Below are 56580 nucleotides of genomic sequence, written 5' to 3'. Positions count from 1 at the left end.
TACAAATGTGATCGTAACTGGACCTGATAAAGAATTAGTTGGCAATGAAGCTGCAAAAATAAGAGCGATTAGACCTCCAGAACCCTACAAAGGTAAAGGAATAAAATATGAAGGAGAAAACATAATTAGAAAAGCTGGTAAGTCTGGCAAAGCTTAATCTTGCTTATTTGTTTTTTAAAATTTTTTAGCCATGTCAAAACTCTCAAGAAAACAACAGACACAAAAACGACATAAACGCTTAAGGAGAAACTTAAGCGGAACAGAATCAAGACCAAGACTTGCTGTTTTTCGTTCTAATAACCACATCTATGCTCAAATAATAGATGATGATGCTCAAAACACTATATGTGCTGCATCAACCTTGGATAAAGACTTGAAATCTTCTTTAAAAGCAAATGCTGGAAGTTGCGATGCCTCCACAGCGGTTGGAGAGCTAGTTGCAAAAAAAGCTTTATCAAAAGGCATCAAACAAGTTATCTTTGACAGAGGTGGGAACATCTACCATGGCAGGGTTAAAGCTCTAGCCGAAGCTGCCAGAGTGGCAGGCTTGAACTTTTAATTATTGCTTTAACAATGACAGACTCTAAAAACCAGTCCTCAAGTAAAAAAACATCTGGATCATCAGATTCTCCTCCTGCCGCAGATGGTAGGCAAGAAAATCGTCGAAATCGTGGTGAAAAACGTGGAGGCAGAAGAGATAGAAGAGGGCAAGAAAGAGACTCTGAATGGCAAGAACGTGTTGTTCAAATCAGAAGAGTCTCTAAAACTGTCAAAGGTGGAAAGAAAATGAGTTTTAGAGCAATAGTTGTAGTTGGTAATGAAAAAGGACAAGTTGGCGTTGGTGTTGGGAAAGCTGGAGATGTCATTGGTGCTGTTAGGAAAGGAGTCGCTGATGGAAAAAAACATCTAGTTCGTGTTCCTTTAACCCGAAATAGCTCTATTCCAACTCTCTCTAATGGCAGAGATGGTGCAGCTAGCGTGTTAATTCGTCCTGCAGCACCTGGAACAGGTGTAATTGCAGGAGGGTCAATTCGTACTGTTTTAGAGTTAGCAGGAATTAAAAATGTACTTGCTAAGAGACTAGGAAGTAAGACCCCTCTAAATAATGCTCGTGCTGCAATGGTTGCTCTAAGTGAGTTAAGAACTCATAAAGCCACAGCGAAAGAGCGTGGTATTTCTCTAGAGCAGATTTATTCTTAACAACCATGACTATGAAATTAGAATCCCTTCAATCAAATAAAGGATCTAGGCGTAAAAAAATGCGTAAAGGTCGAGGCATAGCTGCTGGTCAAGGTGCTAGTTGCGGGTTTGGAATGAGGGGACAAAAATCTCGATCAGGTAGACCTACTCGTCCAGGTTTTGAGGGTGGTCAGATGCCTTTGTATCGGAGAGTCCCAAAATTAAAGCATTTTCCAATAGTTAATCAGAAAAATTTTACTGTCCTAAATGTTTCTAATTTGAATGCATTGAAAGAAGGAACTGTTGTAAACCTTGATTCATTGGTGAAGGAGGGTATTTTGACAAAACCAAAAAATCCTCTAAAAATTCTTGGAAACGGAAAATTAGAAGTCAAATTGACTGTTCAAGCTGCTGCATTCACAACATCTGCTAAAAAGAAAATTGAAGAACTCGGTGGCAAATGCGAGGTATATAATTAATTTTTTATTCCAAAAAATTAATTTTATACATTAGTCTCTAATTAAATTATCCTTATTAAATGTTAATAAGTCGTGGTAGAAACCCAAGCGCGGGAGAAGTAATCACCCAGCTATTCAGTAATCAAGAGCTTAGGGGAAGAGTATTTACGACCCTAGGGTTATTATTGATTGTTCGATTAGGAATCTATATTCCTATGCCTGGTATAGATAGAGAAGCTTTTAAAACTTTTATTGATCAGGGGGGGCAATTGATTGGCTTCCTTGATATTTTTACAGGTGGAGGAATATCAACTTTGGGGATTTTTGCACTAGGTATTCTTCCATTTATTAATGCGTCAATAATTATCCAATTGCTTACCGCATCCTTACCTCAACTGGAAGATCTACAGAAAAATGAAGGTGAGGCAGGGAGAAGGAAGATTGCTCAAATCACTAGATATGTGGCTTTGGGATGGGGATTGGTTCAAAGTACAGTTTTTGCTTTGATTCTTAGACAGTATGCAGTCGAAGGTCTTGGCGAAACTGAATTTGTTATTCAAACATCACTGGCATTAGTAACTGGATCGATGATTGTGATGTGGCTTAGTGAGATTATTACTGAAAAAGGGATAGGCCAAGGCGCTTCTTTAGTTATTTTCTTGAATATTGTTGCGACTTTGCCTAAAGCACTTAGCTCTACTATTGAGAAAGCTCAAACCGGAGATAGAGCAGATGTTCTGGGAATAATAATTCTTTTGATCGTTTTCTTGATTACTATTGTAGGTATTATTTTTGTTCAAGAGGGTGCCAGAAGAATTCCAATAGTCAGTGCAAAAAGTCAAATGGGCGGTACAGCTCTTTTGCCAAGTAGGCAAAGTTATTTACCTCTGAAATTAAATGCTGGTGGCGTCATGCCGATAATTTTTGCATCTGCATTAATTTTCCTCCCCATAACAATCGCAAATTTTACTCAAAACCCTTTACTTATTAAGGCTGCTAGTTCGCTTAATCCAGGTTCGTCTAATCCATGGCCATATGCGATTACTTTTTTCGCGTTGATTTTAGGTTTTGCTTATTTTTATGCTTCTTTAACAATTAATCCAATAGATATTGCTTCTAATTTAAAAAAGGGTGGTGTCGCAATTCCAGGCGTGAGGCCTGGAGGTTCTACTTCTACTTACCTTTCAGGTGTTCAAAACCGCCTCACTTTGCTTGGTGGATTATTTCTTGGTTCTGTTGCTATTGTTCCTGCAGCAGTAGAAAGAGCAACTAATGTTCAGACTTTTCAAGGGCTTGGGGCGACTTCATTATTGATCTTGGTGGGAGTCGCAATTGATACATCTAAGCAAATTCAGACTTATGTCATTTCTCAAAGATATGAAGGATTAGTACGCCAATAAAATCTTTAATATGATTTTTATTTAAATGAAAAAGAAATTACTATTCCTAGGCCCACCTGGTGCGGGTAAAGGGACTCAGGCAAATCTTTTTTGCAACAAGTACGGATTAGACCATCTTTCAACGGGTGATTTGCTTAGAGATGAAGTCTCCTCTGGATCAGATTTAGGAATTAAAGCTGCTGAAGTTATGAATAAAGGAGAATTAGTAAGTGATGAATTAGTTCTTTCAATTGTTGAAGGAAGATTGATAAATATTAATGAAGGATGGTTGCTTGACGGTTTCCCTAGAAATGTCAATCAAGCTAATTCTCTCAAAAGTCTTTTGGAAAAAATTAATCAACCTTTAGAAGGAGTTGTGTTAATAAAATGTGCCGACGATTATTTAATTAAAAGGCTTTTAGAGAGAGGGAGAAAGGATGATAATGAACAAGTCATAATTAATAGACTCAAAATTTATAGAGAAAAAACTTCTCCTCTTATTAATTTGTATGCCAAGCAGGGAATTCTTGAGGAGATAGAAGGTAATGCTGACATAGATGTTGTTTTTTCATCTATCGAGAAAGCTTTAGGCGGATGATGTAGTAAAATTATGGTTTGGAAATAGGAGAGTCTCACCAAATGAAGGTTAGATCCTCAGTCAAAAAAATTAGTCCTGACGATCAGATCGTGAGGCGCAGAGGCCGGATCTATGTGATCAACAAGAAAAGGCCTCGAAATAAACAGCGTCAGGGCTGATCCCTGGCTTTCTTAAGAAGCCATGAACGATTAATTTTATTTTTCGTTTTCTTCTTACAACAAGGTCATCATTAAATTATGATGATTTTCATTGTCCTCTTCGATTTATCCCTAAGTGGCACGGATCTCAGGCATCGACATACCTCGCGAAAAGCGGGTAGAAGTTGCCCTCACTTACATCTATGGTATCGGCTTAACCAGAGCTCAGACTATCCTCGAAAAATCTGGGGTTAACCCTGATATTCGTGTAAAGGATTTAGACGACAGCGATGTACAGAAGCTTAGAGCTGTTACTGAAGAATTCACCCTTGAAGGAGATTTAAGGCGCCAAGAAGGAATGGCTCTAAAACGTCTTCAAGATATTGGATGTGTTCGAGGAAGAAGGCATAGGATGAGTCTTCCTGTCCGTGGACAACGAACCAGAACTAACGCTCGCACAAGAAGAGGAGCGAGAAAAACCGTTGCAGGAAGAAAGAAATAATTTCTTAAGACTCCTGTTACCTTCTGGTAATTTACTAAATCTTTTTTAAATCAGGCACAGCCTAATGGCTACAACCTCAAAAAAATCCGGTTCTAAGAAGTCAAAGCGCAACGTTCCTAATGGAGTTGTGCATATTCAAAGTACCTTCAATAACACCATTGTTTCAATTACTGACACCTCTGGTGAAGTAATTTCCTGGTCTTCAGCAGGAGCTAGCGGTTTTAAAGGAGCTAGAAAAGGTACTCCTTTTGCTGCTCAAACTGCGGCTGAACTTGCAGCCCGAAGGGCGGTAGAGCAAGGAATGCGTCAAATAGAAGTTCTTGTAAGAGGACCAGGTTCAGGTCGTGAAACCGCAATAAGGGCGTTGCAAGTAGCTGGTCTTGAAATTACTTTGATCAGAGATGTAACTCCTCTTCCTCATAATGGTTGTAGGAGACCTAAACGCAGACGCGTTTAAAATCTATTCACCTAAGTGAAATTTTCTTTTTTCCCCACATCGCATTAGACCGTGTTGCAATACCAGATAGACAGGATCGACCATCAAGTTGCTAATGATCGTTCCCAAACAGGCGTTTTCCTGATTGGACCTCTTGAAAGAGGTCAAGCAACAACTTTAGGCAACTCTTTACGCAGAGTTTTGATGGGTGGACTTGAAGGCAGTGCAGTTACTGCTGTCAGGATCGCAGGTGTTAACCATGAATATGCAACAATCCCTGGAGTAAGAGAGGATGTTTTAGACATCCTTCTAAACTGCAAACAAATTTCGGTTGATTGTCGTAGTCAAGAACTTGAGATAGGAAGAATTGCTGTTACTGGACCCGCTGAAGTAAAAGCAAAGGATATTCAGTTCTCTTCTCAAGTTGAGGTTGTTGATGGTGATCGCCCAATAGCAACAGTTCATGAGGGCCACAATTTAGAGTTAGAGTTGCATGTAGAAAGAGGTGTTGGATATCGACCAGTTGATAGAAGAAATGAAGAGACCAGCGCAATCGATTTACTTCAAATAGATGCGGTGTTTATGCCCATAAATAGAGTCAATTTTACCATTGATGAAACTGCAGTTGCCGAGGGTGGATCTACTAGAGAAAGATTAAAAATGGAGCTGGTTACTGATGGATCAACCTCTCCAGATGATGCATTGGCGGAAGCTGCAAATCAATTAATTGAACTTTTTCAACCTCTCGCAACCGTTTCAATGGTAGAAGAGATTCCTGAAGAGCCTGAGCCTGCAGCAGAAGCCCAAATCCCCCTTGAAGAGTTAAACTTATCGGTAAGAGCTTACAACTGCCTAAAACGTGCCCAAGTGAACTCTGTTTCAGACTTGATGGGCTTCAGTTATGAGGATTTATTGGAAATTAAGAACTTCGGTTCTAAATCTGCTGATGAAGTGATTGAAGCTCTAGAGAGAATTGGAATTTCTATTCCGCAAAGTAGAACTTCTGCATGACTTTCGGTTTTCTTACTACTACATTTCAAAGCTAATCCAATGCGTCATCAACGTCGAATTCCACAACTGAGTCGTCCTGCAGATCAAAGGAAGGCGCTTTTAAGAGGATTAACTACTCAACTAATTCGTGAAGGTAGAGTTACGACCACCAAAGCAAGAGCAAAAGCTTTGAGAGATGAGACCGAGAGAATGATAACTTTAGCTAAAGATGGCAGCCTTTCTTCAAGAAGAAGAGCTATTGGTTATGTATACGATAAGCAGTTGGTTCATGCACTTTTTGAAAAGGCTCAAGAGAGATATGGTGATCGTCAAGGAGGCTATACCCGAATAGTTAGAACTATCCCAAGGCGTGGTGATAATTCAGAGATGGCTATTGTTGAGCTTGTTTAGGATAAAATTTTTGCAAAAAATTAAATCAATATTTTTTAGTTTTAATTAAATTTGACGCATAGAATCGCACTTGTTATTCAATACGATGGATCATGCTTTAGAGGCTGGCAAAATCAAAAAGATTCAATAACTGTTCAAGGAACTTTAGAAGAAAAAATTGCAGAACTTGATCCAATTAGACCAGTTAAGGCAATAGCAGCAGGCAGAACTGACTCAGGTGTTCATGCTTCTGGACAAGTTGTTCATTTTGATTGTTCTGGCCCAATTCCTATAAATAAATGGACATCAGCACTTAATGGAAGACTTCCAGCATCAATTAAAATTATTGAAGCTGCGAGTGTTTCCAGGTATTGGCATGCTTGCTATTCAGCCAAATATCGAAGGTATAGATATACTATTTTTAATGGTTCCTATCCAAATCTTTTTCTTCAAAATATAAGTTGGCATAAATATAGAACTAAATTGGATGTCAATTTAATGAAGCATGCTCTGAATGATTTATTAGGTTTTCATGATTTTGCAGCGTTTCAAAAAGCAGGAAGTAATAGGAGTAATTCATTAACGACCGTGCAAGATGTTTCTATTTGTCGTGATGGAGACATAGTCACTGTTGAAATCCAGGCCAGTGGCTTTTTGTATGGGATGGTAAGGCTTTTGATGGGCCAATTAGTTGCTGTTGGAGAAAAACGACTTTCTCTAGAAAAATTTAGGTTTAGATGGAGAAAAGGTTTGCGCCATGAGGTGAAAGAGTCTGCGCCAGCTCATGGATTGTGTTTGATAAGAGTTGGTTACGAGGAAAACATCTTTTCACAAGAGAAAAGTTTTGATACTTTCCCTAGGTTCTCTCTACCAATATTTGAGTCCTCAAAATAGGCAAACAAAATAAAAGATTAATAATTTAAAATTGAGAATTTTTTTGAATCAGGAATTTAAATTTTATGCAAACAAAAAGGCCAGTTTTAAGCCATGAAAGTGTAGAATTGTATTTCTGAAGAATCAGTTCAATTTTTTGACTTGATAACTTCCTCAAATAGTATTATCAGTCGATAATGCTCATTCAGTGTTAAAGGTGTAAAGGAAAAATGAACAAGACATCCGTTCCATCACCGGATTCAATAGATCGCCAGTGGTTTCTGGTGGATGCAGAGAATCAAACTCTTGGTCGACTAGCGACTGAAGTTGCTAGTGTTCTAAGAGGCAAGACAAAGCCAAATTTCACGCCACACTTAGATACAGGTGATTTTGTCATTGTCGTAAATGCAGAGAAGATCAAAGTAACCGGCAAAAAATCAGATCAAAAGCTTTATCGCAGACATTCTGGACGTCCTGGTGGAATGAAAGTGGAAACTTTTAAAGCTCTTCAATCCAGAATTCCAGAGAGAATCGTTGAGAAGGCAATTAAAGGAATGCTTCCTCACACAAGGTTGGGTAGGCAATTATTTACCAAACTCAAAGTTTATAAAGGCTCTGATCATCCTCATTCGGCTCAACAACCTACAATTCTAAATCTAAATTCTGAATCTGTTAAGAAATGACTAACTCCACAAACAAAGTAGTTTACTGGGGAACTGGTAGACGTAAAACATCCGTAGCCAGAGTGAGATTAACTCCTGGGAAAGGAGAAATAATTATCAATGGTCGCCCTGGCGACCATTATTTGAATTTCAATCCTGCATACCTATCTGCAGTTAAAGCTCCTTTAAGAACTTTAGGATTGAGTGACTCATATGATGTTTTAGTTAATGTATACGGTGGAGGATTGACTGGTCAGTCCGACGCTATTAAGCAAGGAGCTGCCAGAGCTTTGTGTGAGTTATCTCTTGATAATCGCAAGCCTTTAAAAGTAGAGGGTCATCTTAGTCGGGACCCTAGAGCCAAAGAAAGGCGTAAATATGGTCTCAAAAAAGCTCGTAAAGCTCCTCAATTCTCAAAGAGGTAGTTTACTTTTTACCTCAAATTTTGCACTTTTATTATTATGCCTAAATCAGATATCCATCCAACTTGGTATCCAGAAGCAAAAGTCATTTGTAATGGAGAAGTTGTTATGACAACTGGTTCAACTCAGCCTGAAATACAGGTTGATGTTTGGAGCGGAAACCATCCTTTCTTTACAGGGACTCAGAAAATTTTAGATACAGAAGGAAGAGTAGATAGATTTATGAGGAAATATGGCATGGCCTCATCTGACTCAGGTGAACAAAAAGATAAATCTCCAAAACAAGAAAAAGAAAGTTGATAGCTGTTTTTCTAAAGAATTAGGGAATATAAAGAATGGATTCTTCAACCCTAATAAAACGATTAGAAACAGCTAAAACTAGTTTTCAAAACTTGGAGTTGCAATTAGCTGATCCAGACGTTGCATCAGACCCAAAACAATTAGAGAGAATTGCTAGGGAGAGATCACGTTTAGAGCCATTAGTTAATGATTATTTCAAACTTCAGATAATAGAAAGAGAGTATATAGAAGCTAAAGGATTAGTAAAAGAAAGTAGAGATGATAAGGAGATGGAGCTATTGGCTCGAGAAGAACTTGAAAATCTTGAAAAATCAAAAAATGAATTAATTAAAAAGTTGACTTTGGCTCTTTTGCCCAAAGATCCAAGAGATGAAAGAAGCGTGATGCTTGAAATAAGAGCTGGTGCAGGAGGAAATGAAGCTTGTTTATGGGCTGGTGATTTGGCAAGAATGTATGAAAGATATGGACAAAAACTAGGATGGAATGTCAAACCGATAAGTTCAACAGAGGCTGATATGGGTGGTTTTCGTGAAATGATCATCTCAGTAAAAGGAGATTCTGTTTATAGTCAGTTGAAATTTGAAGCAGGTGTTCATAGAGTTCAAAGAGTTCCTTCAACCGAATCTCAAGGGCGAGTTCATACCTCTACTGCAACTGTTGCTGTAATGCCAGAGGCTGATCCAGTGGAAGTAAAAATAGAATCTACTGACTTAGAAATTAGTACGGCAAGATCAGGTGGTGCTGGTGGGCAAAATGTAAATAAAGTAGAAACAGCTATTGATTTATTTCATAAACCCACAGGCATAAGAGTTTTTTGTACGCAGGAGCGTTCTCAATTACAAAATAGAGAAAGAGCAATGGAGATTTTAAGAGCTAAATTATTAGAATTAGAAATAGCAGAAGCTAATGCAAAAGAAAGATCTGCTCGATTGTCTCAAGTTGGTACAGGTGATAGAAGTGAGAAAATTCGGACATACAACTACAAAGATAATCGAACCACCGATCATCGATTAGGAATAAATTTTCCCCTCGAGCAAGTTCTAGCAGGTCAATTGGAAGATGTTATTGACGCATGTATTGCAGAAGAACAAAAAAGGCAAATGGAAGAGATGAGTAATCAATCTGAAGATTAAGCGAAGCTAGGCTACCCATCCAATTACATATTTACTCCATTCTTTATGGCGACCAGAATGAATTTGTTTTGTGGTTTCAAAACTCATGTTATTTAGAGGTTTGTAAGGTTTTGTTTTTAATGGCATCTTTGCTTCGTCTGGAGTTCTATTGCCCTTCATTACGTTGCATTGGAGACACGCAGTAATCACATTCTCCCAATTGTCGGTTCCACCTCTACTACGGGGTAAAACATGGTCAATTGAAAGTTTCTTATTTTTTTGACCACAATATTGACAACAGTTATCATCTCTTTGAAATATATTTTTTCTAGAAAGAGGTATATCACGATATGGAACTCTAATAAATTGTCTTAATCTAATTACCGTAGGGGCTTTGACATCTTGCCTAAGATTGTGTGAAGCATCTTCTTCTAGACTTTCGGCTTTGCCTTTAAGCATTAAAACAGTCGCACGACGCCATGAAGTGATGTTCAATGGCTCATAAGAAGCATTTAAAACAAGAACTTGACCCATGCAAGCAAGCTATTTAAGCGGCATGCTAGTGGTATTGGAACCTTGTTGCAGTTTCCCTTATTACATTGATTACATGTCGAGTATGTCAAAGATCAATAAAAGAGAAAGATCTTTCCCTTTTGAAGGGATAACTCAAAATGTAATGAGCCCCGATCCTCGAAGTCGTGCATGGGTAGAGATTGACTCTAAAGGTATAGAAAATAATTCAAGGGTTTTGAAAAACTTTATTGGTAAAGATTGTTTGTTAATGGCAGTAGTAAAAGCTGATGGATATGGACATGGTGCAGAGACTGTTGCAAAAGCTGCTTTAATTGGAGGTGCTGATAGTCTCGGAGTAGCAACATTAGAGGAGGGTATTCAATTAAGGAATGCTGGCTTGAGGTGTCAAATATTGATTCTTGGAAATCTAATAAATGCAGAAGAACTTTATTCTTCTTTTTGCTGGGATCTTATTCCTACGATCAGCGGCATTCGTGAGGCAATAATTTGTAATAATATAGCAGAAAATAAGAATAAAAGATTTGCTATTCATTTAAAAGTTGACACAGGTATGACTAGACTTGGCTGTGATTGCAGTCAAGTTGAAGAATTAATTACTAAGATTGATTGTTTAGAAAATATATCCTTGGAAGGTATATACAGTCATCTAGCAATTGCTGATCAAGATCTACAAAATAGTACTCAAAAAAGTTTCACTCAGATTCAGTTAAATAGATTTGAGAAGGTTTTAAAGGATTTAGGCAAAAGAAATAAGCTTTTATGCACCCACCTTGCTAATTCTGCGGGGACACTTTCAGATACTCGTCTTCATTTTGATATGGTTCGAGTTGGACTTAGCTTGTATGGTTACTTTCCCGTAAAAGATATCGAGTCTGATTTGAATCTTACTCCAGTCTTGAAAGTTAAGGCCCGAGTTACTTTGATTAGGGATGTTGAAAAAGGGATAGGAGTGGGCTATGGACATATGTTTAAAACCAAAAGGAACAGTAAACTTGCTGTAGTTGCTATTGGCTATGCAGATGGTGTAAGCCGGACACTCTCGGGGAAGATTTCAGCCTCAATAGATGGAGTGTTGGTTCCCCAAGTGGGTGCAATTGCAATGGATCAAATGGTTTTTGACATAACTGATAAACCAGATATTAAAACTGGTCAGGTTTTCACCCTTCTTGGAACTGATGGTGAGGTTTGCATATCTCCTCAAATTTGGTGCGATTTGTCAGGATCAATTCCATGGGAAGTTCTTTGCAGTTTCAGAAATAGACTTCCTAGAGTGGTCATATAAAATTTGTAGAGGATCACAATACAATTTTTTTGAGCTTTGACTTGATAATGTATTGGTAATGGAGAGGTGGCTGAGTGGTTGAAAGCGGCTCCCTGCTAAGGAGTTACAGGAGGTAACTTCTGTCGAGGGTTCGAATCCCTCCCTCTCCGTCCTTAATTTGGTTCAGCATGCTTTACAAGGACTAAAAAGCCTTTCAGTGACTAGATATAACGAAAGTGATTAATTCAGGAGTGTCCATGCTGTTGCATACAGTTCAGTTTTTTGTTGGGTGGAATAACTCTAAAATCCCATCACCTTGCGTCATGCTGCTTTTACCATAGTTCACTTGTTGTCACTCAAAATCCTTTCTCTTAGCTCTTATTAGCAGCAAAAGATCGTTATGAATTCAAAAGAAAAGAAATCTATTGCATTACTTCATTTCAACTAGCCAATTTTTTTAAAATCATTGTGATCAGGATGCTTGAATAGGCAAAATTTTGGATTTAAAGTGCAAGCGAAAACAGCTCAGGCAGAAAAGAAAGCCTTAGCAGAAAAGAAAGCTGCTGCAGAAAAGAAAGCCATAGCAGATAAGAAAGCTGCTGCAGAGAAGAAAGCTGCTGCAGATAAGAAAGCTGCTGCAGAAAAGAAAGCTCAGGCAGAAAAGAAAGCCCTAGCAGATAAGAAAGCTGCTGCAGATAAGAAGGCTGCTGCAGAGAAGAAAGCAGCTGCAGAAAAGAAAGCTGCTGCAGAGAAGAAGGCTGCTGCAGAGAAGAAAGCAGCTGCAGAAAAGAAAGCTCAGGCAGAAAAGAAAGCCCTAGCAGAGAAGAAAGCTGCTGCAGATAAGAAGGCTGCTGCAGAGAAGAAAGCAGCTGCAGATAAGAAGGCTGCTGCAGAGAAGAAGGCTGCTGCAGAGAAGAAAGCAGCTGCAGAAAAGAAAGCTGCTGCAGATAAGAAGGCTGCTGCAGATAAGAAAGCTGCTGCAGAAAAGAAAGCTCAGGCAGAGAAGAAAGCTGCTGCAGATAAGAAGGCTGCTGCAGAGAAGAAAGCAGCTGCAGAGAAGAAAGCTGCTGCAGAGAAGAAGGCTGCTGCAGAGAAGAAAGCTGCTGCAGAAAAGAAAGCTGCTGCAGAGAAGAAAGCTGCTGCAGAGAAGAAGGCTGCTGCAGAGAAGAAAGCTGCTGCAGAGAAGAAAGCTGCTGCAGAAAAGAAAGCAGCTGCAGGTAAGAAAGCTATTTCAGTAAACCAACTTGATCCTCAGAAAAAGCGTGACTCCAGGACTGAACTGTTAACAGTTTCAGTCTCTTTAGATACAGGTAAAATTGTTGGAATAGTTGCTGTAGGTATATTGGCTTCTGCTTTTCTTGTCTCTGCAATGGTATTTATTTCTGGCTAATTCAATTTTCAAAAATCTTATCCAAATTAAGTTTTTGATCATGAGTTTCTGCTATGTTTGCGTTTTTAACTTTTCCCAAAAGACATTAAATTGTGTTTAAAGATCGATTACAAGAAATTCTTGAATTCACTAAAAGTGAATCTCCTTATAACAAAGCAAATAAAGGCTGGGTTAATCAAGATATATTTTTAGAATTTGGTAAATCTTCTAGCGCCTTATCTAAACAAAAAGAGGCAGCAAAAATAACATTATTATGGCCCCCTATTCAAAGATTAATATCTAATTTCTTAATTATAGTAATTGTATCTTCACTAGTTGTTCTGACTACTATAAAGGGGGCTAAACTTAACTTTAATCTAGGATCAATTTCTGTCGCTTTCAAAGATAAACTAGTTCAAATAGATACAAAAAAATCAAATATAATCTCTGAGGACAATCAAATTATTGATATTAATTTCAATTCCAAAAGTGAAGAAGATTTTCCAACAGAAGAAATAAATATATTAACTGAAGATTTATCAGATAAAGAAGATTCATTAAAATCAGAAGATAATATGGCTAAAGATCAAATATCTGAATTTGAGGAACAGCAATTGGAAAAAATAGAAATTAAAAATGACATCTCCATTTCAATTACAAAGAAATCTAAATCTAACTTTTTTTGAGTTTATTTGAAAAAATAAGAAATAAATAAGTTTTTTATAAATTTTTTTCTCTCTTCTACCTTTTTAGTTCAATGGGATGTTTAGATGTTTTAATAAAAAATATTTTTTAGGAGTTTTTAAGGTGACAGACGCTAAGGGTAATCAACTCGCAACAATATCTGTTTATTTGAATACCCCAATAATTGCTGTTCTTTTAGGGGTGGGATTCATTGTGGGTTCTATTTTATTTGCAGGTATCTTACTAATTGCTAGATAGCTAATTTATTTAACTCACTTCCCAAAGCAGGAAGTAGAAATCTATCTTTCACTAAGTTTTCCCCAATAGTAAAAACAGCAACAAGCATAGGATTTTTATTGGGTGCTTCCCACCATGCGACATCGTGGCGAACCTCACTCATTAGACCTGCCTTGCTCCATAGTTTTGAAGCATAAGGAAGACCTTCGCCTAAAAAACCATCTACTTGATTATTTAAATCTTTCTTGCGAATAACTGGATCGAGTGATCGAAGGAAATTTTGTATAAATTTTTCACTTGCTTCTTTTGTAAGCATCTCTTTAGTCATTAATGATTCAAAAATTCTGGCACTTCCGTCTGTTGTCATACTGTTTCGATTCTCATTATTTTCTCCATAAAAGTCTTTTTCTCTTCCAAAAGGACCTTCATTCCAAGTTTTTTGACTACAGTTCCAATTTTGTATTTCAGGCCATCCAAGATCATTGAGCCAGGTGTTGATTAATTGTCTTTGGATTTTCCATCCTTGATAGTTGGATTCATTAAGAGATGGACCACTTGTTGTACCTGTTAAAAGATCTAAAATATAACTTGTGGCGTCATTATTAGAGTTTGCGATCATTTCATGTAATGCTCTTCTAAGCTCTTCTGAGTCAACAATTAAATCTTGTTGAAGCCATACCTGAGTCGCTAATGCATAAACTATCTTTACAACGCTTGCAGGATAAAAATTTCTGTTTGAATTCCACCCTGTTCCATATCCACCATATGTCGATGGACTTTGCTTGTCATAGCGGATGCATGTTAGTGCAATGTTTTCTTGAAGGTTTGGACGACCTTCTTTTTCAAATCTATCGAGGAGACCTTTCAGGCAATATGCCATCTCAGGGTCTTGTCGGTAGAACGCCATAGCGCTCGAGAAGAATTCAATATGACCTTAGAGGTTTTGCTAACTAAAGCTTCATTTGTTTTGGGAAGTTTATGGAAACTCAGAGTAAATATTGATGGATTTAAAAGTCCAAATAGTGATGAATTAGTTACTCAAGCAAGTATTGGTAGGAGTTTTCAATTAATTGATTGTGTTAAATGCAATTATAAAAATAAAGAAATTATCGATAGAGTTAAAGTTCGTCTTTTGGAAGATGACTATATTTGTTGGTTTAGATTCTCTGAATTAATTCTTCAAGCTTCAAAAATAGAATCCTGGGAATTTGAATTTTTCACTGAAGAGAAAATTATTTCTAAGATACCAAGGATTTTGTCTTGGACTAAGGCTGCGAAAAAAAATAATAATGAGTATTTGTGGGGTGGAACTATAGGTCCAAATTTTGATTGCTCTGGTTTGGTTCAATCTGCTTTTGCAAGTTCAGGTATTTGGATACCAAGAGATGCTTATCAGCAGGAAAAATTTTGTAAAAATGTAGGATTGGATATTGAAACTTTAGGTGAAAAATTAATACCTGGTGATTTGCTTTTCTTTGGATCTTCTGAAAAATGTACACATGTGGGATTACATATTGAGAATGGTTTTTATATACACAGTTCTGGGGTAAGTGATGGGCATAATGGAATAGAGATTGACGGTTTATTTAAACCGAACCTTGGAAAAATTGCTTCTTTTTATAGATCTAAATTTAGATCTGCTGGAAGAGTGATGTCTTGTTATCAGAGTGAAAACTCTAAAGAAGATTAATTCACCATTATGAGGAGTTTTGAATGAATTCTAATGTCACCTTATCAATAGTTGTTCCTATCTATAACGAAGAAGAAAGTCTTCCTTTTTTGGTTAATCAGTTATTAGAAGTTTTAGAGCCTATGGAAGAAACTTTTGAATTAGTTTTAGTAAATGATGGTTCCTCAGACGACAGCGCAGAAGTAATTAGAAAACTAAGCTTTGAGATACCAGAATTAGTTGGAGTTCTTCTACGTAAAAACTATGGACAGACTGCAGCTATGGCAGCAGGATTTGATATTTCTTCTGGTGAGATAGTCGTCACACTTGATGGTGATTTGCAAAATGACCCTAAAGATATTCCTTTATTAGTTAATAAGATTAGGGATGGATATGATCTTGTAAGTGGATGGAGATATCGAAGGCAAGATGCTGCTATAAGTAGGAAGCTTCCATCAAAAATTGCTAACCGGTTAATCGGGAAAGTTACTGGTGTTAGACTTAATGATTATGGATGTTCTTTAAAGGCTTATAGGAAAGAAGTACTGACTGATATGAGATTGTATGGAGAATTGCATAGGTTTTTGCCTGTTCTCGCAAATATTGAAGGAGCTAGGATTACGGAAGTCAAAGTAAATCATAGACCTCGTCAATATGGATCTAGTAAGTATGGAATAGATAGAACTTTTAGAGTTTTAATGGACTTGTTGACTGTTTGGTTTATGAATAGATTTTTAACTAGACCTATGTATGTTTTTGGTTTTGGTGGAATTCTTGCAATTATTGGGAGCTTCATAACAAGTTTTTACTTATTAACCATCAAACTTTTAGGAGAAGATATAGGGAATAGACCTTTACTTATTTTTGCTTTGCTTCTTGCAGTGACTGGAGTTCAACTTTTTGGGTTTGGATTGCTTGGAGAACTTCAGATCCGCACTTATCATGAAAGTCAAAATAGACCAATTTATCGCATTCGAGAGACATTTCGAGGAGGACGAGAATCTTGAGAATTTTTATCTATATCAATAGTTTTTCCTTTATAAGATGAAATGCCAGCAGCAGATGCAATAACAACGCTACTGTCAGAATCTTTTAATCCTCTTCTTAAAAATGGCAATGCTTTCTTGTTATCCCATTGACTAGCAATTTGAATGGCTAATAGTCGATCACTTGGGTTGCTAGAGATTAATTTAGTTAATTGTTTTTTTGTTTCTATTGAATTAAGTGAAGTTGGCTGTGAAAAAGGCTTCGTATTTTTGTTATTCAATGTTGTTGATTTTTGATTTTGTAAACTCTTATCGATGATCAACTCGGATGATGCTAACACCGCCTTTGAAAAGGAATCCTTTTGAGATCTGAAAAAAGCTGATGCCTTGGATTGTTTTTTTGAACTCCAAAGGATTAAAGCAATAATTAGAGCTAAACCACCTGCAAAAACTTGATTCATTATGAAGAATTTTTGAGTATTGATTCTATTTTAATAAGATAAAGGGATTAAACTTTTATGTCATCAATGGTATTTACTTCACTTAAGAAGAAAAGAATTCAGTAGAATATAATTGATTTATTTAAAAAAGTAATGACTAGCGAACTTGCTACGAATTTGCTTCCAAGTATTCTTGTTCCTCTTGTAGGAATTATGATTCCTGCAGTATCGATAGTGATGCTTGGACGATATATAACTGCAACTGAATAATTTTTAAATTTTATTTTGTCAACGTTAGCTTACTCCTATGACTGAATCTAAAGAAACACTTATGCAGAAATGGGCTGTCAAAACAGTTCAAGATCCAACGGTTGGTAATCTTCAAACCCCGGTTAACAGTGGTTGGTTTACAAGGATGGTTATTAATAATTTGCCAGTATATAGAGAGGGCTTGTCTCCAAATTTTAGAGGCCTTGAAACAGGAGCAATTTTTGGCTATTTACTATTTGGCCCTTTTTCTATGACTGGACCTCTTCGAAATACTGATTTTGCTTTGACAGCAGGATTGCTCGGTGGAGTTGGAGCTATTCAAATATTAACAGCACTTTTTATCCTTTATAACGCACCCGGTAAGTCCCCTAATGTTCAACCACCGGATGCAACTGTTATGAATCCTCCTGCTGACCTATTTACAAGATCAGGATGGACTGATTTTACAAATGGTTTTTGGTTAGGAGGTACTGGAGGTGTTGTTTTTGCTTGGTTGCTTATTGGTACTTTGCATTTAGATACTGTCCTTCCTCTGATCAAAGAATATCATTTATTAGGAGCCTAAAAATTTTACCTAGAAGAAGTTTTAATAAAAAAGCCCTATTATTAAATAGGGCTTTTTTATTTCTATTATTAAATTAACTTCAATAATAGGAATAAAAACTCAAAGCAAATATATGTTCTTTTAAATTTAGCTTTTTTTTATATGTCTTTTTACGATTAAATCGATACTTTTTGTTTTTTTAATAACTAGCTAAATTTAACCTAGTAATATTAATTCTCAAAAAAAAGAACACTACCTAATAGATAGTGTTCTTTTTTTTTGAAATTGTATAAAGTGTTAGCCAAACTTACCTGAAGTTGAGGCTATAACAAAAGCACCAAAGGTTATAAAGTTTCCAAAAGTGAAATGAGATAGACCAACCAAACGGGCTTGAACAATTGACAATGCAACTGGCTTATCTCTCCATCCGACTAGGTTAGCTATTGGTGTTCTTTGATGAGCCCAAACTAGAGTCTCAATAAGTTCTTGCCAATAACCTCTCCAAGATATGAGGAACATAAATCCAGTAGCCCATATTAGATGACCAAATAAGAACATCCAAGCCCATGGTGATAAAGCATTGACTCCAAAGGGGTTATAGCCATTGATTAACTGAGAGCTATTAAGCCACAGATAATCTCTAAACCAGCCCATTAAATAGGTGCCGGATTCATTGAATTGAGCCGTATTGCCCATCCAAATTGCCAAATGCTTCCAATGCCAATAAAAAGTTATCCAAGCAATTGTATTTAAAGCCCAGAACATTGCTAAATAAGTAGCGTCCCAAGAAGAGCTATCACATGTACCTCCGCGACCAGGTCCATCACAAGGGAAAGCAAATCCCAAATCTTTTTTGTCTGGAATTAATTTAGTTCCTCTTGCATCGAGGGCACCTTTTATAAGAATCAAAGCAGTTGTATGAAGTCCTAGTGCAATAGCATGATGAACAAGGAAATCTGCGGGTCCTATAGGTAGGAAATTCGTTAGCGCATCAGGTCTATTAATCATATCAAGCCAGTAATGGTTTCCTGGCATGGAGCTTGCTGCTATTGAGGCTGAGCTTGCGGAATTAGCTAGTAAAGCATTAAAGCCATACATCATCTTTCCACTTGCAGCTTGAGCGAACTGAGCGAAAACAGGTTCAATTAGAATTTGTTTTTCTGGAGTTCCAAAAGCTACAACTACATCATTGTGAACGTAAATTCCAAGAGTATGAAAGCCAAGAAGCATAGTTACCCAGCTTAAGTGACTAATCAATGCTTCCTTAGTGCTAAGAATTCTTGCTAAAACATTATCTCTATTTAGTACTGGATCGTAATCTCTAACAAAGAAAATTGCTCCATGTGAGAAAGCACCAACCATCAAAAACATCGCTATGTATTGATGATGGGTATATAGGGCTGATTGAGTAGTGTAATCCCTTGCGATAAATGCATATGAAGGTAGTGCACCCATATGCTGAGCAACTAGGCTGCAAGCCACACCTAGAGATGCAAGAGCAAGACCAAGTTGAAAATGAAGTGAGTTATTAACTGTCTCGAAAAGACCGTTATGCTTTATACCGAAATAACCTTTATGTGGATCTTTTGGATGACTTGTATTATGTGCTTCAACAATTTCTTTAAGACTATGACCTATTCCAAAATTGGTTCTGTACATATGACCAGCAATTATAAATACAACACCTATGGCTAAATGATGGTGAGCTATATCAGTTAGCCATAGTGATTCACTTTGAGGATGAAGACCTCCTAAGAAGGTAAATATAGCTGTTCCAGCTCCTTCAGAGGTTCCAAAAACTGCATTAAGAGAATCAGGATTTTGAGCATAAGCTCCCCAATTTCCTGAAAAGAATGGAGTTAACCCTTCCGGATGAGGCATAACAGTTAGCCAATTATCCCAGCCAACATGTATACCCCTTGATTCAGGTATTGCAACATGAATTAAATGACCAGTCCAAGCAATGCTACTGAATCCAAAAAGAACAGATAAATGATGGTTTAATTGAGATTCTGCATTCTTGAACCATGCTAAAGATGGTCTGTACTTTGGTTGAAGATGTAACCATCCTGCAAATAGCAACCAGCAAACAAGAATGTTTATAAATATTGCACCTTGAAAAAGTTGTTCATTAGTTCTCATACCAATTGTGTACCACCAATGATATAAGCCCGAATAAGCAATATTTACAGGAGATGTTGCTCCAGCTTGTGTTAATGCTTCAGTAAGACCTGGACCAAAATGTGGATCCCAAATTGCATGAGCAATTGGCCGAGTATGAAGTGGATCTAGAACCCATTGTTCAAAGTTGCCTTGCCAAGCTATGTGAAAAAGGTTTCCAGCAACCCAAAGACCGATTACTGCTAGATGTCCAAAATGTGTAGAGAAAAGCTTTTGATATAACTGCTCTTCAGTCATACCATCATGACTTTCAAAATCATGAGCAGTAGCTATTCCGTACCAGATTCTTCTGGTTGTGGGGTCTTGAGCAAGACCCTGATTGAAAGATGGAAATTTAGTTGCCATTTTTTAAGAAATCAGAAAGGGTCAGCCGAGACCTATTAAGCGAGCATGGAAGAAGGCCCATGTAGTAGCTATTCCTCCAAGAAGGAAATGAGCTGCTCCAACCGCACGACCTTGAGTAATTGATAAAGCCCTTGGTTGAATAGTGGGGGCTAATTTAAGTTTATTATGAGCCCAGACTATTGACTCAAATAATTCTTGCCAGTAGCCACGACCACTGAATAAGAACATGAGACTAAATGCCCATACAAAATGTGCTCCAAGGAACATCAATCCATACATACTTATAGGTTGACCATAGCTTGTAAGGACTTGAGAAGATTGTGCCCATAGGAAATCTCTTAGCCATCCGTTAATTGTTATGGAGCTTTGAGCGAAATTGCCTCCAGTCAAGCCCCAAACATCACTTTGCATTTTCCATGAGAAATGGAAGATAACAACTGAAAGTCCGTTGTACATCCAAAATAAACCAAGGAAAACATGATCCCAAGCAGATACTTGGCATGTGCCTCCTCTTCCTGGACCATCGCAAGGGAACCTAAAACCAAGATTTGCTTTGTCAGGTATCAGTCTGGAGCTTCTAGCAAATAAGACACCTTTTAGAAGAATTAAAAGTGTTACGTGAATAGTAAATGCATGAATATGGTGAATCATGAAATCTGCAGTCCCTAATGGAATAGGGGCAATTCCAATTTTCCCCCCTACTTGACTTACAGAACCATTGAAAACTTCACTCACTAATCCACTTTGAAGATTTACATTTGCCCCTGCGAGAGTTGTCGATCCAGCAGCTGAATGATGAATATTTTGAATCCATTGAGCAAATACAGGTTGAAGTTGGATTCCTGTATCACTAAACATATCTGCAGGTCTTCCCAGTGCTCTCATTACATCGTTATGAATATATAAACCGAAGCTATGGAAACCTAAGAACATGCAAGCCCAATTAAGATGACTTATTAGTGCATCTCTAGCTTTTAGAACTCTATCGAGAACATTATCAATATGAAGAGCTGGATCATAGTCTCTTACCATTGCAATAGCAGAATGAGCTGCAGCACCAACTATGAATAAGCCTCCAATCCACATATGATGAGTAAAGAGACCTAAAACAGTTGGATAATCAATCGACAAGTAAGGATATGGAGGCATCGCATACATGTGATGAGAAATAATTATGCTCAATGAGCCAATCATTGCAAGGTTTAAGCCAAGCTGAGCATGCCAACTATTAGCTAAAAACTCATAAATGCCCTTGTGACCATTTGGAGCAGGGAAAAGAATTGGATCTCCAGCATGATTATCTAATATCTCTTTGAGGCTATGGCCAATGCCAAACATTGTTCTATAAACATGTCCACCAAATACAGCTAGTACTCCAAAAGCTAAATGATGATGAGAAATATCTGTCATCCATAAGCTACCAGTAACTGGATTTAAACCACCTTTGAAAGTTAAAAAATCACTGAACGCCCACCAATTAGTAGTAAAGAAATTTTCAACTGTTCTTCCAGCTAGACCAGGGAATATTTGACTAGCAATAGCAGGGTTGCAAAGCTCGTGGGGCAGAGGCATATCAGCAATTGAAGCAATAGGAATGCCATCGATAATCAGGGGCTTCCCGGCATCAATTGCATCCATGATCGCTGCAGTTGGTGCACCAATGTGAATGCAATGTCCAGCCCAAGCAATTGAACCTAAACCAACAAGACCAGCTATGTGGTGATTGAGCATTGATTCAAGATTTCTGAACCAATCGAGCTTAGGAGCAGCTTTGTGGTAGTGATATATGCCCCCGTGAAGCATAATGGCAGCCATTAGCAAAGCACCAATAGCTAGAGCCATTAACTCTGTTTCGTTAGTAATACCCCAGCCTCTCCACATCTGAAAGATTCCTGATGTGATCTGTATTCCGTGATAATTACCACCCAAATCAGCATTAAGCATTTCTTGACCAACTATTGGCCAAACAACCTGCGCTCCAGGCTTTACATGAGTTGGGTCGGCTAGCCAGCCTGAATAATTGGAAAAGCGAGCTCCATGGAAAAAAGCAGCACTCATCCAAATAAAGATGACTGCTAAATGTCCAAAGTGAGCTGAAAAGACCTTTCTACTAGTCTCTTGTAGATCTCCAACGTGGGTATCAAAATCATGCGCATCAGCATGAAGATTCCATATCCAAGTGGTAGTTTTTGGACCCTTGGCAAGGGTTTTAGACCAAAAACCAGGCTTATCAAGCTTGGAAAAATCTACAGGGATTGCATCAGTTTCGATAGGTTTATCGAGAACTGGTTCTTTTTTTTGTTCTCTTTCTGGGGGGCTTATGGTCATCGAGTGATTCCTTTAGGAATGTGATCGAGGTGGGTGGGTAATCTTTTCAGATTAGTTGTTAAATCTAGAAGGAAAAACTAATGAAAAAAAGCTAGTTCCGTGGATAGATTTAGGAATTCAAGACCTACCTTGAAAGGTAATTGAATTTGTGATCTTTAGTTATGTCACAATCATAAAACAGAGATTCAGTTACTACGGTCACGTGTAACAAATGTTCTACACTTTTATTTTTGTGTCAATTCGAAACTTTGCTCAACCTCAATTTTTTAAGAGGTGAGATAAAGAATCAATCAAATTTCAAATAGTAGTTTTGGTGATAGATATCTTAAATTAAGATTCGTCCAAATAGCTATTTATCCTAGTTATCGTAACGTTTTTCGCTTACTAGGCTCTCTTTAAGTGCTTATTCATAGGCAAATATACTCTTGTTTGATGCATTTTGAAAATTGTTTTTTTAATCATTAGCGAATCTTTTTTATGGCATTTTATTGAAATGCATCAAAATAAAGCTGTTTCTTATTTTCGTTCTGGAAAAACCTTTAGTTAATACTCCAAAAAGAATTGCATTTGGATTTTCTTTGAGTTCTTTGCCTTTGCTCGAAAGATTAAAGGCATCTAATCATGTTGATCACATTTTCATGTCGGATAGATCAGATTTTTTATTCGAAGAAAAAGCTTCAGGTTTGATTCAATCAATGCCTAAAGCTTTTTTAAAAGATCACTGGCACAAAAACAATAAATTAATTTTTATAGGTTCAATCGGAGCAGTAGTTAGGCTCATTTCTCCTTTCGTCAGTTCTAAGGAAAATGATCCAGCGATACTGGTTATGGATTCAAAAGCTAAAAAAATTATTCCTTTATTGGGAGGCCATAAACAAGGTGGAGATATGTTTGCAAATGAATTATCAGCAGCTTTAGAAGCAGAACCGATTTTTACCTCAGATTCATTTATTGAAAGAAAAATATCACTGGATTGTTTTGGCAAAGGTTGGGGTTGGGAAAGAGGAGGAGATAATGTTGATTGGCGAAATTTAATGATTAAACAAGCTAGAGGGCGAAAAAATGTTGTTTTTCAATCTAAAGGCTCGAAACTATGGCACAAGTTGAAAGCTTGCTCAAATTTTTCTTTTTTAGAAAAAAATGATCAGATATCTTCTAAAAATGTCGACTTATATATAGGTCAAGAGAAAAAAAGCATATGTTCATGGCATCCATCATCAATAATTATCGGAATTGGTTGCGAGAGAAATACTGATGAAAAATTGATTAAAAGAGCAATTAATGAGTCTTTTGCTGAAAAAGGTTTGTCACTTCTTTCAATCGCTTGTATTGCAACGATTGATAAAAAAAATGATGAAATTGGATTATTGAATTTATCAAAAAAAAATGAATGGCCAATTTATTTTTTTAGTGCTCTTGAACTTTCAAAAGTAAAGGTCCCTACTCCCTCAAATGTGGTTTTAAAAGAAATGGGAACCCCCTCAGTAGCTGAGGCGGCAGCAATTTCCCAGGGAGCAGAGAGTGGAAGGTTAATACAAGAAAAACAAATCCATTACGCCAAAGAGGATGAATTTGGTGCTGTAACTATTGCATTGGTAGAGCTTGATAAACCTTTTGCTCCCCATAAAGGTGAATTGCATTTAATTGGTAGTGGGCCTGGAAAATTAGAAATGCTTACTTCTGACTCACGCCAAGTTTTGACTAGATGTGCTGTTTGGATTGGTTATGGCCCTTACTTAAATTATTTGGAAGCTATACGAGGTCATGATCAGGTTCGGATCGATTCAGAATTAACTTTTGAAAAAGATCGTTGTCATCATGCTCTTGATCTTGCGAAACAGGGAGTAAAGGTTGCTTTGGTTTCTTCTGGAGACAGTGGAATTTATGGAATGGCAGGATTGGCGCTTGAACTTTGGCTAAATGAAAGGGTTGATTCAAGACCTTTATTTCAAGTTCATCCAGGTATTAGTTCTTTCCAAATGGCTGCTGCAAAACTAGGAGCTCCTTTTATGCACGATTTTTGCTCCATCTCATTAAGTGATCTTTTGACTCCTTGGAATCAAATTGAGAAGAGAATCAAAAGTGCAGCTATTGGTGACTTTGTTCTTGCAATATTCAACCCAAAATCAATCAAACGTTATTGGCAGCTGAAAAAGACAGTTGATTTATTACTTGAATTTCGCAAACCAAGCACACCTGTTGCTATTGCTAGGCAGCTTGGGAGGCCAGAGGAAAGTATAGAACTACATACTCTCGAAACTTTGCCATTTGATCAGGTCGATATGCTTACGATTCTGGTTATTGGTAATAGTCAGAGTGTTATCAAAAACAATAAATTTTTAACACCCAGAGGCTATTCCCTTGATTAAATTTTTATATTCTTTTAAACCAAAAAGTCAAATACTTTGTTTTTAGCTTGTTTTTTGTAATTAACTTGAGAAGAAGTTAAAAAATCAAGTCAATCTGGAAATTCTTTCTAAAGTTAGTTTGTTATAAAAAGAGCTTTGCTTAAACCAGACTGGTTACGTGTTAAGGCACCACAGCAAGAGAGGATTGGCAATGTTGCTGATCTATTAGTTGATTTAAAACTCAATACAGTTTGTCAGGAAGCAAGTTGTCCAAACATCGGAGAATGTTTTGCAGGGGGTACTGCTACTTTTTTAATCATGGGCCCTGCTTGCACTCGGAAATGCCCTTATTGTGATATCTCATTTGATAACTCCAAAAGGCTTTTAGATCCATCAGAACCTGATCGTTTAGGTGAAGCTGTTTACAGGATGGGCTTGACTCATGTCGTTATAACTTCCGTCAATCGAGATGACTTGGAAGATGGTGGAGCCAGTCAATTTTTGAAATGTATTAAGGCTGTTCAAAGCAGATCCCCATTTACTTCTATTGAAGTTTTAATTCCAGATCTTTGCGGTAATTGGGATGCTTTAAAAGTTATTTTGGATGCCGCTCCAAATGTACTAAATCACAATATCGAGACTGTTCCAAGGCTATATCCAAGAGTCAGACCTCAAGGGATATATGAAAGGTCTTTGGAATTATTAAAAAGAGTTCGTGAAGGTTGGCCAAGAGTGTATACGAAATCTGGCTTAATGGCTGGATTAGGGGAAACAGATGAAGAGATTTTGAGTGTTCTTTCTGATCTGCATATAAATAAAGTTGATATCGTAACTATTGGTCAATATTTATCACCAGGCCCAAAACATTTACCTGTTAATAGATTTGTATCTCCTTCTCAATTTGATAGTTACCGTATTGAGGGAGAAAATAAATTAGGATTTTTGCAGGTAATAAGTTCACCATTAACTAGAAGTAGTTATCACGCGGGAGAAGTTAAAAAATTAATGATGTCTCATCCAAGATGATTTGAAAACTTTGGTTGACTTTTATCAATTGATATCCATTCTTGAAGATCCCAGGTAACTAAATTATTTTTAATCATGGGATCATTTTCTATGATCTTTTTTGCTGTTAAATAATCCTTTGCTTCAAGGATTAATAAACCCCCACCACCTGGCATCTTTTTTTCATTTATTAAATATCCGCTGCGGATGAAATGGCCGAATTGACTCATCTTTTTCACCCATTCTTCATGCATTAATAAGAAGTTTTTTCTTTCACTATTTGATAATTCTAAAGTTTCCTTTTTAAATTTTTCTGTCTTAATAAATATAGGCATTCTCTCTGTCTACAATGTCGCTTTCTCCAGTGCTTCCTGAATACCTAATTTATTTTTTTCGCTTGGAGGAACTACTATCTTAAATAACTTTTTCCACGAAGACCAATCTGAGAGAATTGTGTTTGCTACGGGACTTTTAGTTTTCTGAAGATGCTCAATAATTAGGTCCTTTAAAAATTGCTCTTGGTTCGTTGAAGTTAGATTATAGACCTCAACAATTTCATTATTTACTCTTAAGTCAAGTTCACTTTTTTGGTCAAGAATAAATGCTATTCCTCCAGTCATCCCTGCTCCAATATTTCTTCCGGTTTTTCCTAGAACAACAACCACTCCCCCAGTCATATATTCGCAACAATGGTCCCCCGCTCCTTCGATAACAGCATGAGCACCACTATTGCGAACACCAAAACGTTCCCCTGCTATTCCAAGGGCGAATAATTTTCCACCCGTTGCTCCATACAAACATGTATTTCCAAGTATTACCTGTGCGTTAGATTCGTGATTGATGATTTCAGGAACAACTGTAATGGAGCCTCCGTTAATGCCTTTGCCTACATAATCATTGGCTTCTCCTACTAAAGAAATATTCATTCCTTTTAAGATAAAGGCTCCAAAACTTTGCCCCGCTGAACCTTTAAACATCAAATTTAAATTCCCTTTAAAACCTTTATTTCCATATTCTTTAGCTATTACACCAGAGATACGTGCACAAACACTTCTGTCGGTGTTAACTATTGAGATTTCTTTAGTAATGCTTTCCTGAGTCTTAATTGCATTGGAAATTTCTTCATCTTTGAGAAGAGCATTCTCAAGAACTTCTCCATTGGTATGAGCATCTATTTCGTGGCTCAACCATGAACGATCTTTTGAGTTCTCTAAAGGTTTGAGAAGGCTAGAAAGGTCGACCTCTTTTGTTTTTGTTAGTTCTAGGTTCCTTGGAATTAATAAATCTGTTCTTCCAATAAGATCCTCGACTTTTGCTACACCAACTTGACTCATTAATTGCCTCACTTCCTCCGCTACGAAGATAAAGAAGTTCACCACATGTTCTGGTAAACCTGGGAATCTTTTTCTTAAGCCTTCTTGTTGAGTTGCAACACCGACTGGACATTTATTTGTATGGCAAATCCTCGCCATGATGCAACCTTCAGCGATCATTGCGATTGTTCCAAAACCATATTCTTCTGCTCCAAGTAGAGCCGCAATAAGGACATCCCAACCTGTTTTTAAACCTCCATCTGCTCTTAACAAAACCCTTTTGCGCAGACCATTTTCTAATAAAGATCTATGAACTTCAGTTAATCCAAGCTCCCATGGCAAACCAGCGTGTTTAATTGAACTCAGTGGCGAGGCACCCGTTCCCCCATCATGTCCTGAAATCTGGATTACATCAGCATTTGCTTTGGCTACTCCCCCTGCAATTGTGCCAATGCCTATTTCAGCAACTAATTTCACACTCACTTTTGCAGTTGGATTTATTTGATGAAGGTCGTGAATAAGTTGGGCTAGGTCTTCTATGGAGTAAATATCATGATGAGGAGGAGGCGAAATAAGAGCTACACCTGGCTTGCTATTGCGAAGCTTGGCTATGTATTCATCAACCTTTGGTCCTGGTAATTGTCCTCCTTCTCCAGGTTTTGCTCCTTGGGCTACTTTGATTTCTAATTGCTTTCCGCTAGTTAAATATTCAGGGGTTACACCAAAACGGCCAGATGCAATTTGTTTAATTGCAGAACAAGCGGTATCTCCATTTAAAAGTCCTTTGATATTGGGTAAGGTCTTTGACTGATTATTTTCATCAACATCTTCAAGGATATTGAATCTAGCGGGATCTTCTCCTCCTTCACCACTATTACTTTTGCCTCCAATTCTATTCATTGCTATTGCAAGAACTTCATGCGCCTCTCTTGATAGTGCGCCAAGACTCATGCCACCGGTGCAAAATCTTTGACAAATATTCTCAACACTCTCTATTTGATCGAGAGGTAAAGGCTGTGCTGCTTTTTTAAGAGTAAGTAGATCTCTTAGGGTTGTAGCTGGACGACTTTCTAATAGTTGTTGATAAGTTTTGAAGTGGTCATATCCTGGCCCAGCTTTGACTGCAGCATGAAGAATTTTTGACATTTCTGGATTGTTCAAATGAAATTCTCCACTATTTCGATATTGAACAAATCCATTAAAGTCAAGTTTTTTTTGCTCTAGCTCTGGGAACGCTTTTTTATGAAAAGAAATTGTCTCGATTGATAATTCTCTAAGAGTGAGTCCAGCTATACGACTTGTTGTTCCTTTGAAAGCTAAATCAATTAAATCTGCACCAATACCGATGGCTTCAAAAATTTGTGCTCCATGATAACTTGCTAAAACAGAGATTCCTATTTTTGAAAGTATTTTTCTTAATCCATCCTCCATTGCTTTCTTAACATTTTCTTGAGCAATCTCTATGGATAAATTAGACAATTTCCCATCGGAAATTAGTTTTTGAGTTTTAGGTAAATGCCACCAATGGCGAGTGGTTTCCCATGTTAACCATGGACAAATTGCACTTGCTCCAAATCCAATTAGACAGGCTATGTGGTGGGTACTCCAGCATTGAGCTGTATCTATAATTATTGAAGTTTTTAGCCTCAGTCCCTTGCTAAGTAAGTGATGATGAACTGTCGCAACAGCTAGAAGAGGAGGAATGTATGATTTTTCTCGATTAATATTTCTATCTGAAAGGATTAGTATTTCTCCGCCATTAATTACACAATTTTCTGCTTCTTTGCATAGATTTTTAATACCTATATCTAGGCTTATTTCAGAATCATCTATAGGAATTAATGTAGATATTTTATTGCAATTAAGACCAGATTTCGTTATTGAAATTAATTCTTTCTCATTAATAATTGGTGATTTAATATGAACTAGTCTTGCAGATTTTGCTTTTGGTGATAATGGAGCTTTCCTAACACCAAGGTGCATTTCTAAGCTCGTAACAAGTTTTTCTCTAAGAGGGTCAATTGGAGGATTAGTTACTTGTGCAAACCTTTGTTTGAAATAGTCATAAAGAATATGTGATTTCTTGGAAAGTATGGCTAGTGGAATATCATCTCCCATGCAATAAGTTGGTTCTTTGGCACTTGCAGCCATGCTATTGATTATGTAATCAAAATCTTCTGCACTAAATCCAAATGCAATTTGTTGCTGCAGTAACTCTTGCTTATCAAATTGATTATTTACTTCCCAATTTTGGTTGTTGAGATTAATACGATTTGCTTTTAACCAATCTAAGTATGGATATCTGTTTGCTGATTCTTCTTTGACATCCCAATTTCGTAAAATCCTCTTTTTTTCTAAGTCTACTGAAAGCATTTGACCGGGTCCTAGCCGACCTTTTTCTTGAATTTGATTCTCATCTAATTCAACAACACCTGTTTCAGATCCCATAACAACATATCCATTTTTAGTGATGCAATAACGAGCTGGTCTTAGACCATTTCTGTCAAGTGTTGCTCCTATGTTTATTCCGTCAGTAAAAACTATTAACGCTGGCCCATCCCATGGCTCTTGAGTCCCTGCAGCGTATTCATAAAAAGCAGTGATTTCAGGTTTGTTTGATAATTCAGGTTGGTCTCTAAAAGCCTCAGGTATGAGTGTTAATAAGCTATCAGTTATTGGTCGGCCGCTTCGAACCAATAGCTCAAGAGTTAAATCAAGATTGGCTGAATCACTAAATAAATTGTTAACAATGGGTTTTAGATCACTTGCATTGTCTTCCCATACTGAACTTATATCAGTTTCTGCTGCCTTAGCCCAATTTATATTTCCTAGCAGTGTATTTATTTCTCCGTTATGACCTAAAAGTCTCATGGGTTGAGCTAATGGCCACTTTGGTAGAGTATTCGTACTAAATCTTCTGTGGTAAACCGCATATGAAACTTTAAATCTGTCGTCCTGTAGATCTTTATAAAAAGGAGCAAGTATTTCAGATCTGACCATTCCCTTATATACAATTGTTTTATTACTTAAAGAGCATATATAAAGACCTAGTTTATCTTCTTTTAATTCTATATTTGCCCGATTTGAAATCCTTTGCTTGAGCCTGAAAAGCAAAGCCTCAAGATTAATTTCTTTATTCTGAATATCAACTATCCATTGTGTAATAAAGGGTTCATTTTCTCTTGCAAGTTTTCCTAAAACTTCATCATCAACAGGAACATCTCTCCATCCTTTAGAGGTTAAGCCTAAATATTCAGCTTCTTGTTCACATATATTTTTTGATATTTCCCTATTCTTTTCATCTTTAGGCATAAAAATCATTCCTATGCCTGATGATTTAGGCTCACATTCTTTAGCGGTTTGCCAAACTTGCTTTAGATATGACCATGGTATTTCGCATAAAATTCCAGCGCCATCACCTGAATCGCTATCTCCTCCACATCCGCCTCTATGCTCCATGCAACTCAGACCACGTAAAGCCTGAGACAAAACCCAATTGTTTTGCTTGCCTTCGACGCTTGCTATGAATCCAACTCCACAAGAATCTTTTTCCCCAGAAAATGCATCTGGATAGGTGCTATCGCAATAAGGCCAATTTGATCTTGAGGGTCGTTGATGCATGTTTTTTAACTTACTATTTTTTCTTTTCTTACAAAAGTGCTATCGGTAAGCTTTGAAATGAATGATTAGATTGATTTGATAGTTACTAGAGTTACATCTTAAACATTTTTGTCGACCATCAAGTTTTTTCTTCAATACTTTCTTTAAAAATTCGTCCCTTATGCTTGAACCTGAATAAAAATAAAATATTAATTAAAAGAAAATCCTAATTTGGGTGCTTGACCGAGTAATCTGGGGAATTGTTGAATCTGGTCGAACCCAGACCAAATATAAGATTAATGCCAACCATTCAACAGTTGATAAGAACAGAGCGAAAGACTCTTAAAACAAAGACAAAATCTCCTGCTTTGCGAGGTTGCCCAGAAAGGAGAGGCGTTTGTACCAGGGTTTACACCTCAACTCCCAAAAAACCTAACTCTGCTCTAAGAAAAGTTGCTCGTGTCAGATTAACCTCAGGTTTTGAAGTTACTGCTTATATCGGTGGTATCGGTCATAACCTTCAAGAGCACTCTGTAGTTTTGCTGAGGGGCGGAAGAGTTAAGGACCTACCAGGTGTGAGATATCACATAGTCAGAGGAACTCTTGATACCGCTGGGGTTAAAGACCGTAGACAGTCAAGATCAAAATATGGAGCTAAATCTCCTAAGGAATAAAACTTATTTTTGATCCATTGAATTTCCCACTTATACAAATTTAATTTCATGTCAAGAAGAAACGCAGCAGAAAAAAGACCTGTTCTCCCTGATCCTCAGTTCAATAATCGTTTGGCAAGTATGATGGTCCATCGATTGATGAAGCACGGTAAGAAATCTACAGCACAAAGAATTCTCTCTGATGCTTTTGGCTTGATTAACGAACGAACTGGTTCGGATCCCATTGAATTATTTGAAACAGCAGTGAAAAATGTTACCCCTCTTGTTGAAGTAAGAGCGAGAAGAGTAGGCGGAGCTACATATCAGGTTCCCATGGAGGTCCGTCAAGAAAGAGGGACTGCGATGGCGCTCAGATGGTTGGTAAATTTCTCAAGATCAAGAAATGGTAGAAGCATGGCTCAAAAACTTGCCGGGGAGCTCATGGACGCAGCTAATGAGGCTGGGAACGCAGTGAGAAAGAGGGAAGAGACGCATAAAATGGCTGAAGCAAATAAAGCTTTTGCACATTACCGCTACTGAATTTTTTCAAATTTTCTATTTAATTTCAAAAAATATTTCTTTTTTTGCATGCTGAGTTGTAGAGTCCATCTTCATTTTAAAGCCCTTTAGTTGGAGAATTTTCTGTGGCACGAGCCTTTCCTTTGGAACGAGTAAGAAATATCGGGATTGCTGCACATATTGATGCTGGTAAAACCACCTGTACTGAGAGAATTCTCTTCTACTCGGGTGTTGTACACAAAATGGGCGAAGTCCATGATGGCGCCGCAGTTACCGATTGGATGGCCCAAGAGAGAGAAAGAGGCATAACAATTACTGCAGCAGCAATTTCAACTACTTGGGATGATCACCGTATCAATATCATTGATACGCCTGGACACGTTGACTTCACAATCGAAGTCGAACGTTCGATGAGAGTACTTGATGGAGTTATTGCTGTTTTTTGTGCTGTGGGTGGCGTTCAGCCCCAATCCGAGACGGTTTGGCGACAAGCCGATAGATATTCCGTCCCAAGGATGGTTTTTGTGAATAAAATGGATAGAACTGGCGCTGATTTCTTAAAGGTCCATGGACAAATTAAAGATAGATTGAAAGCTAATGCAGTGCCAATTCAATTACCTATAGGAGCCGAGAATGATCTGAAAGGTATCATTGATCTTGTAGCTAATAAAGCATACATATACAAAGATGATTTAGGCAAAGATATTGAAGAGACTGAGGTTCCCTCCGACATGATTGATTTGGTTTCTGATTGGCGCTCTAAATTAATGGAGTCGATAGCTGAAACTGATGAGGAATTGCTGGACGCTTTTCTAGAAAATGGTGAGTTAACTGTTGATCAATTGAAGTCTGGAATTAGGGAAGGTGTTCTTAAACATGGCTTAGTTCCAATGTTATGTGGTTCAGCTTTTAAAAATAAAGGTGTTCAATTGCTTCTTGATGCTGTTGTTAATTATCTTCCCGCACCCGTTGATGTACCTCCGATTCAAGGTCTACTTCCTAATGGGAAAGAAGCTGTAAGGCCTTCAGACGATGGTGCTCCATTCAGTGCGCTTGCATTCAAAGTAATGGCAGACCCATATGGGAAATTGACTTTTGTTCGAATGTATTCTGGCGTCCTTGAAAAAGGAAGTTATGTTCTCAACTCAACTAAGGATGCAAAAGAGAGAATATCAAGATTAATTATCTTGAAAGCTGATGACCGTGAAGAGGTTGATGAGCTAAGGGCGGGGGATCTAGGAGCTGTATTAGGGCTGAAGAATACAACTACTGGCGATACTTTATGCGCCTCTGATGAAGCAATTGTATTAGAAACGCTCTTCATTCCCGAACCTGTTATTTCGGTTGCTGTTGAACCCAAGACCAAAGGAGATATGGAAAAACTTGGGAAAGCTTTAACCGCACTTTCAGAGGAAGATCCTACTTTCAGAGTAAGCACCGATCAAGAAACAAATCAAACGGTCATTGCTGGAATGGGTGAACTCCATCTTGAGATTCTTGTTGATCGTATGTTGAGAGAATTCAAGGTTGAGGCGAACATTGGAGCACCTCAAGTTTCTTACAGGGAGACTATTCGAGCTAGTTCATCTGGAGAAGGAAAGTTTGCAAGGCAAACAGGCGGTAAAGGTCAATACGGACATGTCGTTATCGAAGTTGAGCCAGCTGAACCAGGGACTGGTTTTGAATTTGTCAATAAAATTGTTGGTGGAGCAGTTCCAAAAGAATACATAAAACCTGCGGAATCAGGAATGAAGGAAACATGTGAATCTGGAGTAATTGCAGGCTATCCTCTTATTGACGTAAAAGTCACATTGGTTGATGGCTCTTATCATGATGTTGATTCATCAGAAATGGCCTTCAAAATTGCTGGCTCAATGGCTTTCAAAGATGGAATCAAGAAGTGCAATCCTGTCCTTCTTGAGCCTATGATGAAAGTTGAGGTAGAAGTCCCTGAGGACTTCCTAGGCTCTATAATTGGAGATCTGTCCTCTAGACGAGGTCAGGTCGAAGGTCAATCCATCGATGATGGACAATCCAAAGTCCAAGCAAAAGTGCCATTAGCCGAAATGTTTGGCTATGCCACTCAACTCCGATCAATGACTCAAGGTCGGGGTATTTTCTCAATGGAGTTCAGCACTTACGAGGAAGTCCCTCGTAATGTTGCTGAAGCAATTATCTCCAAGAATCAGGGCAATTCCTGATCTCTAAAACTTATTAACCAACCCCCGATTCTTTAAAAAAATGGCTCGCGAGAAGTTTGAGAGGAACAAACCTCACGTCAACATAGGTACTATTGGCCACGTTGACCATGGCAAAACAACACTTACTGCTGCAATCACAAAGGTTTTAGCCAAAAAAGGTCAAGCCGAAGCGCAAGATTACGCTGAAATCGATGGAGCTCCAGAAGAGCGTGAACGTGGAATCACAATCAATACTGCTCACGTTGAATATGAAACTGATGGAAGGCACTACGCACACGTTGATTGTCCAGGCCACGCTGATTATGTAAAAAACATGATTACAGGTGCTGCACAAATGGATGGTGCGATTCTCGTTGTAGCAGCCACCGACGGAGCAATGGCACAAACAAAAGAACATATACTCTTGGCCAAGCAAGTTGGAGTGCCTGCATTGGTTGTTGCACTCAACAAATGTGACATGGTCGATGATGAAGAAATGATCGAACTCGTAGAAATGGAGATTCGTGAACTTCTCACAAGTTATGACTTTCCTGGTGATGACATACCTGTTGTTCAAGTCTCAGGATTAAAAGCTATTGAGGGAGACGCAGATTGGGAAACAAAAATAGATGAGTTGATGACTGCTGTTGATGCTTCAATACCCGAGCCAGAGCGTGAAGTTGACAAGCCATTCTTAATGGCAGTGGAGGACGTTTTCTCAATTACTGGTCGTGGAACAGTTGCTACAGGACGAATCGAGAGAGGAAAAGTAACAGTTGGAGAAGAGGTTGAAATTGTAGGTATTAGAGATACGAGAGTTACAACTGTAACTGGAGTTGAGATGTTTAGAAAGCTTCTTGATGAAGGTATGGCTGGTGACAATGTTGGACTTCTTTTGAGAGGTATTCAAAAAGAAGATATTGAAAGAGGAATGGTTCTTGTTAAAAAAGGATCGATCACGCCTCACACTAAATTCGAAGGTGAAGTCTATGTATTAAAAAAAGAAGAAGGTGGCCGCCATACCCCTTTCTTCGCAGGTTATCGCCCTCAGTTTTATATCCGTACTACAGATGTAACTGGTCAAATTACTGCATTCACATCAGATGATGGAAGCAATGTTGAAATGGTCATGCCTGGTGACAGAATCAAAATGACAGGTGAATTGATTTCTCCTGTAGCCATAGAACAAGGTATGAGATTCGCAATTCGCGAAGGTGGACGTACTATTGGTGCTGGTGTAGTTTCTAAAATTATTGAGTGATAGCTCTGAGGATGACTTGTAATTTATTCAGGTCATCCTTTAGATTAAACAAGCTTGTGAACTAATCAGTTCATATTTAAAGAACCTCGAAAACCTAATTAGCTTTTGGTAATTCAACTATGTCAACTGCAATTGCACAGCAAAAAATACGCATACGCCTAAAGGCTTTTGATCGAAGAATGCTTGACTTGTCTTGCGAAAAAATAATTGAGACTGCAGACACAACAGCTGCTTCTGCAATAGGGCCTATTCCTCTACCTACAAAACGAAAAATTTACTGTGTTCTGCGCTCCCCGCATGTTGATAAAGATTCCAGAGAGCATTTTGAAACACGAACACATAGACGACTTATTGATATTTACAGCCCTTCAGCAAAGACTATAGATGCTCTAATGAAGTTAGATCTCCCAAGTGGAGTTGATATAGAAGTTAAGCTCTAGATCTTTTTCTCTCAAACAAGAGATTGATTATCTAGGATATGTTTAATTAGGAATACCCATTTGAGCGAACTTTCAGTTAGGGAGCTACCACTTTTCCCATTGCCTGAGGTTGTGCTTTTTCCTCAGGAGTACTTACCTCTTCATATTTTTGAGACTCGATATAGGGTTATGCTTCAAACTGTTTTGAAGTCAGACAGTCGTTTTGGAGTCGTTAGATGGGATCCAATCGCGAAAAAAATGGCTGATGTTGGTTGTTGTGCTGAGATCATTAAGCATCAAACTTCACAAGATGGAAGGAGCAATATTGTTACTATTGGACAGCAGAGATTTCGAATCCTAGAAATCATTAGCGAAACGCCTTTTATTAACGCTTTAGTTAGTTGGGTTGATGATGATCAAACCTCAGATCAAAAAAAACTATTAGAACTGAAGAATTCTGTCTCTATTGCCCTTAGGGATGTTGTTTCCCTAACCTCAAAATTAACTGAATCCGAGAAAGAACTCCCTGATTCTTTGCCCGATATCCCCAGAGAATTATCTTTTTGGATCGCAGCTCATCTTGGAGGCCCTGTAGCAAGTGAACAGCAAAATTTATTAGAATTAACCAATACTTACCACCGACTGGAGAGAGAATATGAACTTCTTGATCACACAAGAAGGCAACTGGCTGCAAGAACAGCTTTAAAAGATACTTTCTCAAACGCAGATCAAGCCAACAATTAATTATGCAATGGATATTATTTTTTATATTTAGCCTTTTCTTACTGTTAATTTTAAGTAATCAATGGTTCAGGGGAAGTCGTAAATATGAGTCGGTTAATAGTGTTGCATCCTCATATGATTCTTGGACTAATGACCGTTTACTAGAAAATCTCTGGGGGGAGCATATTCATTTAGGCTTTTACGAAAAACCAAATTCAAAAAAGGATTTTAGAAAAGCGAAGGTTGATTTTGTTCACGAATTAGTACGTTGGAGTGGTTTGGATAAATTACCAAAAGGGTCAAGAATATTAGATGTGGGATGCGGGATAGGCGGAAGTTCCAGAATATTATCTATTGATTATGGATTTGATGTTGTTGGTATTTCTATAAGTGAGGCACAAATTAGAAGAGCAAATGAGTTAACTACCAAGAATGATTTTTGTCGCTTTGAAGTGATGAATGCTCTTGACTTGAAGTTTGAGAAAGGAAGTTTTGACGGTGTTTGGAGCGTTGAAGCGGGGCCTCATATTGTTGATAAACAAACTTACGCAGATGAGATGCTAAGAGTACTTAGACCTGGTGGAATTTTGGCAATTGCAGATTGGAATCAAAGAGATTCAATAAAGAATCCATTAAATTTCTTGGAAAAGTTTATTATGCATCAACTTTTAATTCAATGGACCCATCCTGAATTTTCAAGTATTGAAGGATTCAAAAAAAATTTATTAAATAGTCCTTATTGTGGAGGCTCTGTAGAAACCTCTAATTGGACAAAATATACAATTCAATCTTGGAATGAATCAATATATGAAGGGTTTAGAAGACCTTCATCTATTTTGAAGTTAGGCTTTAGATCTTTAATAAAAGCATTCAGAGAAATACCAACAATTTTAATGATGAGATGGTCTTTTTCAACAGGTTTGATGAAATTTGGAGTTTTCAAATCAAGAGGATAAATTACTCAACTTCTGAACTGAAATAACATCCAAAATTAATTATTTGATTGCAAAGAGAAGATAAATCTTCAGTTATTTTTGTAAAGTCTTTTTCACTAGAATTATTTAAATCAAGATCTATGAAAAAGACATACTCGCCTAGTTCTCTTTTAGAAGGACGAGACTCAATTCGACTCATGTTCAGACCAAGATTTGCTATGCAATTTAATGCTTTAAGTAATGCACCTGGACTATTTGACTTGAGAGAAAAAGCTATGCTTGCCTTATTGCCATCAACTTTAATGTTCTTTTTTCTAAGAAGAATGAATCTAGTGCAATTGCCTTCAATATCATTAATGGGATAAGCAAGAATATTTAGTTCCACATTTGCATCTTTGGATCCTATTGCTGCTCTAAATGAGCTTCCTTTCACCATCCTTATTGCTTCTGCTGTTGAATTAGTTGGCAAATGAACTGCATTTGGAAGATTGTCATTTAGCCACTGGCTGCATTGAGCTAATGCCTGAGGATGAGAGAGGACTTCTGAAATAGTTGATAGTGATCCGCTGCTCATTAATGAGTGTTTAATGGGAAGTACTAAGGCTCTATGAATAAATAAATTTTTATGTATCCATAGAGAATCTAATGTTGTAGTTACGCCACCTTCTACTGAATTTTCAATTGGTACTACGGCTGCTTCACAAAGATTGTTTGCAAGATTTTCCACCACAGATCTTAATCCTTTGCATGGAGAGAACTGTGGTGAATCAATATTTTCTAAGGCTGCTAGGGCTTTTGCGGCCTTTTCAGCGTATGTTCCTTTGGGTCCAAGGTAAGCCACTCGAGTTGACATTAGAATAAAAAAAAGGGGTAAATGCCGATAAGATCAAACTGAGCAAGTTTTTGATAATGGCTCTTGCCTTTACAGCACGACAAAAAATTGATCTAGTTGTTCAAGAAAATGAGGAGCAACTATCTGATTATCTCCTACAACAGGAAAGAGTTGTAGGAGCAATGCTTGATCCAAAAAAATTGACCCCTTTGGGGCCAGGGAGCTTTAAGTACGAAGTCACAAGTTTTAAGGTTTTTCAACTTCAGATAAATCCAGTAGTGTCAATAGGGGTAGAAAATAGTGATAGAAAAATAAGAATGTATGTCACTGAAAGTCATTTAGAGGGCTTAGGGTTTGTTGATGATTTTGATTTAACCTTAGATGCAACTCTAGAAGCAAAACCATCAAGTCTTGAAGGGGAAGCGGTTTTAGGCGTAACAGTCAGTCAGCCTCAACTATTGAGATTAATTCCTCCCAAAATGCTCGAGACCACTGGGCACTCGATATTGAATGGAATATTATTAGGAATTAAGAGTAGAGTTGAGAAGCAGCTAATTGCTGATTTTAAAAATTGGTGTGATGAAAATTAGTTACTAAATAAATTTAATCCATTTTCAGTCTGGAGAGAAAACTTTTTCGATGAAGTCTTGTTGCGCCTGAGTGGATTAATTGTTTTCTATGGAATGCAGTTCCATAACCCTTATTTTTTTCTAGTCCATAAAAACTGTATGAGGGAGCTAGTCGTTTCATTAATTCATCTCTTGCTTCTTTTGCTAAAACGCTGGCAGCAGCAATTGAAGGGAAATGACTCTCTCCTCGAACTTGTGTTTTCTGTTTTCCTGCCCACGGGCGAATGGGTAATATTCCGTCTACTAAAAGTAAGTCTGGTGGAGACGAAAATTTTTCTAATGCTCTTACCATTGCTTTTTCAGTAGCCTCACGGATGCCGAAACTATCAATTTCTCTTGCTGATGCTTGGCCTATTGACCAGGCTATTGAATTCTCTTTGATTAAAGGAACTAATTTATATCTTTGTCTGTGGCTTAATTGTTTGCTGTCTTTTAAACCTTGAGATACGAGTTCTGATTCGTTTTCTTTGCTTAATATTACAGCCCCTGCAAAAATAGGGCCAAATAAGCAACCTCTGCCTACTTCATCAACACCCGCAATCAGATACTTATGATTACACATGCTCAAGAAGAGGCTGATGATCTTCTTCTCTTACGTCTTGGATCCTCATTCACTTCTTTTGATTCACTAGAGTTTAAATCAATTGTTTCTTCATCAAAGGCAACATTAATATCTTTCCCTTCGGTATTTTCTTTTTCTTCAGAGGTAATTGGATCTTTCTCAATGGTGTTATTTACTTTAAGAGGAATCATATCTTCATTATTATTTTTAGTATCAGATTGAGTAAGTTTTTTTTGTTGATCTTCCTCAAGAATCTTATTAATCTCTTTTTCCCCTTCCTGAATTCCAGGACGAATTATATTAACCGTATAATTTTTATATAATGGAGGTTCATCTAAAATTAAGATGGGATTAAATCCCATTGAGCTATATACAATCTCTTCATGCTCATTCATATTTATATTTATTAATTTATTCTCTTGCTTTTTATTGTTGATCTCTTTAGCAATATCATCTCCAATGCTCTCTTTGGAGATAGATTTTGAATTGTCTATTGATAATTTGTTTTCTTCATTGATGAGATTTGTGTCTATATCTTTTGTCTTATTTATACGCTTTTTCTTTAAATTATTCTCTTGTGAAGGTTGGATTTCTTCGCTGGATATTAAAGCTGAATTGATCACACTAACCTCTGATGAGGTTGTTGGATTTATGTCTTGAATAGTGATACTTGGAAGATGAGCTTGACCTTGGGAATGAGTAGAGTTTTTCCCAAATAGTTCATATATATTTTGACCTTGTCTTTTTCTAGTTAGCTCAACAAGTCCAAGCTCTGTTAGCGAAGCAATTTGTGGCCTAGCTGAGTCTCCATTTATGGCAGATGTGAAATGTTCCAATAATTGTAGTTGATCTCTTCTCGTATCCATATCTATAAAATCAATAATAATAACCCCACCAATATTTCTTAATTTTAATTGTCTTGCTATTTCTATGGCTGCTTCACAATTAGTCCATAAAACTGTTTCTCTAGAGTTTGCAGATCGTGTAAATGAGCCTGAGTTAACATCTATAACCGTTAATGCTTCTGTTGGTTCTATTATTATATACCCGCCAGAGGGTAGCTCAACTCTAGGTTTTAATGCATCATTAATTGCAGAAATCACTCTATATTTTTCTAATATATTTTGTGAATCACTATGCAACTCTATTGCTAATTCTTTATTATCCTTGCCAAGAAAATTCTTAACTCGACCAATTGCTTCACTATTGTCTACTATGATTTGAGTTGCATTTTGTCCGATATTATCTCTGAGAATTCTATGAATAAAGTCTTCATCTCTATTTAAAAGAATTGGTGGGGTACAACTCTCAGAGGCTTGTTGAATAAGCTCCCAATGCTTGAGAAGATTTTCAAGATCATCAATTAAAAATTCCTCAGAAATATCTTCTGCTTCTGTTCTTATTAAAAGCCCAGTACTAGGAGGCTTGACTAATACTCCTAATGCTCTAAGTCGATTTCTTTCACTTTCTGTGCTTATTCTTCTAGAAATATTTACACCTTGGCCATAAGGCTGGAGCACGAGATATCTTCCAGGTAGAGCGATGTTTCCAGTCAATCTTGGTCCTTTTGATCCAGTAGGTTCTTTCATTACTTGAACCAAAACCTTTTGCTTTGGTTCGAGCAGCTCTGTTATTCCTGAAGTTGCTTTTTTTAATCTAAGTGGACCTAGATCATTGACATGAATAAAACCATTTTTTTCAGTCTCACCAATATTGACAAAAGCAGCATCTATCCCTGGAAGAACATTTTCAACTGTCCCTAAGAAAATATCTCCGATTTGGTAGCTACCTTGAGCCACGATTAATTCATCTATTCTCTCATCAGTGAGCAGAGCGGCAATTCGCAAATGCTCAGCAATCACAATTTGCTGGGGCATATACAAGGTTGAGCTTTTTCAAGCTATTAAAAAATTGATTAGCAGAAAAACTGCAAGTAGAACATTTGGATAGTTATGAAGCCAAACCTAATTAAAGAGATTTTAGAATACTGTTCGGAATGGGCATTAAATATAGTCCGGTTGAAAAATGCTGGATTTGCCAGCGTTTAATCTACGTGTCCCTTTAAGAAAATCTGACGTTAATTAAGAACATTAAGGGCTAACCCCCTATTCCTTGTTCTAAAAATATACTAACACAAGATCACTTTCTGGTTAATAATTTAAGAATCTGATCTTATTAAAAAATCAGTTATTAATTATAGAATAAACTATGTTTGGAGATTTAAAGGTGTGTAAGGGATTATCCTTGAATTAAATCTTACCGATTTTCCAGTGGTACAAGTTAATGCTGATTACCTGAAATTAAAAGCAGGGTATCTTTTCCCAGAGATTTCTAGAAGAATTAAAGACTTTAACTCTAAGAATCCCAATATTGATTTAATCCGGCTCGGAATCGGTGATGTTACTGAGCCTCTGCCTTTGGCTTGTCGTGAAGCGATGAAAGCAGCTATTGAAGAAATGGGAACCCTGGAGGGTTTTAAGGGCTATGGACCAGAACAGGGCTATCAATGGCTTCGCGAAAGTATCTCTAAGAATGATTATTTATCTAGGGGTTGCGAGATTTCACCAGAGGAAATTTTTATTTCAGATGGCTCCAAATGTGATAGTAGCAATATTTTAGATATTCTTGGTAAGGATAATAAAATAGCCGTAACTGATCCTGTTTATCCAGTATACGTTGACACTAATGTCATGACTGGAAGGACAGGAGAACCAAACTCATCGGGAGAATATAAAGGTTTAAGTTATATCCCAATCAATTCAGAGAATGGATTTGAGGCAGAAATTCCAAAAGAAAAATTTGATTTAATTTATCTTTGTTTCCCTAATAACCCAACTGGGGCAGTAGCAACAAGAGAACAATTAGTTTCATGGGTTGAATATGCAAAAGAAAACGATTCTTTGATTCTTTTTGATGCTGCTTATGAGGCTTTTATTAAAGATGACTCCATTCCGCATTCGATTTTTGAAATTGAGGGATCTAAAGAATGTGCAATTGAGTTTCGTTCTTTTTCAAAAAATGCAGGATTCACAGGTACAAGATGTGCTTTTACAGTTATTCCAAAGTCTTTAAAAGGTAAAGCAGGTCAGGAAAAAGTTGATTTGTGGTCCCTATGGAATCGTCGACAAAGTACTAAATTCAATGGAGTAAGTTATATTGTCCAGAGAGGTGCGGAAGCCGTTTATTCTGAAGAAGGGCAAATTCAAATTAAAAAATTAGTAAGTTTTTATATGGATAATGCTCAAATAATTAAAGCCAATTTGACTTCTGCAGGATTTGCAGTTTTTGGCGCAATTAATGCCCCTTATGCATGGATTAAAACTCCCAATAACTTGAGCTCATGGGATTTCTTTGATTTATTACTAGAAAACGCAAATATCGTTGGCACGCCAGGAAGTGGCTTCGGAGCTGCTGGAGAAGGATATTTTCGATTGTCCGCCTTCAACAGTAGAGAAAATGTCGAAAAAGCTATGCAAAAGATTGTAAAACTTTAATGCGTAATCTCATGTTAAGTTCCTTCTTAAAAAGTGCTGTTCATCCTGGCAGTTTAATTATGGTTGATTCTACAAATAAAACAGATGGTGATACTGCGGTTATTGATCGGGAAGTTCAGCGAGTTCGAAAAACATCACCCAAGTATAAGGTTTTACTACACAATGATCCAGTTAATACAATGGATTATGTTGTTGAAACTTTAAGGCAGGTTGTCCCACAATTAAGTGAACAGGATGCCTTGAGTATTATGTTGGAAACGCATAAAACTGGCATCGGACTTGTTATCACCTGTGATTTAGAACCTGCTGAATTTTATTCTGAATCTTTAAAGGCAAAAGGCCTTACAAGTTCTATAGAATTAGAAAGCTGAAATCATTTATTAACAAGTTTTGGAATAGATGGTTACATCAAAAGATGCAATGGATACCAACATTCACTCTTTTTTTGTTTCTATATCCTGCAGGATGGTTTATTAGTCAATTTTATTCCTTTTTTTATAGAGATATTACTTCCAATCAGTTAAGTATTATAGGTACCATAATTACATTTATATTATTTCTAATTATTTTACCAAGTTGGGGAAAAATTAGATGGAAAACTGATCACTTATGGCTATTTATAGGATTAGATTTTAAAAATAAATTTGCATCATTAAAAATATTTCTTAGTGGATTTATATTTTCAGTTTTTTTAATAATTATTCTTTTTCTTTTTTTACTATTATGTGGCTGGATTGATAGAACTGACTATGTCAAGTTTGACCAACTAATAAATGCACTATTGTTAATAGTGGGTATTGTTTTTGCTGAAGAGATAATTTTTCGTGGATGGTTAATGGAGGAAATGGTTCTTCTGTATGGTTTTAGAAGAGGAATGATTTTTCAATCTATAATTTTTAGTCTTGCACATTATAGATCTGATATTGGTTTATTAGCTTTAATTCCTTTCTTAAGTGGCCTGTTTTTATTTGGAATAGTTCTAACTTTAAGACGAAATACTGATAGAGGCTCGTTATGGGGGTGTATAGGTTTGCATGGAGGATTGGTTAGTATTTGGTATCTTATTGATTCGGGAATGGTAAGTTTTTCTATTGATACTCCTTATTTTTTAATAGGACCAAGCAAAAATATGGTGAATCCAATTGGAAGTGTAATTGGCATAATAATTTTGTTAATTACGATATTTTTTCAACGAAGACTTTTTTCTAGAACCGGTCGGTTTTTAGCTTCGACAGTTAATGCTTCGTCTAACGATGAAACCCCATAATCTCTTTCTAATAAGTTCATAACAGTTCTACCGAAGTCGTTGGGATTTGTATCAAAGGCCTCCAAGCAAACTCTTCCAAATTCCTTGCCCATAGGTTCTGGATTCCAGAGGAGTTTCCTCGCAGTCCAAGGCATTAAACTCATTGGGTTATATCCAGGCTTTAATAAACCTTTTTTTAATCCATATTCTTCTAGTAAAGTATGGGGCTGTAGCCCTATAAAAAATATAGAAGGCTCAACAATATCAGCTCCAAAAGTCTTCTCTAATTCTCTATGGTAAGCGACTGTTTGTCTTATTGTTTCTGGACGCTCGTCTATAACATTGAATGAATAATTTACTGAAACCTGTGCATTAAAACCTGCTTTTGCTAGAAGTTCACAATTTTTCAGAACTGTTTTTAAGTTGTATCCCATTCTCATTTTTCTGACAAGTTCTTGGGATCCAGAAGTTATTCCAATTTCGAAATAGCTCATACCTGTTTTAACCATTAATTCTGCTAATTCTTCATCTAAATTGTCAGCTCTTATGTATGCCGCCCAATGAATATCATTCAAACCTTCATCATATATAGCTTGAAGAATATCTTTGGCGTTTTGAATATGTCCTCTTGAGGGTATGAATTGGGCATCAGTAAACCAAAAGCCGCGCACACCAAGGTTATACAATTGTTTGATTTCTTTAATAACCTCACTTACTGGATTGATTCTTACTTTTTTACCTTCAATGACTGTGTAGATACAATAACAACAATTATGAGGACATCCTCTTTTCGTTTGTACTCCAATATAGAAGTCGCCACCATCTAGATACCATTTAAATTCGGGCCAAATAGATTGAATATAGTCATAATCACATGCTGTTTTAACTATGTTATTTGGCTTCTCATGAATCAATTTTTCTCTAGGAGACTCGCCAACAACAAAACATCTTTCATCAATTATTGATTCATTTCTTATTAATTTTTCTATTAAAAGCTCTCCTTCGCCTAAAGAAATAATAGTACCTTTGGGAAGTGAATTTTTTAATTGATTATAAAAAACACTAACAGCACCTCCTCCTACTATTGCATTAGCATTTGGATTATGTTTCTTTGCATATCTCAATCCCTTTCTAATTAATCTTTGGTTTCTCCATATCTCTCCATAATGACTTTTTAATAGCTGAAAACCACCTAAAGCACCGCGAATTTTTTTGAGGGGATTTCGAGCATAAAAAACTTCAAATGAATTTTGTAATGGATTTCCACCTCTTCCATCTACAGGGGCATAAATTTGTATATCTCTCCATGAAAAAACTAATAGTGTAGGTTTAAATTTTTCAATACTACCAATCAATATTCTTTCGACATCTAAAATTGGTAATGAAGCTAAATCTATAATTAATTGTTGAATTTTCGGGAAGCATTTATGTACATGATCAGCTAGATAAATTGGTCCAATAGGAAAAATAGGATTGCAAGGGAGTCTGACGTACAAGATCTTAGACCCTGGTTTAGGTCCAAGAAGTTTTAATTCAGTAGTCACATTTGCTTGCATCAGAACATCTTTTGACAACAAAAATAATTATTTTAAGACAAACAATAACAATTTGTTGACCTTTTTGATTGAAAATTAGATTAATAGTAAAAAGAAAAACCCAAGCCCATTGAAAATTTAGTCAAAACTTAGTTATGGAGGCGTTTTTATATTTTTTCAATTAGTAAGATCAACATCTTATTGAAAGGAAAAGTTTTCATAGACACTTTTTTAATTGATATTGATCAATTGATAAAAAAAACAAAAAATAGACCAAACTGAAGTTATCGCTTTAACGATTGGATTATGAATCCTCCAATGACTTTGATCATATACATCCTCAGTGGCGCTGCACTTGGAAGCTTGATGCTCCTTAGTGGTATCCCTGCGGCTCCTCTTCTGGGCTCGATTTTGGCGGCAGGATTCTTAAGCATAAGTGGTCAATTTGAACCTGCTCAATGGCCGATGGGTACCAAAACTTTGCTTGGAATTGGTGTAGGAACAGTTATTGGCACGGGGATTAATCGAGATACTCTTGCAGAGCTACAAACTCTCTGGAAGCCAGCTATGGTTATTACCTTTACTTTGATTCTCACAGGACTCTTGGTTGGTTTTTTGGTAGTCCGTTTGTTTGGAATTGATCCATTAATAGCTTTGTTGGGTTCTGCTCCTGGAGGCACCCTAGGAATGAGTCTGGTTGGGGCAGAACTTGGAGTAGGAGCTGCCGTAGCAGCAATCCATGCATTTAGATTGATAGCTGTTTTATTAATCACTCCAGCTGTTGTTAAGTACTTAGCTCCTCTTTTTGGTGTGAAGGTGCTCTAGAAACTCAATAATCAAAAAGTTCAAGATGATTCATCAAGTAATTAAATTTACAAAATTTTCCAAACAGAATTTTCAGGTATTTTTGGACCTATTGATTTATCTGGTGGCTCTTCAGTACTGATTCGCCAGTCAGGCACACGACATTGTACATATCCTGGATTCTGTATGAGAACTCCAGGATTGCAATCTTTTTTATAAGTGAATCCTCCCTTCCATATCCCTCCATCTTTGACTGAACCTTTGAACCAAACCCAACAGTTTTCTCTTTGCATTTGATTTTTTAGCTAGAAATTTGAAAGTTTATTTTTTAACGGTTGAAATTTCATTTACCTTCTTCTGCTTCTGCGTCTTTGTTGCAATTTACGCTTGTATTTTTCAACAGGAGTTTCATGATGACGCAGGCGCTTTAATTCTCCAAAGATACCAGCCTTTGAAACTTGACGCTTAAAGCGGCGAAGTGCTGATTCGATGCCTTCGTTTTCTCCAACAGTTACTTGAGTCAAAAAGATAAAAAATTCTATTAGATAATTTTACAGGACGATAAAGCATATTTTTGTTTTGTCCTTTTTGGGAGAAAAAGATCTAGAGTAATAGTTGAATTATCCAAATAGCTTTCTTCAAGTTTTGCTTTTTAGCCAAATCATTGAGGTTTTCCCCTTTTCGGACCATTCATTATTTCTTCATCGGTCCGTTACCTAATGACTATTTACATAGGGAATCTCTCATTTGATGCTGAGATCGAAGATATTGTTGGTGTTTTTAGCAGTTATGGTGAAGTTACTAATTGTAAGCTGCCACTAGAGAGGGAAACAGGAAGAAAAAGAGGGTTCGCTTTTGTTGATATGGGTGATGATGCTCAAGAACAAAAAGCAATCGATGATCTTCAAGATGTTGAATGGATGGGTAGAGCTATTAGGGTTACAAAAGCTAGACCTAAAAATAGTTAACCTGAATTTTTCATGCCTCTCAAAATAAAGCTTTCTGCAATTCGATTAATTGTATTTTTTGAATTTTAATTAATTTTAGATTTCAGTCTATTAGCGAATTAAGCATTTTCTTAAATTAATGCTGTAATGATAAGCAGTTCAGAGCAATGCCTTTTTTAATGGTTTACTCAACAATTCCTTTTTCAACAATCACATTTGGCGGGTTTAATCCTTTAGCTGCAGTAGCAGGTTTGGTTATCTTTTTTCAGATTTCTCAAATTTATTATTATGGATTACCTGAGAATGAACCATCAGTTGAGCTTTCTGAGGCTGGTTCATATAAATATCTTCAAAAACAATTTATTGGTGTTCAAATAGTAACTGCCCTTATTGCTGCTTCAGTTATGCTTGCAGGCCCTGATAAGATATTTTTTCCGTTTAAATATTTCTAAGTTAAAAATAGACAAAATTAATTTTTAGATAAAAAAGACAGTTAATTTTGACTGTCTTTTTTATGTTTTTGTAATTCAACTTGAATTAATAACTGATTTTGAAAAATAGTTTTAGAACGTTAATATTTCTGATTGGATAATTTTTGTTTGAAAATCATTACTTTGTTCATTACGGACATCAATCTATGAATTTTCTGTTTTTAATAGTTTAGTCAAGTTATTTTTTATGCAATTAAATCAAAAAAATACTGATAGTTCTCAAGATATTGTTAATCAAAATGAAAAGGTGATCACAAAGTTAACTATTGAAAATCTTAATTACTTGTATCCAAATGGGCATCGTATTACTCATCAAATGAGATGGTTTAAAGGCAGCCGTAATAGGGGCTTAATAAGTGATGCCGCAGCATAAAAGAGAAAATTATGCTCAATTTTTACTGATAACTTTTATATGAAAAAACTAATCTTTCTGATCCATATGAAGATTTTGTGAGAATAGAGAAACTCGATGCTAATGAAGCGCAAATCAAATCTAATCAAATAAAGTCCAATTCAAGAAAAAATAAAAAATCTAATAATTAATATTAGTTATTTTTATTTATTAGAGTTCTAAAATTTGTTTTACATACATTAAAAAGCCTCCTGTTTCAACAGGAGGCTTTTGTTTAACTTTGCGGGGTTAGAAGCTAAATGCAGTTTCAACAACAACACCAGAATCATCATCACCAGTACTTGTATCTTCTACTGTGAAGAAACCAGGAGTGATTGATACATTGTCGTTCAATGCATAAGTGTAAGAAACTTCAAATCCTGTTGAATCTAAAGTATCACTACCATCAACATCAGTTGTGTTGTAAGCAGCACTTAGTGTTCCAGGACCAACTTCGTAGTCAACACCGATGAACAAATCAGTTGCATCAGCACCAGTTTCTGGATCATTTGTGTCATAAGCAATGCTGAATGTCGCATCAATTGACTCTGGGCTGTAGTAGATACCACCACCAAATGTGTCGTATCCAGCGCCAGCATCGCCGTCGTTAGAAGCGATTACTAGACCGCCACCAAAGCCGTCACCGTTGTAGCCAAGAGTGAAAGTTGAAACATCATCAGCATCATCAGAATTGATACCTTTGGTTGCGTCAGTACCACCAACAGATACAAAGCTGACAGAAGCAACTACGCCGTTGTCGTTAGAGTAAGCAATACCAACTCCTGGGCCAGTTTCGTTGCCAGCCAAAGAGTAAGGCATAGCACCTAGTCTGAAAGCATCTGAATAAGCAGATGTTGTTGCAGCAACAACATCATCCTGATCAACTAAAGGACCAGCAGTTACTTCTAGATCGCCAACAGGGAACGCATAAAATAAAGACTGAACATCTAGATCACCTGTCTCAGCACTATCCATGCTTGCAAGTGGGCCACTAGCATTACCAGCTACGATACCTGCGTAGAAAAGATCTTCGCCTGTGAAGCTAGAAGATACATCAAGGCTATATGCATATTGCATATAAAGCTCTTCTTCTGTGTCTGTTGTTCCGCCGTCAGAAACAGAACCGACAGTGAAATAAGCACCACCAGAAAGAGATGTGGTAGATGAGAATGCAGTATCTGCGTTAACTGCAACAGGAGCCATTAGGCCCAAGGCAGCAGGAGCAACCAGCAAACGCTGAAAAAACTTCATTGTGTCCTCACACAAATTAAGATCAATTTATTTTCGTTATTAACAATTAAAGAAGATGTATTTTTAATTACACTATTAAAAAATATTTAGTAACGGTGAATACAATTTTGGTTTCTATGAATCCTTGGCCTTTTAACTTAAAATTAATTTATCGAATTCTATTATGGAGATTTTTGAATAATATATTCTTACAAGAATCTGAAAATAATTATTAATGGAATATCCATTTTTTAGGTCGGAGTAGTCTAATTCAGGAAAAGGTTAAAAAATTAAGCTGCTTGCCTCTAATGATTAATCATTATCTATAGTGTAAGCCTCAGGACCCAGAGAAGAAGTATCTCGTAAGTATATGAATGAAGAAATACTGGATAATTTAGTTAGAAAAAGTCTCTTTTTTATAGTAACCGATTGATCATTTTCTATTCTTTTCAGTATGCTTTGAATTCGAATTATTAATGTGTTAGATAGCATGAATTTTTTTGCTTTTTTTAGCAAACCGGCTCTAAAGGGGTGGTTCGTGGCGGACTTTTTTGGATTTATTTTATACTTTAACCTTTGTTTTTGGTATAAAAAAGTACAAATACTTTTTTATTTATTTGGTTTAATTTCGCCGAATAATAGTACGTTATGATTGATTTCTCATACAAAAATGTCAGCTCTAGTATGGTCATATTGAAATGCATTGGACGAGATAGATTTTTCATAGAAAGAGCTATTTTCCCCCAAGAAATTTTTTCTTCCATGGCACCAGAAGGTTCTCATTTGGAAATTTGGGGTATAGAGTCTTATGGGCCAAATTTAGAGCAACGACTCAGAGTATCTGCTTCAAAAAAAGAAGGTCCAGTTGCAGCTTAATTTCTGTGAGTATTTAATTATTCAAAGCAGTAGATATCTTTGCGCAAGTGGTAGTGATTCCGCTGGTTCACAAGTTAAAAGGTCTCCGTTTGCAAAAACCTCATATGTTTGAGGGTCAACTTCTATATTGGGCATTGCACTATTTAGCTTCATTGATTTTTTTGATATTTCTCTTGTATTCGTAACAGCAGCAAAACCTCTTTCTAATTTGAGTTTCTTTGGTACGCCAGCGTCTATTGCAAGCTGACTCAAGAAGTTTAGACATGTTGGATGTATTGCCTTTCCAAAGGAAGAAAACATTGGACGACCATGAACTGGTTGCGGGGTAGGAATTGATGCATTTGCATCTCCCATTTGAGCCCATGCGATTGAACCCCCTTTAACAACTAAGTCAGGTTTGATTCCAAAAAAACCTGGCTTCCAAAGTACTAAGTCTGCTAGTTTTCCAACTTCTATAGAGCCAACATGACAACTAATTCCACGAGCTATTGCAGGATTAATAGTTACCTTCGATATATATCTTTTCAAGCGATGCTTATCATTACGTTTGTTGTCCTCTGGTAATGCTCCTCTTTGAACTTTCATTTTATGAGCAGTTTGAAAAGTTCGGCTAATAACTTCTCCAACTCTTCCCATGGCTTGGGAGTCACTAGCAATAATAGAAAAGGCTCCTAAATCGTGGAGTATATCCTCAGCAGCAATAGTTTCACGACGTATCCTTGATTCGGCAAATGCAACATCCTCAGGGATTTTTGGATCCAAATGATGGCAGACCATCAACATGTCTAAATGCTCTTCAAGAGTATTCAGGGTGAAAGGCCCAGTGGGATTGGTGCTGCTGGGGATGACATTAGATTCCCCGCAAATTTTTATTATGTCGGGAGCATGTCCACCTCCCGCTCCCTCTGTATGAAAGGTATGAATTGTTCTTCCTTTGATTGCTCGAATTGTATCTTCAACAAAACCAGCCTCATTTAACGTATCTGTATGTATGCAAACTTGTACGTCTAATTGATCTGCGACGCTTAGACAAGAATCAATGCAAGATGGAGTGGTTCCCCAGTCTTCATGTAGTTTTAATCCACAAGCACCTGCTCTTACTTGTTATCTAACCCATTTCGGCTTTCATGGCTTCATGGATTCTCTTGCTCATGATTTCATGACCACAATATTGCAAGTGTAATTCTTCTGTTCCCTTGGCGGACTTAGTTTGTGTGTACTTAAGACCTCTGTAAGTTAGCTCAGCCATTGAATTGATGTTGATTGTTCAAGTCCCCGTTCCATGGCTTGAATCTAACTGCGACTCAAATTAAGTCGAACGTTGCTAAATGATACACAATACATTCCCCATCTGTTGAAGCGTCTTTAAAAATTATTATCAATTTAGATCTAAGCTCGTGATGAATTCAACGAATCAAATAAGTAATTTGCTAACGAGCCAGTCTAGAAATGTATGAATCTCTTGAGCCTGCATTGATCCATCCTGTCGCAATGGTTTTTGGATGGGTCTTATTGACACGTCCTCTATGAATATGCGTTAGCCCAGCGGGAAAAATAACTAATTTTCCTCGTTCAGCTTTCTCATGATATTCCTGCCAATGAAACTCTGTTCCTCCTGAATCGACATCATTACAATACAAAATCCATGCTAAGACTCTGTGAACTGGTTCGGTCGCTTCTTCGCTTATAGTCCAGTCGCAGTGCCATTTCTTAAAACCTTCCCCAGGAGCATAACGTTGTAAGTTGAAAATTGGATTAACAAATAGAGATTTTTCAGGAGCACATTCTCTAAAAAGTGGTCGTTCTTGCAGGTATTTTTGAAGCCCAGCATTGACTCCTCTTATTATTACTTCAGACAAAGCAAATGATTCCGGATCAGTTCGATCTATTGCTACCAGGCTGATATCAGTGGAAATCTTTGCAGGATCTGAATAATTATTTGCCCCATTACTGAAGGCGATTCCATCACGATGCAAGTCCGTGCGACGATCGAAAAACGACATCACACCATCTGCAACAGATTCAAAACCTTTATTTCTATAACTAGCTATTAAACTCATTCGATTTTTTTCAAGGTTTTTTGATGTTGGGATAATTTAAATCGCTTGAAAGTACCAATTTAATAAAAATTTGAAATGGAATTTTTCCCTCGTGATGTGCCGGCAGTAGAGTTTATTTCGTTGAATTGATTTTAGTAAAATGGCTATAAATTAAGCAGCAGTCTTGTCTTTGAGAGATCTTAAGTATCTCTTTCTCTGACCGCTACCTTCTACTTCAAAATGCCAAGTGGGTTTTTTGTTGTCAGTTTTTTTTAAGTTAACGCTAGGATTGCCAGTGCTTAACTTCTTCTTAATCGGTGTAGTCATTGGAGTATTAAAGCACATTCTCCAATTCTCTTTGGTTCGGTCGTTACTTATTCTTCTGAGAAATAGGGAATAAAAAAGAGGCCCATTTGGACCTCTCTTGGAAATTAAAAAGAATTTAAACCTTGACTCACGCAATTCCTCGGTTTTTATACGGGTCATCTCTGAAGGGCTGTGCCTCAAAACTTGGAGGTGAGTTATCTTTATAAGGATGAAATAGAGCATTACCCATTGAAATGAGTAATGCTTGAAGCCAAAGAACTGTTTTATTCATTAAGTCCTCTTGTTGGATTTAATCCATATATAAGTTATGTGGAATATTTATACATCAGTAAAAACTCCTCTTGTTGAATTTTTAATTTTCTAGCCAATAGCAATCAAGGAGCTTTCGAGTATCTATTGGAAATAAGAAATTTTGACCCTATCAGAATCCTTGAGGTACCGTTTTTGTCCGAACCTTAAAACCCCAAACCGTAACTCCTCCATTTGCATTTATTGCAGCCAAGGCAGTGTCATCAGGGTGCCAAGCGATTTGGCTTACAAGGTCATCTGCAAATGCTCCACCAACTGGATCACCCTGACCATCTTTTTGGAGAAACCAACAAAAAACTGAACCATCGCGCGCGCCAGAAGCTAAAAGCATTCCGCTATGTGAGAAAGCCAGGCATGAAATGGGTTCAGTATGAAGAATTAACTCTCCTGGCACAGTGCCCTCAGGGCCATCGCCTTGAAAACTCCAAGCTGTCACTCGATCACTACCTCCGGTAGCAAGAACTGTGCCAGTTTGATCAAAAGCTAGGTGGCTTGGTTTGCCTGGATAGCCTGTCATCTCTGAATCTTGATCAGTTGAACGACGCCAGAAATGAACAGAATTATCCTGACTGCCGCATGCCACTATGTCTCCATCTGGACTAAGCACCATTGATACAAGTGAACCTCTCCATTCCAATTTTTGATTGACCTTGTCGCTAGCTACATCAAAAAAAGTTACCTGGCCATAGCATGCTGTTGCTAATTCATTTGAATTAGACCAAGCAATCGCGCTGACAGTGCTGGGATGTGCTTTTGATCTCCAGTACTCTTTACCTTTTTCATCAAAAATATAGACGTATTTAGTAAAAACTACTGCTAAAAATTTTCCGTCTGGAGACCACTTGATGTGCTCAACCCATCCTTTTCCAAGTTCCAAATCGTTAGTTGACTTACCCTCATGACTTTCCCATAAATAAACATGTCCATCCTGGCCAGCAGTAGCAAAAGTATTTCCATTTGGATGAATAGACATTGCTAGTAAGCCACCTTTATGCGTGTTTCTTGCTTGCCAAATGAGCTTTCCAGATTTCCCCTCAAATGCGTAAAGCCCACCAGCGACATCACCTACTAAAAAAATTTGACCTTCTAACGCCCATCCACAGACAATTGCATAGTCGTCAACTTGAGCAGACCAACCTTTGTGCAGCATTCCCTTGGGACTAAATGCTTCTATACCAGACATTTATCAAACTCCCTACTCATTTCTGCTTCATCAAGATTTCTACCGATGAATACAAGTTGGTTGCGGCGAGGTTCATTGCCCCATTCTTTATCAGGTTGAGCTGTGAAAAGCATGTGTACTCCTTGAAAAACTATTCGCCTCGATTCACCCGCATAACTAATAAATCCTTTCGTGCGGAATATATCTACACCTTTCTCTGATAGGAGTCGACTTAGCCACCTATTGAGTTTCTCTGGATCTACATCACCTACTCGCTCGATAGCGAACGATCCTACTTCGTCATCGTGTTCGTGTTCTGCTACCCAAACTCTCTCAGCAATTGGAGAGATTATGGAGGTGTTTTGAGCATTATTTTTGTCATCAGCAGTTGAAGTGCTTACTTTCGTTATTTTTAAATTGAATTCCTCGGCAGTATGTTGAGTGAATAGACCTATATCCCTTGTCTTGTCAATGTTCATCAGGAAGGACTTAGCACCCTCTGATTGAAGTTGCAGGCTAACATGCTTCCCAACGGGGACTATGTTGCCTGGATGCAAAGGTTGTTCTTGTTCGGCATAGAGTCTTACGCATGATTCAGCACCTGTGTTGAGAGATGACTCATCCTTGCCTTGGTCTAATAACAGGACAAGAGACATGGTAGGGTCTGGACCTTCTTCGAGCGTAAGCGCATAGCGACCCTCTTCAAGTGAAAACACACCTGTCCACTCAAATGGATACTCTGGTTCTAGAAAAGTTGGACGTCGCTGAAGTACTTGATCCAGGTCAAAAGCACTGAGATTTAGAACATTATCAATTGAGACGTCTGCTTGTTTACTACGTATTACACGAGCCATACGATTCATGTCGCGTAGCCGGGACTCTAGGTTGTCGAGTGATTCATCTGAAACTAGATCAGTTTTATTTAGAACAAGGACGTCAGCGAAGGCAACTTGCTCGGAACTTTCATCACTTCGACCAAGTTGTTGTTCAATGTGAGCTGCATCAACAAGTGTGACTATGCCGTCAAGTGAAAATTCATCACGGATTTCATCGTCCATGAAAAATGTCTGAGCTACTGGGCCAGGATCAGCAAGACCAGTAGTTTCAACTAATACATAGTCAAACTTGTCTCGTCTCTTCATGAGGTTTCCTAGCACACGAATAAGATCTCCCCGGACGGTGCAGCAGATGCAACCATTCGACATCTCGAAGACCTCTTCATCAGCATTGATTACTAATCCTTGATCAATACCAACTTCACCATATTCATTCTCAATAACTGCTATTTTTTTACCGTGCTCTTCGCTCAGAATTCGATTAAGTAGAGTTGTTTTGCCTGATCCTAGGAAACCAGTCAGTATTGTCACTGGTACTTTTTGCTTGTTGCTCATTTTCTTTAATTAACAATTTGAACAATGTGAGTTATCAATAGAAATATCTGTTAGCCAATACTTTTTGATACCCAATAATTAAAGTGATTTTGATTCAAAATTATCGAGGTTTTTATAATTGTAAGGAATTTTCAATCTTAATGTATGTTTCCCATTCTTTTTTTTAAGAGAATGATTTGAAAATTGAAGTTCTTTTAGATTTGAATCGTAATCAGTTGAAATAGTAAGTTTTAAGACCTTACTTGATCCCATGGTGATTGATCCAGTGCTGCCTGGTCTTCCCAATGATGCTTGTAAGCTTTGTATCCTTTGCCTGGCATCATTTGATTTAAGAATGTCTATCTTTTCTAAAATTGTACATTCTTAAATCTTCAAAAGTTAAGGATTCATTAAGGAATCCCATCTCCCCTCAAGTTCATCGCCCTCTTTCTGATCACATTCTCCACCAAGCGAATCAACAATTGTGCATGTGTTGTGTACTGCTACTGAAACAGTGTTCCCTTCAAGCATTAGACCATCAACAAAGATTTGATTTCTTGCGATAGGAGTGGAAGTTTGTCTGCTTAAGTTTTTCAATAGCTTGGAAGGAGGCTTTTGCTCTGCGAATAACACGTTCACGTTTTTTTCTTTGAGCTCAGCTATCACAGTTGAAATAGTCTCTGGTCTAAGGCTGGAAGAATCTCCAAGGACATCTAATAGACTCAAAGTTTTTAAGCCAAATGCATCTCCGTAATATTCCATCGCTTTATGCTTAGAAACGATAGTCCTTTGATTGCTAGGAATCGTGGCAACTTGTTTTTGAGTCCATAAGTCTAGATCTTCCAAAATAGAATTAACAGATTGAGTTCTCTCTTTTAAAACTTTTTTTGTTTCTCTATCAAAGAAGGAAATTTTCTTATTGATATTTGTAGAAATGACATTTCCCATCTTGATGATGTTATGTGGATCATGCCATACATGAGGATCTAAGCCACCGTGATCATGGTGATGATGATCACCTTCATCTGGGACTTGAGCTATAGGTTCAACATCGTCGCCTGAAACATCCTTAAAGAAATGTTCGTCGGCTTCAA

At 37.2% G+C, this 56580-nt stretch carries 62 protein-coding genes, 1 tRNA gene and 1 pseudogene (2 of these 64 cut by a window edge); 43 read left to right on the top strand and 21 right to left on the bottom strand.

Features of this window, described 5'->3' with window-relative positions; genetic code table 11:
• The 16 genes from rplF to prfA all read left to right on the top strand — a co-directional run.
• Window positions 1-157, top strand: partial view of a 50S ribosomal protein L6 gene (gene rplF / locus AC6EI2_RS06595; RefSeq protein WP_498461564.1) — the 3' end only. 383 nt of this gene lie to the left of the window's left edge; the window shows 157 of its 540 coding nt (coding positions 384-540); its start codon lies beyond the left edge, outside the window; the stop codon is at window positions 155-157.
• Between the two features lie 33 nt (window positions 158-190).
• Entirely contained in the window at window positions 191-559 is a 369-nt protein-coding gene (gene rplR, locus AC6EI2_RS06590; protein WP_498461563.1) for a 50S ribosomal protein L18, read from the top strand.
• A 14-nt stretch (window positions 560-573) separates the two neighbouring features.
• On the top strand, window positions 574-1200 hold the full coding sequence (gene rpsE, locus AC6EI2_RS06585; RefSeq protein ID WP_498461562.1) for a 30S ribosomal protein S5: 627 nt from the start codon (window positions 574-576) through the stop codon (window positions 1198-1200).
• Between the two features lie 5 nt (window positions 1201-1205).
• Entirely contained in the window at window positions 1206-1658 is a 453-nt protein-coding gene (gene rplO, locus AC6EI2_RS06580; protein ID WP_498461561.1) for a 50S ribosomal protein L15, read from the top strand.
• Window positions 1659-1717: 59 nt separating this feature from the next.
• A complete protein-coding gene (secY, locus tag AC6EI2_RS06575; protein WP_498461560.1) occupies window positions 1718-3037 on the top strand; it encodes a preprotein translocase subunit SecY in 1320 nt (439 codons plus the stop codon).
• A 25-nt stretch (window positions 3038-3062) separates the two neighbouring features.
• On the top strand, window positions 3063-3614 hold the full coding sequence (locus AC6EI2_RS06570) for an adenylate kinase (RefSeq protein WP_498461559.1): 552 nt from the start codon (window positions 3063-3065) through the stop codon (window positions 3612-3614).
• 41 nt (window positions 3615-3655) lie between these two features.
• Window positions 3656-3772, top strand: coding sequence for a 50S ribosomal protein L36 (rpmJ, locus tag AC6EI2_RS06565; protein WP_011295453.1), 117 nt, complete (start codon window positions 3656-3658; stop codon window positions 3770-3772).
• A gap of 115 nt (window positions 3773-3887) precedes the next feature.
• Window positions 3888-4253 (top strand): 30S ribosomal protein S13, encoded by a 366-nt coding sequence (gene rpsM / locus AC6EI2_RS06560; RefSeq protein WP_498461558.1) that lies wholly within the window; start codon window positions 3888-3890, stop codon window positions 4251-4253.
• 64 nt (window positions 4254-4317) lie between these two features.
• On the top strand, window positions 4318-4710 hold the full coding sequence (gene rpsK, locus AC6EI2_RS06555) for a 30S ribosomal protein S11 (protein WP_498461557.1): 393 nt from the start codon (window positions 4318-4320) through the stop codon (window positions 4708-4710).
• A 51-nt stretch (window positions 4711-4761) separates the two neighbouring features.
• Window positions 4762-5700 carry a DNA-directed RNA polymerase subunit alpha gene (locus AC6EI2_RS06550; protein WP_498461556.1) on the top strand — a complete coding sequence of 313 codons (939 nt, stop codon included), beginning with the start codon at window positions 4762-4764 and terminating at the stop codon, window positions 5698-5700.
• Window positions 5701-5739: 39 nt separating this feature from the next.
• Window positions 5740-6090: a 50S ribosomal protein L17 gene (gene rplQ / locus AC6EI2_RS06545; protein WP_498461555.1), complete on the top strand. Its 351-nt coding sequence runs from the start codon at window positions 5740-5742 to the stop codon at window positions 6088-6090.
• 51 nt (window positions 6091-6141) lie between these two features.
• Window positions 6142-6963 carry a tRNA pseudouridine(38-40) synthase TruA gene (gene truA / locus AC6EI2_RS06540; protein ID WP_498461554.1) on the top strand — a complete coding sequence of 274 codons (822 nt, stop codon included), beginning with the start codon at window positions 6142-6144 and terminating at the stop codon, window positions 6961-6963.
• A 209-nt stretch (window positions 6964-7172) separates the two neighbouring features.
• Window positions 7173-7625 carry a 50S ribosomal protein L13 gene (gene rplM / locus AC6EI2_RS06535; RefSeq protein ID WP_498461553.1) on the top strand — a complete coding sequence of 151 codons (453 nt, stop codon included), beginning with the start codon at window positions 7173-7175 and terminating at the stop codon, window positions 7623-7625.
• A complete protein-coding gene (gene rpsI, locus AC6EI2_RS06530; protein ID WP_498461552.1) occupies window positions 7622-8029 on the top strand; it encodes a 30S ribosomal protein S9 in 408 nt (135 codons plus the stop codon). The genes rplM and rpsI overlap by 4 nt, the downstream gene beginning before the upstream one ends.
• A 36-nt stretch (window positions 8030-8065) precedes the next feature.
• Window positions 8066-8326: a 50S ribosomal protein L31 gene (gene rpmE, locus AC6EI2_RS06525; protein ID WP_498461551.1), complete on the top strand. Its 261-nt coding sequence runs from the start codon at window positions 8066-8068 to the stop codon at window positions 8324-8326.
• Between the two features lie 35 nt (window positions 8327-8361).
• Complete coding sequence (prfA, locus tag AC6EI2_RS06520) at window positions 8362-9459, top strand: peptide chain release factor 1 (protein WP_498461550.1); 1098 nt, start codon at window positions 8362-8364, stop codon at window positions 9457-9459.
• Between the two features lie 6 nt (window positions 9460-9465).
• Here the strand turns inward: prfA and AC6EI2_RS06515 are convergent, their stop codons facing one another.
• Window positions 9466-9972, bottom strand: a complete 507-nt coding sequence (locus AC6EI2_RS06515; protein WP_498461549.1) for an HNH endonuclease — start codon at window positions 9970-9972, stop codon at window positions 9466-9468.
• Window positions 9973-10045: 73 nt separating this feature from the next.
• Here AC6EI2_RS06515 and alr point away from each other — a divergent pair, with 73 nt between their 5' ends.
• From alr to AC6EI2_RS06490, 5 genes are all read left to right on the top strand, one after another.
• Entirely contained in the window at window positions 10046-11254 is a 1209-nt protein-coding gene (gene alr / locus AC6EI2_RS06510; protein WP_498463466.1) for an alanine racemase, read from the top strand.
• Window positions 11255-11314: 60 nt separating this feature from the next.
• Window positions 11315-11403 (top strand) — tRNA-Ser (locus AC6EI2_RS06505).
• 338 nt (window positions 11404-11741) lie between these two features.
• On the top strand, window positions 11742-12623 hold the full coding sequence (locus AC6EI2_RS06500) for a hypothetical protein (protein ID WP_498461548.1): 882 nt from the start codon (window positions 11742-11744) through the stop codon (window positions 12621-12623).
• Between the two features lie 92 nt (window positions 12624-12715).
• Entirely contained in the window at window positions 12716-13288 is a 573-nt protein-coding gene (locus tag AC6EI2_RS06495; protein ID WP_498461547.1) for a hypothetical protein, read from the top strand.
• A gap of 121 nt (window positions 13289-13409) precedes the next feature.
• Complete coding sequence (locus AC6EI2_RS06490) at window positions 13410-13544, top strand: hypothetical protein (protein WP_498461546.1); 135 nt, start codon at window positions 13410-13412, stop codon at window positions 13542-13544.
• Here AC6EI2_RS06490 and AC6EI2_RS06485 read toward each other — a convergent pair.
• The gene (locus tag AC6EI2_RS06485; protein ID WP_498461545.1) at window positions 13537-14430 is read right to left on the bottom strand and encodes a serine hydrolase; all 894 of its coding nucleotides are present in this window, start codon (window positions 14428-14430) and stop codon (window positions 13537-13539) included. The two genes, AC6EI2_RS06490 and AC6EI2_RS06485, sit on opposite strands and share 8 nt — an antisense overlap.
• On the opposite strand from AC6EI2_RS06485, the gene AC6EI2_RS06480 reads away from it, so the two are divergent.
• Window positions 14413-15213: a C40 family peptidase gene (locus tag AC6EI2_RS06480; protein WP_498461544.1), complete on the top strand. Its 801-nt coding sequence runs from the start codon at window positions 14413-14415 to the stop codon at window positions 15211-15213. The two genes, AC6EI2_RS06485 and AC6EI2_RS06480, sit on opposite strands and share 18 nt — an antisense overlap.
• Window positions 15214-15236: 23 nt before the next feature.
• Window positions 15237-16199: a glycosyltransferase family 2 protein gene (locus AC6EI2_RS06475; RefSeq protein ID WP_498461543.1), complete on the top strand. Its 963-nt coding sequence runs from the start codon at window positions 15237-15239 to the stop codon at window positions 16197-16199.
• On the opposite strand, the gene AC6EI2_RS06470 is transcribed toward AC6EI2_RS06475, so the two are convergent.
• Window positions 16157-16639, bottom strand: coding sequence for a HEAT repeat domain-containing protein (locus AC6EI2_RS06470; RefSeq protein WP_498461542.1), 483 nt, complete (start codon window positions 16637-16639; stop codon window positions 16157-16159). The two genes, AC6EI2_RS06475 and AC6EI2_RS06470, sit on opposite strands and share 43 nt — an antisense overlap.
• 132 nt (window positions 16640-16771) lie before the next feature.
• On the opposite strand from AC6EI2_RS06470, the gene AC6EI2_RS06465 reads away from it, so the two are divergent.
• Window positions 16772-16888 (top strand): photosystem I reaction center subunit VIII, encoded by a 117-nt coding sequence (locus AC6EI2_RS06465; protein ID WP_498461541.1) that lies wholly within the window; start codon window positions 16772-16774, stop codon window positions 16886-16888.
• A gap of 37 nt (window positions 16889-16925) precedes the next feature.
• The gene (locus tag AC6EI2_RS06460; protein ID WP_498461540.1) at window positions 16926-17453 is read left to right on the top strand and encodes a photosystem I reaction center protein subunit XI; all 528 of its coding nucleotides are present in this window, start codon (window positions 16926-16928) and stop codon (window positions 17451-17453) included.
• Between the two features lie 276 nt (window positions 17454-17729).
• Here the strand turns inward: AC6EI2_RS06460 and psaB are convergent, their stop codons facing one another.
• Together psaB and psaA are read right to left on the bottom strand one after the other, a co-directional pair.
• Window positions 17730-19958 (bottom strand): photosystem I core protein PsaB, encoded by a 2229-nt coding sequence (gene psaB / locus AC6EI2_RS06455; protein ID WP_498461539.1) that lies wholly within the window; start codon window positions 19956-19958, stop codon window positions 17730-17732.
• Window positions 19959-19979: 21 nt separating this feature from the next.
• Entirely contained in the window at window positions 19980-22286 is a 2307-nt protein-coding gene (gene psaA / locus AC6EI2_RS06450; RefSeq protein ID WP_498461538.1) for a photosystem I core protein PsaA, read from the bottom strand.
• A 638-nt stretch (window positions 22287-22924) separates the two neighbouring features.
• Here psaA and cobJ point away from each other — a divergent pair.
• Window positions 22925-24655, top strand: a complete 1731-nt coding sequence (gene cobJ / locus AC6EI2_RS06445) for a precorrin-3B C(17)-methyltransferase (protein WP_498461537.1) — start codon at window positions 22925-22927, stop codon at window positions 24653-24655.
• 135 nt (window positions 24656-24790) lie between these two features.
• Window positions 24791-25660 (top strand): lipoyl synthase, encoded by an 870-nt coding sequence (gene lipA, locus AC6EI2_RS06440; protein ID WP_498461536.1) that lies wholly within the window; start codon window positions 24791-24793, stop codon window positions 25658-25660.
• On the opposite strand, the gene AC6EI2_RS06435 is transcribed toward lipA, so the two are convergent.
• Together AC6EI2_RS06435 and gltB are read right to left on the bottom strand one after the other, a co-directional pair.
• A complete protein-coding gene (locus AC6EI2_RS06435; RefSeq protein ID WP_498461535.1) occupies window positions 25648-25974 on the bottom strand; it encodes a YciI family protein in 327 nt (108 codons plus the stop codon). The two genes, lipA and AC6EI2_RS06435, sit on opposite strands and share 13 nt — an antisense overlap.
• 9 nt (window positions 25975-25983) lie before the next feature.
• Window positions 25984-30573, bottom strand: a complete 4590-nt coding sequence (gene gltB, locus AC6EI2_RS06430) for a glutamate synthase large subunit (RefSeq protein ID WP_498461534.1) — start codon at window positions 30571-30573, stop codon at window positions 25984-25986.
• A 278-nt stretch (window positions 30574-30851) separates the two neighbouring features.
• Here gltB and rpsL point away from each other — a divergent pair, with 278 nt between their 5' ends.
• The 7 genes from rpsL to AC6EI2_RS06395 all read left to right on the top strand — a co-directional run bounded on the left by rpsL (window position 30852) and on the right by AC6EI2_RS06395 (window position 37263).
• Window positions 30852-31226, top strand: a complete 375-nt coding sequence (gene rpsL, locus AC6EI2_RS06425; RefSeq protein WP_011824478.1) for a 30S ribosomal protein S12 — start codon at window positions 30852-30854, stop codon at window positions 31224-31226.
• 48 nt (window positions 31227-31274) lie between these two features.
• The gene (gene rpsG, locus AC6EI2_RS06420; RefSeq protein ID WP_498461533.1) at window positions 31275-31745 is read left to right on the top strand and encodes a 30S ribosomal protein S7; all 471 of its coding nucleotides are present in this window, start codon (window positions 31275-31277) and stop codon (window positions 31743-31745) included.
• Between the two features lie 104 nt (window positions 31746-31849).
• Window positions 31850-33925, top strand: a complete 2076-nt coding sequence (gene fusA, locus AC6EI2_RS06415; protein WP_498461532.1) for an elongation factor G — start codon at window positions 31850-31852, stop codon at window positions 33923-33925.
• A gap of 40 nt (window positions 33926-33965) precedes the next feature.
• Complete coding sequence (tuf, locus tag AC6EI2_RS06410) at window positions 33966-35165, top strand: elongation factor Tu (protein ID WP_498461531.1); 1200 nt, start codon at window positions 33966-33968, stop codon at window positions 35163-35165.
• A gap of 119 nt (window positions 35166-35284) precedes the next feature.
• Window positions 35285-35605, top strand: a complete 321-nt coding sequence (gene rpsJ / locus AC6EI2_RS06405; RefSeq protein WP_498461530.1) for a 30S ribosomal protein S10 — start codon at window positions 35285-35287, stop codon at window positions 35603-35605.
• Window positions 35606-35665: 60 nt separating this feature from the next.
• Window positions 35666-36328: an LON peptidase substrate-binding domain-containing protein gene (locus tag AC6EI2_RS06400; protein ID WP_498461529.1), complete on the top strand. Its 663-nt coding sequence runs from the start codon at window positions 35666-35668 to the stop codon at window positions 36326-36328.
• A gap of 2 nt (window positions 36329-36330) precedes the next feature.
• A complete protein-coding gene (locus tag AC6EI2_RS06395) occupies window positions 36331-37263 on the top strand; it encodes a methyltransferase domain-containing protein (RefSeq protein ID WP_498461528.1) in 933 nt (310 codons plus the stop codon).
• A gap of 1 nt (window position 37264) precedes the next feature.
• Here the strand turns inward: AC6EI2_RS06395 and pheA are convergent, their stop codons facing one another.
• On the bottom strand, window positions 37265-38095 hold the full coding sequence (pheA, locus tag AC6EI2_RS06390; protein WP_498461527.1) for a prephenate dehydratase: 831 nt from the start codon (window positions 38093-38095) through the stop codon (window positions 37265-37267).
• Window positions 38096-38151: 56 nt separating this feature from the next.
• On the opposite strand from pheA, the gene AC6EI2_RS06385 reads away from it, so the two are divergent.
• On the top strand, window positions 38152-38664 hold the full coding sequence (locus AC6EI2_RS06385) for a DUF1997 domain-containing protein (RefSeq protein ID WP_498461526.1): 513 nt from the start codon (window positions 38152-38154) through the stop codon (window positions 38662-38664).
• Between the two features lie 13 nt (window positions 38665-38677).
• Here the strand turns inward: AC6EI2_RS06385 and AC6EI2_RS06380 are convergent, their stop codons facing one another.
• Both AC6EI2_RS06380 and AC6EI2_RS06375 read right to left on the bottom strand, forming a co-directional pair.
• Window positions 38678-39265: a ribonuclease HII gene (locus AC6EI2_RS06380; protein ID WP_498461525.1), complete on the bottom strand. Its 588-nt coding sequence runs from the start codon at window positions 39263-39265 to the stop codon at window positions 38678-38680.
• Between the two features lie 2 nt (window positions 39266-39267).
• Complete coding sequence (locus AC6EI2_RS06375) at window positions 39268-41142, bottom strand: Rne/Rng family ribonuclease (RefSeq protein WP_498461524.1); 1875 nt, start codon at window positions 41140-41142, stop codon at window positions 39268-39270.
• A gap of 393 nt (window positions 41143-41535) precedes the next feature.
• Between AC6EI2_RS06375 and AC6EI2_RS06370 the strand changes: the two genes are divergently transcribed.
• Genes AC6EI2_RS06370 through AC6EI2_RS06360 form a run of 3 tightly spaced genes read left to right on the top strand, consistent with a single transcriptional unit; the run spans window position 41536 to window position 44026 of the window.
• Entirely contained in the window at window positions 41536-42759 is a 1224-nt protein-coding gene (locus AC6EI2_RS06370; RefSeq protein WP_498461523.1) for an LL-diaminopimelate aminotransferase, read from the top strand.
• On the top strand, window positions 42759-43130 hold the full coding sequence (clpS, locus tag AC6EI2_RS06365; RefSeq protein ID WP_498461522.1) for an ATP-dependent Clp protease adapter ClpS: 372 nt from the start codon (window positions 42759-42761) through the stop codon (window positions 43128-43130). Before AC6EI2_RS06370 ends, clpS begins: the two co-directional genes overlap by 1 nt.
• A 44-nt stretch (window positions 43131-43174) precedes the next feature.
• Window positions 43175-44026 (top strand): CPBP family intramembrane glutamic endopeptidase, encoded by an 852-nt coding sequence (locus tag AC6EI2_RS06360; RefSeq protein ID WP_498461521.1) that lies wholly within the window; start codon window positions 43175-43177, stop codon window positions 44024-44026.
• Here the strand turns inward: AC6EI2_RS06360 and AC6EI2_RS06355 are convergent.
• A complete protein-coding gene (locus AC6EI2_RS06355; protein ID WP_498463465.1) occupies window positions 43948-45561 on the bottom strand; it encodes a photosystem II high light acclimation radical SAM protein in 1614 nt (537 codons plus the stop codon). The two genes, AC6EI2_RS06360 and AC6EI2_RS06355, sit on opposite strands and share 79 nt — an antisense overlap.
• A 285-nt stretch (window positions 45562-45846) precedes the next feature.
• On the opposite strand from AC6EI2_RS06355, the gene AC6EI2_RS06350 reads away from it, so the two are divergent.
• On the top strand, window positions 45847-46365 hold the full coding sequence (locus tag AC6EI2_RS06350; protein ID WP_498461520.1) for an AbrB family transcriptional regulator: 519 nt from the start codon (window positions 45847-45849) through the stop codon (window positions 46363-46365).
• A gap of 47 nt (window positions 46366-46412) precedes the next feature.
• Here AC6EI2_RS06350 and AC6EI2_RS06345 read toward each other — a convergent pair whose 3' ends face one another.
• Both AC6EI2_RS06345 and rpsU read right to left on the bottom strand, forming a co-directional pair.
• Window positions 46413-46637, bottom strand: a complete 225-nt coding sequence (locus AC6EI2_RS06345; RefSeq protein WP_498461519.1) for a hypothetical protein — start codon at window positions 46635-46637, stop codon at window positions 46413-46415.
• A 54-nt stretch (window positions 46638-46691) separates the two neighbouring features.
• A complete protein-coding gene (gene rpsU, locus AC6EI2_RS06340; RefSeq protein WP_011295405.1) occupies window positions 46692-46868 on the bottom strand; it encodes a 30S ribosomal protein S21 in 177 nt (58 codons plus the stop codon).
• Window positions 46869-47063: 195 nt separating this feature from the next.
• On the opposite strand from rpsU, the gene rbp reads away from it, so the two are divergent.
• The 3 genes from rbp (at window position 47064) to AC6EI2_RS06325 (ending at window position 48155) form a co-directional block, all read left to right on the top strand.
• The gene (gene rbp, locus AC6EI2_RS06335; RefSeq protein ID WP_498461518.1) at window positions 47064-47312 is read left to right on the top strand and encodes an RNA-binding regulator; all 249 of its coding nucleotides are present in this window, start codon (window positions 47064-47066) and stop codon (window positions 47310-47312) included.
• A 158-nt stretch (window positions 47313-47470) separates the two neighbouring features.
• Window positions 47471-47743: a hypothetical protein gene (locus tag AC6EI2_RS06330; RefSeq protein WP_498461517.1), complete on the top strand. Its 273-nt coding sequence runs from the start codon at window positions 47471-47473 to the stop codon at window positions 47741-47743.
• A gap of 226 nt (window positions 47744-47969) precedes the next feature.
• Window positions 47970-48155, top strand: coding sequence for a hypothetical protein (locus AC6EI2_RS06325; RefSeq protein WP_498461516.1), 186 nt, complete (start codon window positions 47970-47972; stop codon window positions 48153-48155).
• Window positions 48156-48422: 267 nt separating this feature from the next.
• Here AC6EI2_RS06325 and AC6EI2_RS06320 read toward each other — a convergent pair whose 3' ends face one another.
• Window positions 48423-49424 (bottom strand): porin, encoded by a 1002-nt coding sequence (locus AC6EI2_RS06320; RefSeq protein WP_498461515.1) that lies wholly within the window; start codon window positions 49422-49424, stop codon window positions 48423-48425.
• A gap of 627 nt (window positions 49425-50051) precedes the next feature.
• On the opposite strand from AC6EI2_RS06320, the gene AC6EI2_RS06315 reads away from it, so the two are divergent.
• The gene (locus tag AC6EI2_RS06315; RefSeq protein ID WP_498461514.1) at window positions 50052-50279 is read left to right on the top strand and encodes a DUF1830 domain-containing protein; all 228 of its coding nucleotides are present in this window, start codon (window positions 50052-50054) and stop codon (window positions 50277-50279) included.
• Window positions 50280-50300: 21 nt separating this feature from the next.
• Here the strand turns inward: AC6EI2_RS06315 and AC6EI2_RS06310 are convergent.
• The 7 genes and pseudogenes from AC6EI2_RS06310 to AC6EI2_RS06280 form a co-directional block, all read right to left on the bottom strand.
• Window positions 50301-51383: pseudogene (locus AC6EI2_RS06310) on the bottom strand (urease subunit alpha); the annotation flags it as partial.
• A 4-nt stretch (window positions 51384-51387) separates the two neighbouring features.
• On the bottom strand, window positions 51388-51528 hold the full coding sequence (locus AC6EI2_RS06305; protein ID WP_498461513.1) for a hypothetical protein: 141 nt from the start codon (window positions 51526-51528) through the stop codon (window positions 51388-51390).
• A 181-nt stretch (window positions 51529-51709) separates the two neighbouring features.
• Window positions 51710-52339, bottom strand: a complete 630-nt coding sequence (locus AC6EI2_RS06300; RefSeq protein ID WP_498461512.1) for a 2OG-Fe(II) oxygenase — start codon at window positions 52337-52339, stop codon at window positions 51710-51712.
• 433 nt (window positions 52340-52772) lie between these two features.
• Window positions 52773-52916 carry a hypothetical protein gene (locus AC6EI2_RS06295; RefSeq protein ID WP_498461511.1) on the bottom strand — a complete coding sequence of 48 codons (144 nt, stop codon included), beginning with the start codon at window positions 52914-52916 and terminating at the stop codon, window positions 52773-52775.
• Between the two features lie 150 nt (window positions 52917-53066).
• Window positions 53067-54137: a WD40 repeat domain-containing protein gene (locus AC6EI2_RS06290; RefSeq protein WP_498461510.1), complete on the bottom strand. Its 1071-nt coding sequence runs from the start codon at window positions 54135-54137 to the stop codon at window positions 53067-53069.
• On the bottom strand, window positions 54125-55507 hold the full coding sequence (locus tag AC6EI2_RS06285; RefSeq protein WP_498461509.1) for a CobW family GTP-binding protein: 1383 nt from the start codon (window positions 55505-55507) through the stop codon (window positions 54125-54127). Before AC6EI2_RS06285 ends, AC6EI2_RS06290 begins: the two co-directional genes overlap by 13 nt.
• A gap of 378 nt (window positions 55508-55885) precedes the next feature.
• A protein-coding gene (locus AC6EI2_RS06280) for a metal ABC transporter solute-binding protein, Zn/Mn family (RefSeq protein ID WP_498461508.1) crosses the window boundary here: on the bottom strand, window positions 55886-56580 show its final stretch. 784 nt of this gene lie beyond the right edge of the window; the window shows 695 of its 1479 coding nt (coding positions 785-1479); its start codon lies off the right edge, out of view; it ends in the stop codon at window positions 55886-55888.

Source organism: Prochlorococcus sp. MIT2302 (assembly GCF_059772385.1).
The sequence above is the reverse complement of the archived record's forward strand: the minus strand, read 5'-3'. Positions and strand labels throughout refer to the sequence as shown.

Excerpts from the sequence above, each read along its gene's own strand:
- AC6EI2_RS06435 (WP_498461535.1), bottom strand. The coding sequence starts at position 25,974 with ATGCCTATATTTATTAAGACAGAAAAATTTAAAAAGGAAACTTTAGAA.
- AC6EI2_RS06315 (WP_498461514.1), top strand. The coding sequence starts at position 50,052 with ATGATTGATTTCTCATACAAAAATGTCAGCTCTAGTATGGTCATATTG.
- rpsE (WP_498461562.1), top strand. The coding sequence starts at position 574 with ATGACAGACTCTAAAAACCAGTCCTCAAGTAAAAAAACATCTGGATCA.
- AC6EI2_RS06320 (WP_498461515.1), bottom strand. The coding sequence starts at position 49,424 with ATGAAGTTTTTTCAGCGTTTGCTGGTTGCTCCTGCTGCCTTGGGCCTA.
- rpsI (WP_498461552.1), top strand. The coding sequence starts at position 7,622 with ATGACTAACTCCACAAACAAAGTAGTTTACTGGGGAACTGGTAGACGT.
- rpmE (WP_498461551.1), top strand. The coding sequence starts at position 8,066 with ATGCCTAAATCAGATATCCATCCAACTTGGTATCCAGAAGCAAAAGTC.
- rpmJ (WP_011295453.1), top strand. The coding sequence starts at position 3,656 with ATGAAGGTTAGATCCTCAGTCAAAAAAATTAGTCCTGACGATCAGATC.
- AC6EI2_RS06465 (WP_498461541.1), top strand. The coding sequence starts at position 16,772 with ATGACTAGCGAACTTGCTACGAATTTGCTTCCAAGTATTCTTGTTCCT.
- secY (WP_498461560.1), top strand. The coding sequence starts at position 1,718 with ATGTTAATAAGTCGTGGTAGAAACCCAAGCGCGGGAGAAGTAATCACC.
- rpsJ (WP_498461530.1), top strand. The coding sequence starts at position 35,285 with ATGTCAACTGCAATTGCACAGCAAAAAATACGCATACGCCTAAAGGCT.
- rpsK (WP_498461557.1), top strand. The coding sequence starts at position 4,318 with ATGGCTACAACCTCAAAAAAATCCGGTTCTAAGAAGTCAAAGCGCAAC.
- AC6EI2_RS06290 (WP_498461510.1), bottom strand. The coding sequence starts at position 54,137 with ATGTCTGGTATAGAAGCATTTAGTCCCAAGGGAATGCTGCACAAAGGT.
- AC6EI2_RS06385 (WP_498461526.1), top strand. The coding sequence starts at position 38,152 with ATGGCTCTTGCCTTTACAGCACGACAAAAAATTGATCTAGTTGTTCAA.
- AC6EI2_RS06485 (WP_498461545.1), bottom strand. The coding sequence starts at position 14,430 with ATGGCGTTCTACCGACAAGACCCTGAGATGGCATATTGCCTGAAAGGT.
- tuf (WP_498461531.1), top strand. The coding sequence starts at position 33,966 with ATGGCTCGCGAGAAGTTTGAGAGGAACAAACCTCACGTCAACATAGGT.
- clpS (WP_498461522.1), top strand. The coding sequence starts at position 42,759 with ATGCGTAATCTCATGTTAAGTTCCTTCTTAAAAAGTGCTGTTCATCCT.
- rplO (WP_498461561.1), top strand. The coding sequence starts at position 1,206 with ATGACTATGAAATTAGAATCCCTTCAATCAAATAAAGGATCTAGGCGT.
- AC6EI2_RS06325 (WP_498461516.1), top strand. The coding sequence starts at position 47,970 with ATGCAATTAAATCAAAAAAATACTGATAGTTCTCAAGATATTGTTAAT.
- AC6EI2_RS06330 (WP_498461517.1), top strand. The coding sequence starts at position 47,471 with ATGGTTTACTCAACAATTCCTTTTTCAACAATCACATTTGGCGGGTTT.
- AC6EI2_RS06395 (WP_498461528.1), top strand. The coding sequence starts at position 36,331 with ATGCAATGGATATTATTTTTTATATTTAGCCTTTTCTTACTGTTAATT.
- AC6EI2_RS06305 (WP_498461513.1), bottom strand. The coding sequence starts at position 51,528 with ATGGCTGAGCTAACTTACAGAGGTCTTAAGTACACACAAACTAAGTCC.
- AC6EI2_RS06570 (WP_498461559.1), top strand. The coding sequence starts at position 3,063 with ATGAAAAAGAAATTACTATTCCTAGGCCCACCTGGTGCGGGTAAAGGG.
- AC6EI2_RS06345 (WP_498461519.1), bottom strand. The coding sequence starts at position 46,637 with ATGCAAAGAGAAAACTGTTGGGTTTGGTTCAAAGGTTCAGTCAAAGAT.
- AC6EI2_RS06360 (WP_498461521.1), top strand. The coding sequence starts at position 43,175 with ATGCAATGGATACCAACATTCACTCTTTTTTTGTTTCTATATCCTGCA.
- AC6EI2_RS06355 (WP_498463465.1), bottom strand. The coding sequence starts at position 45,561 with ATGCAAGCAAATGTGACTACTGAATTAAAACTTCTTGGACCTAAACCA.
- pheA (WP_498461527.1), bottom strand. The coding sequence starts at position 38,095 with ATGTCAACTCGAGTGGCTTACCTTGGACCCAAAGGAACATACGCTGAA.
- alr (WP_498463466.1), top strand. The coding sequence starts at position 10,046 with ATGTCGAGTATGTCAAAGATCAATAAAAGAGAAAGATCTTTCCCTTTT.
- gltB (WP_498461534.1), bottom strand. The coding sequence starts at position 30,573 with ATGCATCAACGACCCTCAAGATCAAATTGGCCTTATTGCGATAGCACC.
- AC6EI2_RS06470 (WP_498461542.1), bottom strand. The coding sequence starts at position 16,639 with ATGAATCAAGTTTTTGCAGGTGGTTTAGCTCTAATTATTGCTTTAATC.
- AC6EI2_RS06475 (WP_498461543.1), top strand. The coding sequence starts at position 15,237 with ATGAATTCTAATGTCACCTTATCAATAGTTGTTCCTATCTATAACGAA.
- AC6EI2_RS06375 (WP_498461524.1), bottom strand. The coding sequence starts at position 41,142 with ATGCCCCAGCAAATTGTGATTGCTGAGCATTTGCGAATTGCCGCTCTG.
- AC6EI2_RS06350 (WP_498461520.1), top strand. The coding sequence starts at position 45,847 with ATGAATCCTCCAATGACTTTGATCATATACATCCTCAGTGGCGCTGCA.
- rbp (WP_498461518.1), top strand. The coding sequence starts at position 47,064 with ATGACTATTTACATAGGGAATCTCTCATTTGATGCTGAGATCGAAGAT.
- prfA (WP_498461550.1), top strand. The coding sequence starts at position 8,362 with ATGGATTCTTCAACCCTAATAAAACGATTAGAAACAGCTAAAACTAGT.
- rplM (WP_498461553.1), top strand. The coding sequence starts at position 7,173 with ATGAACAAGACATCCGTTCCATCACCGGATTCAATAGATCGCCAGTGG.
- psaB (WP_498461539.1), bottom strand. The coding sequence starts at position 19,958 with ATGGCAACTAAATTTCCATCTTTCAATCAGGGTCTTGCTCAAGACCCC.
- rplR (WP_498461563.1), top strand. The coding sequence starts at position 191 with ATGTCAAAACTCTCAAGAAAACAACAGACACAAAAACGACATAAACGC.
- rpsG (WP_498461533.1), top strand. The coding sequence starts at position 31,275 with ATGTCAAGAAGAAACGCAGCAGAAAAAAGACCTGTTCTCCCTGATCCT.
- psaA (WP_498461538.1), bottom strand. The coding sequence starts at position 22,286 with ATGACCATAAGCCCCCCAGAAAGAGAACAAAAAAAAGAACCAGTTCTC.
- AC6EI2_RS06380 (WP_498461525.1), bottom strand. The coding sequence starts at position 39,265 with ATGTGTAATCATAAGTATCTGATTGCGGGTGTTGATGAAGTAGGCAGA.
- AC6EI2_RS06460 (WP_498461540.1), top strand. The coding sequence starts at position 16,926 with ATGACTGAATCTAAAGAAACACTTATGCAGAAATGGGCTGTCAAAACA.
- AC6EI2_RS06515 (WP_498461549.1), bottom strand. The coding sequence starts at position 9,972 with ATGGGTCAAGTTCTTGTTTTAAATGCTTCTTATGAGCCATTGAACATC.
- cobJ (WP_498461537.1), top strand. The coding sequence starts at position 22,925 with ATGTCGGATAGATCAGATTTTTTATTCGAAGAAAAAGCTTCAGGTTTG.
- rplQ (WP_498461555.1), top strand. The coding sequence starts at position 5,740 with ATGCGTCATCAACGTCGAATTCCACAACTGAGTCGTCCTGCAGATCAA.
- AC6EI2_RS06295 (WP_498461511.1), bottom strand. The coding sequence starts at position 52,916 with ATGAATAAAACAGTTCTTTGGCTTCAAGCATTACTCATTTCAATGGGT.
- AC6EI2_RS06285 (WP_498461509.1), bottom strand. The coding sequence starts at position 55,507 with ATGAGCAACAAGCAAAAAGTACCAGTGACAATACTGACTGGTTTCCTA.
- AC6EI2_RS06300 (WP_498461512.1), bottom strand. The coding sequence starts at position 52,339 with ATGAGTTTAATAGCTAGTTATAGAAATAAAGGTTTTGAATCTGTTGCA.
- rpsL (WP_011824478.1), top strand. The coding sequence starts at position 30,852 with ATGCCAACCATTCAACAGTTGATAAGAACAGAGCGAAAGACTCTTAAA.